The following is a 54,783-nucleotide window of genomic DNA, read 5'->3' on the forward strand; positions in this document are numbered from 1 at the left end:
GGAGCTGGTCGTCGACCGGCTCGACACGATCACCGGTTCAGCCAATCGGTAAGTGTCTTCAGCACCTGAGCCTTCTCGGGCTCGTTGAAGATCTCGTGGAAGAGGCCGGACCAGGGTTGGGTCGCGACGACATTGGCCGGTGCGGCGGCCGCAAAGGCCTCGCTGCCACGCGGGGCCACGCAGCGGTCGGCGCCGGCCCACATCAGCAGCGTCTGCAACTTCCAGCGCGGCGCGTCGCCGATGGCGCGGGCGCCGCCATCGACGATGAAGTTCGTCAGCCGTGCCGTGATGCGGTCGTGGACCAGAGGATCGGTCGCATAGGCCTTCACGACGGCCGGGTCGCGGCTGATCCACTCCGGCTTGAGACCGTTGCCGACGGCCAGGCCCGGGAAGAGGGAACTGGCCACGGCCAGCAGCAGCTTCTGGAAGCCCGACAGGCCGGGGTCCAGGGCGGGCGATGACAGCACCAGGCCGTCCAGAGGCCGGCTCCAGGCGGCGGGCTTGCTCGTCAGCGCCTCCGCGGCAAAGCGCGCGGCGATCAGGCCACCCATGCTGTGGCCCAGCAGCACGAAGCGCTTGCCGGGCTGGCGCACGGCGTCGATGACGCGGGCCGTGTCGCGCAGCAGCGCGTCGTGGTCGGGGATGTCGCCCTTGCGGCCCTCGCTGTGGCCATGGCCGCGGTGGTCCCAGCCATGCACATCCCAGCCGGCCGCGTTCAGCGCGGCGGCCACATGGGCATAGCGCTCGATGTACTCGCCCAGGCCATGGCAGATCAGGACCTGTCCTCGCGAAGCCGCCGGCGCGGGCCAGTGGCGCAAGTTGAGCTTGAGGCCGTCGTCGGTCGTCGTGGTCGTCATCGCGTCGGGGGTGAGGAGGTGGCGTCGGGGCGCAAGTTTGCCCCAGCCTCCTCCGATTCCCGTCGCGAACCCAACACTCTTGCGTAGGCCCAGGTGAATTCGGCGCCGACGAGCAGGATCTGGGCCGAGAAATACACCCACACCAGCAAGGCCACGACCGAGGCCGCCGCCCCAAAGCCCGATACGACGCCGCTGCGCTGCAGATAGGCGCCGATGCCAAAGCGGCCCAGAGCGAACAGGCCGGCCGTGACGAAGGCGCCCAGCAGCACGTCGCGCCACGCAACGTGCACGCGCGGCATCCACTTGAAGATCAGCGCGAAGACGGCCACCACCAGACCCTGGCTGAAGACGGTGTTGGCCACGGCCGCGATGCGCAGCCAGTCGCCGAACCAGGGCTGCCACCAGGTCTGGGCGGCCGACATCATGGCGTCCAGCAGCAGCGACACCAGCAGCAGAAAGCTCAGACCGAAGATCAGGCCGAAGCTCAGCAGCCGCGCGCGCAGCCAGTTCAGCCAGCCCTGCACCGGCCGGGCGGGCACGCGCCAGATGGTGTCCAGCGCGTCCTGCAGCTCGGCGAACATGGTCGTCGCGCCGACCAGCATCAGGCCCAGGCCGACGACGGTGCTGAGCCAGCCGCCGGCCGGCCAGGAGACCGTCTTCAGCATGCTTTCCACGGTCGATCCCGTCGAGGGGCCGAGCAGTTCGGCCAGCTGGTCGAAAAGTTCGCCGCGTACCGCCTCACCGCCCCAGACCAGGCCGGCCACCGACACGACGATCAGCAGCAGCGGCGCGAGCGAGAACAGCGTGTAGTAGGCGAGGGCGGCGCCCATGCGGGGGCCGCGGTCGGCGAGGAAGCCGTCGAAGGTCAGCTGCAGCACGCGTCCCAGCGGTCGGATCTGTTCAAGCCAGCGCATGCGCGCAGTCTCGCGGCATGCACCGGCGTGCGCTGTAGGAGCAGGGCCTGTTAACGCTACGGCAATGGGTCGCGCAGGCCCGCCGCAAGGGGCCAATCTAGACGCAGCGCGCCGCCCGCACTCGCGTGCGGGCCAGGGCTGCAACAACGAGTGGCCCCTTGCGGCGGGCCTTCCCGAAGGGTTGAGGCCAGAAAGGCCGCATGCTGTGTTGCAGGCCTTGCAGGCCGCGCCAAGCCATAGGCTTGGCCCTTCGCCAGGCACGGTCAGGCCTTTGGGCCTGCCCGTGTCCGGGCTCAGCCTCGCTGGGTCGACACCCAGCTTGCGGTCTGCTGTCGTGTCTGCGGCCTTTCTGGCCACAACGCGACCCGCTGCCATGGCGCCAACAGACCCTAAAGCCCGACGGCCTTTTCAAGCGTCGCGATCTCTTCCTCGACGTAGGTCGCCAGCCGGCCCAGATTGGGCAGGGCGTCGGTCGCGATGAGGCCGAAGTACAGCGTGCCGGCGTAGCTGAACAGCGTGATGTTGAGCAGATGCGTGGCCGGCAGCGTCGACACCGGGTGCATCTCCAGCAGCGGCGCGCCTTTCAGGTAGAGGCGTTCCGCCGGCCCCGGCACGTTGGACACCAGCGTATTGCCCATGGGCGTGACGAGGTCGGCCAGCTTGAACATGCCGGCGATCTGGCCGAGCAGGCCGGTCAGGATGGTGTAGGTCTCGACGGCCTCGGGCGCCACCGCGTCGATCATGGCCCGCACATTGCGCAACGAGTAGCCGACATTGCGCAGGCGCACGTAGGCGTCGTCCGTGGGCGGCGACAGGTCGACCAGGATGATGCCGATCTTGTTGCCGCCGCTCTTCTCGCCTTCGCGGCGCAGGTTGACCGGCATCTGGATGGTGATGGGCCGGTCCAGTTCGACGCCTTCATCCGCCAGGTAGCGGTGCATGGCGCCGTCCAGGCAGGTCAGGGCGACATGGTTGAGCGTGGCGCGCGACACCTTGCGGATGGCGTCGATGCGGGCCATGGGCACGGCGGCGGTGGCGAACTGGCGGCCTGGCGTGGCATTGCCGGTGAAGGGCGTGTTGCCGCTGGCCATGAAGGGCAGGGCGATGGCGTTCTTGGTCAGCTTGACGGCTTCCAGGGCCAGCATGGCGGTGAGCCGCCCAATGCCGACGGCGCGCTTGCTGTTGGCGGTCAGCTGCTTCCACACCGTGCCGGCGACGGCCTGGTCCAGGCGCTTCTTGCCCTTGAGGCCACCGCTGCGCCGGGTGTGGTCGAAAGTCCAGACCGGCGTGACGGTGTCGTCGTCGGGCGTGGTGCGCAGGGACTCGACGCCCCAGCGGGTCATCGTGATGCCGTCGGCCACGGCATGGTGCATCTTGTAGTAGATGGCGAACTGCTTGTCCCAGAGCCCGGCGATGACATGCACCTCCCACAGCGGGCGGCTGCGGTCCAGCACCGGCTCGTGCAGCTCCGACACCAGGGCGTACAAGGCCTCGCGGTCGTTGTGGCCGGCCTTCATCTTGTGGAAGAAGACATGCTGTGACAGGTCGACCGACTCGGCCTGGCTCCAGCTCGGCATCAGCGTCGGCGAGACGAAGTTGATGACGGCATCGAAGGGCGGCTGCACGTCGGTGTGGGTCAGGAACTCCTCATAGAGCTGCTTGGCGAAATTGGCGCCGCCACCTTTCACCCCTTTGGGAATCTGGTGGATATGCAGGCCCGCCACATGCTTGGGACTGGCCTCGCTCTCGGCGATGAAGAAGGCGAGGTCGAGCAGGGAGAGTCGGCTCATGGTGTCTCCGTCGTTCTGTTGCGGCCCAGCATAGAGGCGCACGTCCAACGGTCAAGGTCGGGGATTTACGCGTCGCCAGAGGACGACGCTCGCTTGCCGCTGCGCCTTTCCTTGTCGGCTAGGCGCGCGGCTTCCGCCGCAGCAGCCTTGCGCTCCTCTTCGTCGGCGGCGGCCCGGCGCCAGGCGCTCATCTCCTCGGGCGTCTCCAGCGTGATGCGGCCCAGGGACGCACCGCGGAAGTCCATCAGCACGGCTTCGGCGGCCTTGTGCATCTGCACGGCACCTCCGCGGATCTTGGCGCCGCGCTTGACGCCGATGGCCTCCAGCACGGCGTAGTCGGCGCCCAGCTCGGCCAGGCCATAGCGCTCCTTGAGCCGCTCGGGATAGTGGCGCTTCAGCACAGCGATCAGCTCCAGCGCCACCTCTTCCTCGTCGAAGGCATTGCGGCCGATGGCGCCGCTGGCGGCCAGGTGGTAGCCGCTCTGCTCGATGGCGATGCGCGGCCACAGCATGCCGGGCGTGTCGAACAGGTAGAAGCCGTTCTCCAGCACGAACTTCTGTTCCAGCTTGGTGATGCCGGGCTCGTCACCGGTCTTGGCGGCGCGCTTGCCCACCAGGGTGTTGATCAGCGTGCTCTTGCCGACGTTGGGGATGCCGCAGATCAGCACGCGCAGTGGCTTGTGCATGTCGCCGCGCAGCGGTGCCAGTTCGCGGCAGGCCTTGATGAGGGCACGCGCCGGCGCCTTCTCGCCGGCGTCCAGCGCAATCGCGCGGGTGTGCGCCTGCGCGTTGTAGAAGTCCAGCCAGGCCGCGGTCTGGGTCGGGTCGGCCAGGTCCTGCTTGTTCAGCACCTTCAGCGAGGGGCGGCCCGTGGTCAGTGCCGCCAGCAGCGGGTTGCTGCTGGACCCCGGCAGGCGCGCATCGAGCAGCTCGATGACCACATCCAGCCCCGCCTTGACGCGATCCTTGATCGCCTGGCGGGTGGAATTCATATGGCCGGGGAACCAGTTGATGGGCATGCGCTGAACGGGCTGAAGTGAGGGAAGGGCGGATTGTCGGGGGCTTACATCCGGTTTCGGCCACCCCCGCGACCTCCCCCAATATTTAGGGGTAGTCGTTGAGGTCCATATGAGATTCGAAGGAGTGCTGAGCGCCTGGAACCACGATGCGGGTTATGGCGCCATCCGGCCGATTGGTGGTGGGGAAGAGGTGTTTGTCGGCCTGACCGCCTTCCCGACCGATGGTGAGGGACCGCGTCCCGATGAGCCGCTGAGCTTTGAAATTGTGACGGGGCGTGACGGCCGCAAGCAGGCCGTGAATCTCCGGCGCCTGCCGCGTCACCTCAGTTCGGCGCTGCGCGAAGCCAATGGCGGTGCCCGCATCCGCGCCCGCCAGGCCCAAAAGAAACGGCGCCTGGGCCTGATGGCCGGTGGCGCCGTGGTCACGGTGATGCTGGTGCTGGGCGGGATGCACTGGTCCGCAGAGCGGGGCGTGGAAGTGCCCGCGGCGATGCGGCGCTAGGCGCTAGCTGCTGCTCATGCCTTCCGGCCTGCATGCCGGAAGTCCTCAGGCAGGCGAGAAACGCCGCGCAGGCGGCGTTTCTGTCCGGCCTTAGTCTTCGTTCTTGAAGACGAGCTTGACTTCGTGGGTGCCCTTTTCGCCCGGCTCGAACTTCCACTCCATCAGCGCGGACTTCACGGCGCGGTCGAAGACACGCTTGGGTTCGGCTTCAACGATCTCGACGTCGCTGACCTTGCCGTCGGCTTCGATGGTCAGCTTGGCCTTGACCGAACCAGCGGAAATGCCCTTCTTGGTGGCCTCTGCCGGGAACTCCGGCGGCACCTTCTTGACGACCTTGGGCGTGGCCTGGGCGGCAAGGGCCAGCATCAGGCTGGCGGCGAGGACGGTGGCGGAACGCAGGAGTGACATGGCGAACCTCGGGAAGTGGGTGATGGGGTTCAGGCGGCGCGGAAGAAGCCGACCGCCTCGATCAGGCGGGTCGAGCTGTCGCGCAGCGCGTCGGCCGAGCGGCTGAGATCGCCGACCAGGCTGGTGTTCTGCTGGGTGGCCTTGTCGAGCTCGTTCATGGCGCCGTTGACGACGCCCACGCCCGTGGCCTGCTCCTGGGCCGAGTGCGAGATCTCTTCGATCAGCTGGCCCATGTTGTTGACTTCGTCGACAACGCTGCGGATGGTGACGCCGGCGTTGTTGACCAGGGTGGTGCCGTTCTCGACCTTCACCGTCGATTCCTGGATCAGCACCTTGATTTCCTTGGCGGCACCGGCCGAGCGCTGGGCCAGGGCCCGCACTTCGGCGGCCACCACGGCGAAGCCGCGGCCATGTTCGCCGGCACGGGCGGCTTCCACCGCGGCATTCAGGGCCAGGATGTTGGTCTGGAAGGCGATGCCGTCGATGACGCCGATGATGTCGCCGATCTTCTTAGAGCTGGCGCTGATCTCTTCCATGGTCTCGACGACCTTGGCGACGACGGCGCCACCGTTGCTGGCCGACTGGCGGGCCGTCACGGCGATGCCGGCGGCGCGGCGGGTCAGGTCGCTGGCGCCCTTCAGGGTGGACGCAATCTCTTCCACCGAGGCGGCGGTGTTCTGCAGGCTGGCGGCGGAGCGGGTGGTGCGCTCGGCCAGGTTGGAATTGCTGTCGGCAATGGAGCCGGAGTTCTGGGCCACTTCGCTGGCGGCCGTGGACACGTCGCGCACCACGCCGGACAGGGCGGTCTGCATGTCCTTCATGGCCTGCAGCATCTGGCTCAGCTCGTCACGGCCTTCGACCTGGATGTCTTGCGTCAGGTCGCCGGCGGCGATGGCTTCGGCGGCGAGCTGGGCCTTGCGGGCCGGGCCGACGATGGAGCGCGAAATGACCAGGAAGCCACCCACGCCGAGGGCAACGGCGGCGACAACCAGCACGACAGTCAGCATGACGGCATTGCGGGCGCGCTCGTTGCCGGCGGTGGCCAGGGCCTTGCCGTTCTCGAACTGCATGTCCACCAGCTTCTTCAGGCCTTCCTGCAGGGCGGCCTGGGCCGGGCGCAGATCGGTGATCAGGCTTTCGCGGGCCTCGTCGGGCGTGCCGTCGGCCTGGACCTTCTGGAACTTCTCGAGGGCAGCCAGGAACTTGGTCTTGTGGCCGCGCACGTCGGCGACTGCGGCCTTCTCGGCGTCGTCGGCGACCGCTTCTTCCAGGCTCTTGAGCTGCTTCTCGCCCTCTTCCAGGGCGTCGGCGATGGCCTTCTTCTGCTTCTTGATGGCACCGGCGGTGTCCAGCAGCAGCAGATCGCGCACGGCGCGCGAAATGATGTTGACCTGACTTTCCAGGCCGTTGGCGGCGCCGATCTTGACCAGGCTGGAGTTCGCCGTGCGGTCCAGATCCTGGGCCAGGCTGTTGGCGCTCTTGCCGCCGAAGAAGCCAATGAAGATCAGCAGCACGATCAGCAGACCGAAGCTCACCAAAAGGCGCTGGCCGATGCGCAATTGCGTCAGGAAGTTCATGCTGTTCAGGTCCTTGTCCTGTGATCTCGGGTATCGGCGGCGGGCTGCCACTCTTGATTCAACGACGACTGTAGGCCTGTCGGCCCTGTTTTTGCGGCCCTACCCAGGGGCCGGCGCGCAGTGTGTCGCGACCTGTGACCATTTGCTTCATGCTTGCAGCAGGCTTGCGTGAAAACGTTCACGTCGGCTCCCACGCCCCGGGGCTTGCCTGCAACGGGTTTACAGAGCGGCAACGCGCCTTTCGAGCACCGCAGCGCTCAGTGCTGGGCCGCGGCGGCGCGCAGCCGCAGCACCTCGACGGCATCGATCTCGCCGGCCCGGTGACCCCAGGACTGGCGCAGATGGCTGGCCAGGGCGGCCAGGTCTTCGGCGTCGAGCACGCCCGCAAAAGGCGGCATGCCATAGGGACGCGGGTGGCCGGGCGTGGCCGGTGCAAAGCCGCCGCGCTCGATGACGCGGATCAGGTTGGCTGCACTGGCCTGGGTCACGATTCGGCTGCCCGCCAGGGCCGGGTAGGCCGGGGCACCGCTCTCGTCACGCCGGCCTTCGCCGCGTTCGCCATGGCAGGCCGCGCAATGCTCGCGGTAAAGGCCAGCGCCGCGTTCGCGCCGGCGCGGGTTGGAGGTGGCCGCCTCGGGCCTGGACACCATCTGTTCGGGCAGGGCGCGCAGATAGGCGCTCATGGCGGCGAGGTCGCCGTCGTTCAGGGCGGCCGTGCTGCCGAGGATGACTTCGCCCATGGGGCCGAGGGCGCCGTGGCCCTCGACATGGCCGTCGCGCAGCCAGCGCTGCAGCGTTGCGTCGGGCCAGCGCTGAACGCCGGCCTCGGCGGGGTCATGCAGGGATGGGGCGACCCAACCCAGGCCACTCAGCAGGCCACCGCGGAAGTCGGCGGCGCCGCGATCGCCGCCGAGCGCATTGCGGCCGGCATGGCAGGCGCTGCAGTGGGCGAGGCCCTGGCTCAGGTAGGCGCCACGGTTCCAGGCCGCGTCACGGGCCGGATCGGGCTGGTAGCTGCCGGGCTTGAAGTAGAGCGCTCGCCAGGCGGCGATGGCGAGCTGGCTGCCGTAAGGCCAGCGCAACTCGTGTTCGCGACGCGGGGCTGCGACTGCCGGCTGCGCCTGCAGCCAGGCATGCAGGGCGTCGGCATCCTCCCGGCTGATCAGCGTCGTGTTGGTGACCGGATGGGCCGGCACCAGCAGGCGGCCATCGCGGCTGCGGCCTAGATGCAGGGCCTGCCAGAAGTCGCCGGAACTCCAACCGCCTAGGCCCGTGGTGTCGGGTGTCAGATTGGAGGAGAAGACCGTGCCGAAGGGCGTCGGGATGGCGCGGCCACCGGCCAGGCGCTGGCCGCCGCGGGCCGTGTGGCAGCCGGCGCAGTTGCCGACGGCGGCGAGATAGGCCCCGCGTTCGAGCTTGACCGGTGCCGTTGACGCGGGCGTTGCGTCGCCCAGGCCGCGCTGCCAGGCCAGCAGGCCGAAGCCGGCCGCCGTGACCAAGGTGGCCAGTACGATGAGGCCGATGAGCAGCCGCTTCATGGCTGGATGCCGCCGCAGCGGATGGGTGGCGGGCTGGGCAGGGTGGCCGCAGGATGCGGGTCGGCCGGAAGCGGCCGGGCGGCCAGGAACTGCGTGATGGCGTTGATCTCGCCTTCGGTCAGGGTCTTGGCGATCTGGGCCATGCAATCCGGCGCCTGGGCGCGCCGCTGGCCACTGCGCCAGGCGCCGAGCTGACCGTTCAGATAGTCGCGCGACAGGCCGAGCAGGCCGGGGACGGCGGGCTGGGTGCCGGTCAGGCGTTCGCCATGGCAGGCGACGCAGGCGGGCAGCTTGCGGGCCGCGTCGCCGCTGCGGATCAGGCCTTCGGCGCGGGCCAGCTCGGCGGCGGGCAGCGCGGCTGGCTGGGGCGGCGGATAGGGCAGGTCCAGGGACGCGAAATGGCCGGCCAGCTCCTTCAGATAGGCGTCGGACAGGGGCCCAATGAGTTCGCTCATCAGGCCGTAGTCGCGCCGGCCATCGCGGAAGTTCAGCAGCTGGTTGTAGAGATAGCCGGCCGGTTTTCCCGCCAGGCGGGGGTAGTAGCCGTCAGGAGCGGCGCGGCCCTCCTTGCCGTGGCAGCCGGTGCAGGCCAGGGCCCGCTGCGCCAGGCTGTCGGGCACGGGTTGGGCCTGGGCCGTCAGGGCGGCCAGTCCCAGTGCGGCGGCGAGCAGGCGGATCGTTGAGCGCATGGCCCGGCATCTTGCCTGGGCGGCGGCCGGCCGGTAAGGAGCAGATCAGATCGTCTGCGACCGTATCAGTTCGCCCAGTCGGGCCACGGCAGCGGCCAGCGCCGGTGTCCAGGGCTGGCCGGAATTCAGGCGCAGGCAGTTCCGGAAGCCGCCGCTGGCCGAGAACAGCGGGCCAGGCGCCAGGCTGATGCCCTCCAGCAGCGCGGCGGACTGCAGGGCCAGACTGTCGTGGCCCGGTGGCAGCTCGACCCACAGGAAATAGCCCCCCTGTGGCGGGGTCACGCGCGTGCCGGGCGGGAAGTGCGCCAGCACCGCGCTGCGCAGGGCCCGCTGCTGCGCGGCCAGGGCGCGGCGCAGCGCCCGCAGATGGCGCTCGTAGTCAACGCCTTCCAGGTAGTGGGCAATGGCGGCCTGGGCCGGCCAGGAGCCGGACAGGCTCTGGCTGAGCTTGGCGCGCCGCAGCGCCGGAGCGAAGCGGCCGGCGGCCACCCAGCCGACGCGGTAGCCCGGTGCCAGCGTCTTCGCGAACGAGCCGGCATGCAGCACCTCGCCCCGGGTCGAGAAGGCCTTGGCCGGCAGCGGCGGCGTGCCCTGGTGCTGCAGTTCGGCATAGACGTCGTCCTCGATCAGCGGGATGCCTTGCGCCCCCAGCAGCTCGACAAGGGCGCGCTTTTTGTCAGGCGGCATCAGGCTGCCCAGCGGGTTCTGGAAGCTGGTCATCAGCCAGCAGGCCTTGGGTGAGTGGCGCTCGATCAATTCGGCCATCGCGCCCAGGTCGGCGCCTTCGGCAGGGTCGGCGGGCACCTCGACGGCGCGCAGCCCGAGGCGCTCCAGTGCCTGCAACGCGGCGTAGAAGCAGGGCGCCTCGACGAGCACCGCGTCGCCCGGGCGGGTCAGCAGCTGCAGCGACAGGTTGAGCCCCTCCAGCGCGCCATCGGTCAGCACGATCTCGTCGGGCGTGATGCTCATGCCCAGCCGCAGATAGCGCAGCGCGATCTGGCGCCGCAGGCCCTCGTGACCGCCCGGCAGCTGCTGGGTGAGTTCGGCAGGGTCCAGCTGACGGCTGCCGGCGCTGAGGGCGCTGCGCAGCTTGTCAAAAGGGAAGAGTGTCGGGCTGGGGAAGGCCGAACCCAGCGCCGCGTGGACCGCATGGCCGCCCGTGCCCAGCAGCTGGAAGACCAGCTCGCTGACGGCCACGGGCTGAGGTTCCTGCAGACGGACTGCGGACGGTGCTGCCACCGGCGCGACGAAATAGCCGGAACGCTCGGCCGCCCGCACCAGGCCCAGGGACTCGAGGCGGTGATAGGCCTGAAAGACGGTGGCTGCGCTGCAGCCGCGGCTGGCCTGGGTCTGGCGCACCGAGGGCAGGCGGTCGCCGGGGCGCAGGGCGCCGGCGTGGATGAGTCGGACCAGCTCGTCGGCCAGCCTGCGGTAGCGGGGCGGCTCGGCGCTCACCGCGCGCCGAAGACGGCGGTGCCGACGCGCACCATGGTCGATCCGGCCCGGATGGCGTCCTCCAGGTCGGCACTCATGCCCAGGGACAGGGTGTCGATGCCCAGGCCCTCGGCCTTCAGGGCCTGGAACAGTGCCGCCATGGCCTGATGCTGGGCCATGGCGCCGGGACCGGGCTCGGGGATGGCCATCAGGCCGCGCAGCTTGAGCCCAGGCAGGGCAGCGACCTGGGCGGCCAGCGGGCCGACCTCGGCCGGCAGCAGGCCGCTCTTGCTGGCCTCGGCGCTGATGTTGACCTGCAGGCAGACGTTCAGCGGCGCCAGCCCGGGCGGACGCTGCTCCGACAGGCGCTGGGCGATCTTGAGCCGGTCCACCGAGTGCACCCAGTCGAACTGCTCGGCCACGGGCTTGGTCTTGTTGGACTGCAGGGGGCCGATCAGATGCCAGGCGATCTGGCCACGCAGATCGTCGAGCTCAGCCACCTTGGCCAGGCCTTCCTGGACATAGTTTTCACCGAAGGAACGGGCCCCGGCGGCGAAGGCCTGGCGCACGTCGGAACCCGGGAAAGTCTTGCTGACGACGAGGAGCTGTACCTCGTTGGGTGGACGGCCGGCTGCGACACAAGCCGCATCGATGCGGTTTTTGACGGATTTCAGGGAGTCGGAGATCGCCATAATGGTCCGAGCACTCCACGGAACATCATGGACATCACTCAGCTGCTGGCATTCTCGGTCAAGAACAAGGCCTCCGACCTGCACCTCTCGGCCGGCCTGCCGCCGATGATCCGGGTGCACGGCGACGTGCGCCGCATCAATGTCGAGGCCCTGGACCACCGCGCGGTCCATGACATGGTCTACGACATCATGAACGACTCCCAGCGCAAGGTGTACGAGGACACGCTGGAAGTCGACTTCTCCTTCGAGATCCAGGGCCTGGCGCGCTTTCGCGTCAATGCCTTCAACCAGAACCGCGGCGCCGGCGCCGTGTTCCGGACCATTCCGAGCAAGATCCTGAGCCTGGAGCAGCTCAACGCGCCCAAGGTCTTCGCCGAGCTGGCGCTGCGGCCGCGCGGCCTGGTGCTGGTGACCGGCCCGACCGGCTCGGGCAAGAGCACGACGCTGGCCGGCATGGTCAACCACCTCAACGAGAACGAATACGGCCACATCCTCACCATCGAGGACCCGATCGAATTCGTGCACGAGTCCAAGAAGAGCCTGATCAACCAGCGCGAGGTCGGCCCGCACACCCACTCGTTCAGCAACGCGCTGCGCTCGGCATTGCGCGAAGACCCGGACTGCGTGCTGGTCGGCGAAATGCGCGACCTGGAAACCATCCGCCTGGCGCTGACCGCGGCGGAAACGGGTCACCTGGTGTTCGGCACCCTGCACACCTCGTCGGCTGCCAAGACGGTGGACCGCATCGTCGACGTCTTCCCGGCCGCTGAAAAAGAAATGGTGCGGGCCATGGTGTCGGAGTCGCTGCAGGCCGTGATCTCGCAAAGCCTGTGCAAGCTGAAGGACGGCACGGGCCGCGTCGCGGCCCATGAAATCATGCTGGGCACCTCGGCCATCCGCAACCTGATCCGCGAAAACAAGGTGGCGCAGATGTACTCGTCCATCCAGACCGGCAACAGCCAGGGCATGCAGACCCTGGACCAGAACCTCACCGACCTGGTTCGCCGCAACATCATTTCTCCCGCCGAAGCTCGAGCGAAGGCGAAGTTCCCTGAGAATTTCCCGGGCTGATCGAGAAGGACAAACACCATGGAACGCGATCAGGCCTCGAAATTCATCAACGACCTGCTGCGGCTGATGCTGTCGCGCAAGGGCTCCGACCTCTTCCTGACGGCCGAGTTCCCGCCTGCCATCAAGGTGGACGGCAAGATGACCAAGGTCTCGCCCCAGCCGCTGACCGGCCAGCACACGCTGCAGCTGGCCCGGTCCATCATGAACGACAAGCAGGCGGCCGAGTTCGAGCGCACCAAGGAGTGCAACTTCGCGATCTCGCCGCATGGCATCGGGCGCTTCCGCGTCAATGCCTTCATCCAGCAGGGGCAGGTGGGCCTGGTGCTGCGGACGATTCCGTCGACGCTGCCCACCATCGAGTCGCTGGACCTGCCGGTCGTGCTGCGCGAGGTGGTGCAGCACAAGCGCGGCCTGGTCATCGTCGTGGGCGCCACCGGCTCGGGCAAGAGCACGTCGCTGGCCGCCATGATCGACGAGCGCAACGAGACGACCTATGGCCACATCGTGACCATCGAGGACCCGATCGAGTTCGTGCATCCGCACAAGAACTGTATCGTCACCCAGCGTGAACTGGGCCTGGACACGGACAGCTGGGAAGCCGCGCTGAAGAACTCGCTGCGCCAGGCACCCGACGTCATCCTGATGGGCGAACTGCGCGACCGCGAGACCATGGAGCACGCCGTGGCGTTCGCCGAGACGGGCCACCTGTGCATGGCGACACTGCACGCCAACAGCGCCAACCAGGCCCTGGACCGCATCATCAACTTCTTCCCGGAAGACCGCCGCCAGCAGCTGCTGATGGACCTGTCGCTGAACCTGCGCGCCCTCGTCAGCCAGCGCCTGCTGCCGCGCCGCGAGGGCAAGGGTCGCGTCGCCGCCGTCGAGATCCTGCTGAACTCGCCGCTGATCTCCGACCTCATCTTCAAGGGCGAGATCAGCGAGATCAAGGAGCTGATGAAGCGCTCCCGCGAGCAGGGCATGCAGACCTTCGACCAGGCCCTGTTCGACCTGTACGAGGCCGGCAAGGTCACCTATGAAGACGCGCTGCGCAACGCCGACTCGGTCAACGACCTGCGCCTGCAGATCAAGCTCAACAGCGAGCGTGCCCGCGCCGGCGACCTCGCCTCCGGCACCGAACATCTCACCATTCTTTGAGCATGAGCACCCGCAGCTACGACCCCGTTCCCGCCCGCCGCGTCGCCTTCCTGGGCCTGGGCGTCATGGGCCATCCCATGGCCGGCCATCTGGCCCGCGCCGGCCACCAGGTCACGGTCTACAACCGCACGACGGCCAAGGCCGAGGCCTGGGTCAAGGACTATGGCGGCGCCTTTGCCGCCACGCCGGCCGAGGCCGTGAAGGGCGCCGAGTTCGTGTTCTGCTGTGTCGGCAACGACGACGACCTGCGCTCGGTGGTGCTGGGTGAGGCCGGCGCTCTGGCCGGCATGACCTCGGGCGCCATCTTTGTCGACCACACCACCGCTTCGGCGGCCGTGGCGCGCGAGCTGCATGCCGAAGCTGCGAAGCGCGGCGTCGCCTTCGTGGACGCACCGGTCTCCGGTGGCCAGGCCGGCGCCGTGAATGGCGCGCTGACGGTGATGTGCGGCGGCGATGCGGCGCCTTTCGACATGGCCAAACCCATCGCGCTGGCGTTTGCCAAGGCCGTGACCCTGCTCGGTGGCCCGGGCTCGGGCCAGCTCGCCAAGATGGTCAACCAGATCTGCATCGCCGGTGTCGTGCAGGGCCTCTCCGAAGCCGTGCGCTTCGGCCAGAACGCGGGCCTGGACATGGCCCAGGTGCTCGAGGTCATCGGCAAAGGCGCCGCCCAGAGCTGGCAGATGGACAACCGCGGCAAGACCATGGTCGAAGGCAAGTTCGACTTCGGCTTTGCCGTCGACTGGATGCGCAAGGACCTCGGCCTCGTTCTGGACGAGGCGCGCCGCAACGGCTCACGCCTGCCAGTGACCGCGCTGGTGGACCAGTTCTATGCCGACGTGCAGGCCATGGGCGGGAAGCGCTGGGATACGTCCAGCCTGATCAAGCGCCTCTGAAGAAACAACGCCACAGAGACACAGAGGGAGCGCGGAGAAATTTCTCCGTGTCTCAGTGCCTCCGTGGCTGCTTTCGGACTTACTGCTTTTTAGGCGTAATGCGAGCGAGTTCGTCCTCGCTGATGATGTCGAACACCTTCACGACCTTCTTGACGCCATTGACGCCACGCGCGATGTCGGTGGCGCGGTTGGCTTCGCGTTCGGTGACGCGGCCCAGCAGGAAGACCTCGCCGCGTTCGACGACGACGTAGAAGGCGTTGCTGAGCAGGTCGGGCGCGTCGATGAGCGAGGCCTTGACCTTGCTCTTCAGGACGACGTCGTTGGAGCGGCCGCTCAGCGCGCTGAGCATGGTGACGGCCGTCTCGTTCACCACGCGGGTGACGTTCTCGACGCCGCCGACGATGCGCTCCAGCGCCTCGCGATCGGCTTCGGTGCGGGCTTCGCCGGTGATCAGCGCGACGCGGTTGTAGCTGTTGACGTTGACGTGGACCTTGTCGCCGAGCTGCTCGCGGATGCGGGCGCCGGCCTTGAACTCGATGGTCTCGTCCTCGAGCTGGGTGGCCGAGGTGCGGCGGTCGGTCGCGACGCTGACACCGCCCACCATGGCGCCGCCGATCAGCAGCGGGGCGCAGCCGGTGGCGAGCGTGCTGGCGAGGATGGCGGCGGTCAGGGCGAGGCTGAGCTTTTTCATCTGTAGGTTTCCAATCGGGTTATTCATCGCTGCCGAGCAATTGCACGTCGACGGCGTCGATCAAGGCGTGCAGCAGCACGCGCTGGGCTTCGATAACGCGCGGCTCACGGCCGTGGCTGACGCGAATCTGGATATCGGTGTCTTGCAGCAGGCCACGCCACTCGTCGGTGGCACCACCCGTCAGCGCGATGACGCTCATCTCCTGCGAATGCGCCACCGCCAGCGCGCCTGACCAGGCGTCGCGTTGCTCGCGCAGCGGCTCGATCATGATGAGGACGTCGCCCGGGTGGCCATGGGCCTGCAGCAGCCGGGCCAGGTCCAGGCCGGCGGCGTCGCGGGTCTGGGCGGCCAGGCTCCAGGCGGCCAAACCCGGGCGCTCCTGCTCGAAGCGGCCCGCCAGGCGGGCGGCCAGGTAGTCGGCATCCATGCTGGCCAGGCCTTGGGCGGCGCAGAGGATGCGATTGCCGCCGGTGATGGCGTCCACCACCATCTGTGCGGCCATCGCCAGGGGTCGTGCCAGCTGCTCGGCGGCTTGGTAGAGCAGGTCGGCGCTTTCGAAGAACTGCTGTTGTATGCGTTGTTCAATCATGCGGCGCGAATGATAGGGTCAACCCGCATCGAAGGCGGCGCGCAGCCAGGTGAGGTTGTCACCATCGATGGCGACCACGTCAAAGCGGCAGGGCGGCGGGCTGGCGTGGCGCAGCAGATAGTGCTGCGCGGCGTAGATGAGGCGCTGCTGCTTGGCGGTCGTCACGCTGGCGGCTGCCCCGCCGTGGGAATCGTCAGCCCGGGCCCGCACCTCGACGAACACGAGGGTGCCGTCGCGATCGGCCATGATGAGGTCCACCTCACCCGCGCGGCGGCTGGGGCCGGCGCCGACTCGATAATTCCTCTCCAGCAGGCGCAGGCCGGCGGTTTGAAGATGAGCGAGTGCGGCATCTTCGGCCGCGTCACCGCGCGTCTTGGTATCCGGTTTTGAACGAGAGCCCCAGTTGAACATTGCTGTTTCCGATCAGTCCCTGCTGCGCCAGGCCGCAGCGGCCGCGGCCGGTGGCCAGCAGTATCCGGCCGCCACCCTCTATCTGGTCGCGACACCCATCGGCAACCTGGCCGACCTGAGCCTGCGCGCCATCCACCTGCTCGGCCTGGTGGACGCCCTGGCCTGCGAGGACACCCGCCAGGGCGGCTCGCTGCTGCGCCATCTGGGCCTGCACAAGCCACTGATCGCCGTGCACCAGCACAACGAGCGCGAGGGCAGCGCCGGCGTCGTCGCGCGCCTGGCCGCGGGGGAGCGCGTGGCCTATGCTTCGGATGCCGGCACGCCGGCCATCTCCGATCCGGGCGCCGTGCTGGTGCAGGAGGTGGTGGCCGCCGGCTATCGCGTGCTGCCGCTGCCGGGGCCAAGCAGCGCGGCAACTGCGCTGAGCGTGGCTGGCGATACGGCGGCGACGAGTTTTGCCTTCGTCGGCTTCCTGCCGACCAAGGCCGGCGAACGGCGCACGGTCTTGCAGGCGGTGCTGGCCGTGGAAGGCCAGAGCCAGGTGTTGTTCGAGGCGCCGCATCGCATCGAAGACCTCATCGCTCTGCTGGCCGATCTGGCGCCGGCGCGGCGCGTGACGGTCGGCCGAGAGTTGACCAAGCAGTTCGAGACCGTCCACACAGCCGAGGCTGCGACTTTGCCGGCTTGGCTGGCGGCCGACGCCCAGCGCCAGCGCGGCGAGTTTGTCCTCGTGCTGCACGCGGCAACACCCCTGGCCGCCGCAGACGATGACCTGCCCGCCGAGGCGCTGCGGGTGCTGGCCCTGCTCGTCGCCGAGCTGCCGCTGAAGCAGGCGGTGGCGCTGGCGGCGCAGATCACTGGTGCGCCGCGCAACCAGCTCTACAACGCCGGGCTGAAGCTCAAGCGCGGCGGCGACGAGTGAGCAGGCTGCCGGCGGCCAGGCCCAGGGCCAGCAGCAGGGCCGGCGCGGGTTCGGGCACGGCAGCAGCCGCCAGCTGGTAGATGTTGCCGTTGATGCCGACGGCGTAGAGGGCGCCGTCGCCGCCTTCGCCAAAGCTGGTCAGCGTGGAGCCGCCAAACGGTGTCGCCAGCGGCGTGACCGTGCCGCTGCTGAAGCTCCAGATGCGGCCGGAGATGAAGTCGCCGAAGACGTATTTGCCTTCCAGGCTGGCATCCGCCCCGCCGCGATAGACATAGCCGCCGATGACGGTGGCGTCGCCGTTGGCGCGGCCGTAGTCGTAGATCGGATTCGTCAAGTTGGGCGGGGTCGGGTCGCTGATGCCGGGCGTGGCGATCGATCCCTCGCGCACCCGCCAGCCGTAGTTGGCGCCGCGCCCCAGGCCGGCAGCGGCGGAAGCGAAGTTGACTTCCTCTCGCGCGCCCTGGCCGACGTCGCCTATCCACAGGTCGCCGGTCTGGCGGTCGAAGCTGTTGCGGAAGGGGTTGCGCAGGCCATAGGCCCAGATTTCGTCATTGCCGGCCACGCCGACAAAGGGGTTGTCCGTCGGCACCGTGTAGCCGCCTGCGGCGTTCGGCGTGATGCGCAACAGCTTGCCCAGGTTGCTGTTCAGATTCTGGGCGTTGTTGTCGGGATCGTTGCCGCTGCCGCCGTCACCGGTGGCGATGTAGAGGTGGCCGGGGTCGGCGCTGCTGAAGCCTATCCAGCCGGCCTTGTGGTTGTTGCGGCCGGCGGGCTGGGCCACCGTGATGATGGTCTTGGCGCTGGCCAGATCCACGGCGCCCGAGCTGTTGACCGTGTAGCTCGCGACGACGGTGTTCAGCGTCGTCTTGTCGATGTAGTCGACATAGAAGCGGCCGTTGCTGGCAAAGCCGGGATCGAAGGCCAGGCCCAGCAGGCCGCGCTCGCCGCCGGTGTCGACCTGGCCCGACAGGTTGAGCCAGGTGGAGACCGTGCCGCCGCTGTCCTGGGTCTTGATGAGTCCGCCCTTCTCGACGACGAAGAGTCGCGAGTCGCCGACGGGCGCGGTCAGGAAGACGGGCTGGCTGTAGCCGGCGCCGACCTGGGTGTAGGCGAGGGCGGCGCTGGTGCCGGCCAGGGCCAGCGTGGCGATCAGCAAGGACTTCATGCGGCGCTCCGGTTCGATACCGATGCGTCGCATGCTGGCCGGGCCTGGGGCCCGCCAACATCCCTAGCAGGGGCCTGCCAGGGACGGATTTGTTAGCAGCCGTAATGGGTGGTCATTTCAGCCCGGTGCGCTGGCGGCACGCGCGTTGTGCTTCTTGCGGTGGATGTCGCGGCTGGCGCCGTCCTGCATGGCCGTGATGTGGCGGCGCTCCTTGGCGGTGACCGTGCCATCGGCTTTGGCCTTGGCCTCGGCGTTGTCGACGCGAGCCTGCTCTTTCTCCAGGCGCTGGGTCTCGTGGGCCGTCAGCGTGCCGCTGGCAGCGCCCTGGGCGATGCGGGCCTGCTGGTTGGCTTCGCGCTTGTCGATGCGCGGCGTGTTGGTACCCGGGGTCTGGGCAAAGGCGCTGGCGCCGGCCAGGGCCAGCAGGGCGATCAGGGTCTTGTGAGCGGTCTTCATGCGGGGCTCCTTGTGGGTGTTGGGTTGCAGGGCCCGTCCACAACGAGGCCTTTGTAACCGTGGCCGACATGATCTTGGTAAAGAAGCAATGCCATGTCTTCCAACTCCTGACGGGGAGCTTTCTAGAATCAGGCCATGATCGCCGTCGAACCCACCCTGGCCCGCCTGGCCACCGCCCGCTCGCAACTGCTGGAGCCCTTCGGCCTGACCGAGGCCTCGCTCTCGCAGGCGCTGCGCCTCATCACCGAGCACCGCGTCGACGATGCCGACCTCTATTTCCAGACCACGCGCGCCGAGGGCTGGAGCCTGGAGGAGGGCATCGTCAAGAGCGGGTCCTTCAGCATCGACCAGGGGGTCGGCGTGCGCGCCGTGGCCGGTGAGAAGACGGCCTTCGCCTATTCCGACGACATCTCGCTGGACTCGCTCCTGGACGCCGCCCGCACCGTGCGCACCATCGCCGCGGCCGGCCAGAGCAAGAAGGTGAAGGTGCCTTCGCAGGGCCGCGTCGCCGGCAGCCGCGAGCTGTATGGCGTGTCCGACCCCATCGCCAGCCTCGACAGCGCCGCCAAGGTCGCCCTGCTGGAGCGCGCCGAGAAGATGGCCCGCGCCAAGGATCCGCGCGTGGCGCAAGTGATGGCTGGCCTCGCCGCCGAGCACGAGGTGGTGCTGATCGCCCGCGCCGACGGCACGCTGGCGGCCGACGTGCGCCCGCTGGTGCGCCTGTCCATCACCGTCATCGCCGAGAGCAATGGCCGCCGCGAGGTGGGCTCGGGCGGCGGCGGCGGCCGTTTCGGCCTGGCCTATTTCACCGACGAGATGATCGCCAGCTATGTCGAGCAGGCCGTGCACGCCGCGCTGACCAATCTCGAAAGCCGCCCCGCGCCGGCGGGTGAGATGACCGTCGTCGTCGGCCCCGGCTGGCCCGGCGTGCTGCTGCACGAGGCCGTCGGCCACGGCCTGGAAGGTGACTTCAACCGCAAGGGCTCCAGCGCCTTCTCCGGCCGCATCGGCCAGCGCGTGGCGGCCAAGGGCGTGACGGTGCTGGACGACGGCACCATCCCCGACCGCCGCGGCTCGCTCAATGTCGACGACGAGGGCTGCGCCAGCCAGCGCAATGTGCTGATCGAGGACGGCATCCTGAAGGGCTATATCCAGGATGCGATGAATGCCCGCCTGATGAAGGTGGCGCCCACCGGCAACGGCCGCCGGGAAAGCTATGCCCACGTGCCCATGCCGCGCATGACCAACACCTACATGCTGGGCGGCAAGGACGATCCCCAGGAGATCGTCGCGTCGATCAAGAAGGGCCTGTACGCCACCAACTTCGGCGGCGGCCAGGTCGACATCACCAGCGGCAAGTTCGTGTTCTCGGCCAGCGAGGCCTACTGGGTCGAGAACGGCAAGATCCAGTACCCGGTCAAGGGCGCCACCATCATCGGCAATGGCCCCGACGCCCTGACCCGCGTCAGCATGATCGGCAATGACATGGCCCTGGACACCGGTGTCGGCGTCTGCGGCAAGGAAGGCCAGAGCGTGCCGGTGGGCGTCGGCCAACCGACACTGCGGATTGATGGGTTGACGGTGGGCGGGACAGCCTGACGCACCTGTGAATCGCTCCGACGTCGCTGAGGCGGGATTCGCCGAACTTGCTCGTGGTTTTTGTGCGTGGTGCGAAGGTGAGTCTCTAGGAGACAGTCCGGAAGCCACTGCGGGACAGTGGATCGCTAGGCTTCATGCGGCGGCGCTGGCCTTGCCTGACGTCGGTGCGGATAACGCTGACGGACTTCCCGATCTGCCTGAGCGAGAAGCTGTCAGGGCTGCAGCGAATATTGCTCGGTTTGCCGGCTGCCACTACCGAGAATTCTTCGACCCCGATCCCTCGCTGCAAAACGAGGCTGTCATGGGAGACATCGGTGATGACCTGTTGGACATCTACGAGGACGTGAAGGCAGGGCTCGTCTTGACGGACCAAGGTCGGGGGGCCGACGCGTTGTGGCATTGGTCGTTTCTGCACAGGATCCATTGGGGACGCCACGCTGTTGGTGCGATGTTCGCGCTGCACTGCATGACTGCCAACAAATCGACCTGAAAGGCAGTGGAGGTCATCCGGCCACCACCTTCACGCTCAACAGCGGCAGGCCCGCAATCGACCCTTCCATCAAATCCCCAGCCACCACCGGCCCCACGTTCTCCGGCGTGCCGCTGAAGATGATGTCGCCGGGCATCAGCTCGAAGGCCTGGGACAGCTGGGCGATCTGCTCGGCGACGCTCCAGATCATCTGGTTCAGGTTGGCGTCCTGCTTGACCTGGCCATTGACCTTCAGCGTGATGGCGCCGGCCGTGAAATGGCCGACCTGGGCCACGCGGTGGATGGGGCCGATGGGCGCGGAGCGATCGAAACTCTTGCCGATCTCCCAGGGCTTCTTCTGGTCGCCCATGCCGCGCTGCAGGTCGCGGCGCGTCATGTCCAGGCCGACGGCATAGCCATAGACGAGGTCCAGCGCCTTCTCCACCGGTACATTGCGGCCGCCCTTGTGCAGCGCCGCCACCAGCTCCAGCTCGTAGTGGTAGTTCTTGGTCAGCGGCGGGTAGGGGTGGTCGGTCGTCTTGCCAATCGCGACGAACTGAACGGCGTCACTGGGCTTCTGGAAGAAGAAGGGCGGCTCGCGCGTCGGGTCCGAACCCATCTCGCGAGCATGGGCCGCGTAGTTGCGGCCTATGCAGTAGATGCGGCGCACCGGAAAGACTTCGGCGCTGCCGGCAATCGGCACCGAGGGCGGGGCAACCGTGAAGGGCGACGCGGCAGAAGCTGCCGTGGTTGTGCAGGCGCAACCGGCCGTAGCAAGACCCGTGACCGCGGCGCCGAGGGCGTGGCGTCTTTGCATGGCTTGTCTCGAGTAATCGAGGCATTGATTGGCGGCCAAGCGCTCGCCAGGGTCAAGCCGGGCTTGCCCGCTGCCGAAAGCTCATTCCGGCTGGCGTGCTAGATTCCGTTCCCATGTCCAGCGCCGCATTCTTTAGCTTTTGGTTTTTTCCCCGCCCCGGCGGTGGAGAGTCCTGAGCGCGCGCGCTGAACACAGAACTCCCCAGAACCGCCGGGCCCCAAAGCCCGGCGGTTTTTCTTTTTGAGGTGCCCGAAGATGAACGCCAAAGTCTCCTCCGTCGAACCCGAAGCCCAGCGCTGGTACTCCCAGGACGACAAGACCAGCGCCACCGATGACGAGCGCATCCTCGACATCACGCCGCTGCCGCCGCCGGAGCATCTGATCCGCTTCTTTCCCATCCGCGGCACGGCGATGGAAGGCCTCATCAGCAACACCCGCCAGCGCATCCGCAAGATCATGAGCGGCGAGGACGACCGCCTGCTCGTCGTCATCGGCCCCTGCTCCATCCACGACCCCAATGCCGCCATCGAGTACGCGCGCCGCCTGAAGGTCGAGCGCGAGAAGTACACCGACACGCTCGAGATCGTCATGCGCGTCTACTTCGAGAAGCCGCGCACCACGGTGGGCTGGAAGGGCCTGATCAACGACCCCTACCTCGACGAGAGCTACCGCATCGACGAGGGCCTGCGCATCGCCCGCCAGCTGCTGCTGGAGATCAACCGCCTGGGCATGCCGGCCGGATCGGAGTTCCTGGACGTCATCTCGCCGCAGTACATCGGCGACCTGATCGCTTGGGGCGCCATCGGCGCGCGCACGACCGAGAGCCAGGTGCACCGCGAGCTGGCCTCGGGCCTTTCGGCGCCCATCGGCTTCAAGAACGGCACTGACGGCAACATCAAGATCGCCACCGATGCCATCCAGGCTGCGGCCCGCGGCCACCACTTCCTGTCGGTGCACAAGAATGGTCAGGTCGCCATCGTCGAGACGCGCGGCAATGCCGACTGCCACGTCATCCTGCGCGGCGGCAAGGCGCCCAACTATGACGCCAAGAGCGTCGCCGAAGCCTGTGCCGACCTGGACAAGGCCAAGCTGCCGCAGCGCCTGATGGTGGACTGTTCGCACGCCAACTCCAGCAAGCAGCACCAGCGCCAGCTGGACGTGGCGCGCGACATCGCCGGCCAGATGCGCGAGGGCAGCAATGCCATCTTCGGCGTCATGGTGGAGAGCCATTTGAACGATGGCGCCCAGAAGTTCACGCCGGGCAAGGACGACCCCGCCGCACTGGAATACGGCAAGAGCATCACCGACGCCTGCCTGGGTTGGGACGACTCCCTCGCCGTGCTGGACGTGCTGTCCCAGGCGGTCAAGGCGCGCCGCTGACACAATCGGCGGCCATGCAAGCCCGCATCACCGTCGTCTTCGCCACCGGCGCGCCGGTCGACATTCAGCTCGACGGCGCCGAGGTGCTGAGCTTCGAGGCCGCGCGGCGCTGGCTGGACGACAACTTCGTGCGGCTGGAATGCGAGCCCCTGCGTGGCTCGGGCAAGGTGCTGCTGGCCGACAAGCTCGTCGGCATTGCCCTGGCCGCCGGGCCGGCCGCGTTTGCGGACGAGGCCTGGGCCCTGGACTACGCCCGCGCGGCGGCTGGCGCCCTGTCCAAGGCCCTGATCAAGGTCGACGTGCCGCGCCTGGCCGTCTCCTACTGAGCGTCAGCAGGGCCAGCAGGCCCACGCCCATCATCAGCAGGGATGCCGGTTCGGGCACGGGGCTCGTGAAGGGCTGGGCGAAGTTGAAGCCGCTCGCTCCGAGTGCCGAATAGCCGATGGCATTTCCGGCTGCATCGGTGACGCCGCTGATGCCGCCCCAGCCCAGGGTATGGGACAGGTCGGTGACGAAGCCGGCCGAGTTGCTGCCGTAGATGAAGCTGGCACCTGCCAGCGAGGTGGCACTGGCCGCCATGTGCAGGTTGATGGGTGTTCCGAAGACGAAGCTGACAGTGAAGGTCTTGGTACCGAAGCCGTCGTGCCAAGACTCGCTCGTCACGATGTTGTCGGACATGGAGATGGCGTGATCCGCATGCCAGGCGACGCTGGTGGCCAACGGAGGATTCGGTACGGAGCCCGTCGTCAGCGAAAAGTCGGCCGTCCACTGTCCACCGACGCCGGAAGCAGGGCCCCCGCTACCGCCAATCTGGCCATGCGCGACGATCGAGAAGCTCAGGCTGCCCACAGCGCCGTTGCCGCAGACCGCGAGGTTGCCGCATTGGGACGCAAGGATGGTGAAGGCGTCATCGAGGCTGGCATTCGCGCCGCCGCCGCCCTGGGCACTCATGTTGGAGCTGCCGATGCCCTGGACCACGCCGCCGGAGGCCGCTGACACGCGCAGCGCCCCAGGCACCGCCGATGCGAAAGCCGCGGACGACCCTTCGGCCTGGGCCATGCCGCCAGGCCCGAAGTTCTCGCGCTGTGACGACGCGGCCGAGAAGGTCAGCGGTGTGGCGCCGGCGCCAGACTGGTAGTCGGTCTGGCCGGGGATGTTCATGGTGCCGCTGGTGGCCTGCACCGTGGCGGTGAAATGCGGCGCGGCCGCGGCGATGCCAGCCAGAAGCGACAGACCCAGGCCCGCCAGCAGACGGTTGTTTCGCAAACCAGGCATTGCGCTCTCCCCACGCGTCGTACGGACGCAGCGCTGGCAATGGTAGGCAGGCGATGAGCCCTTGTGCCGCGTCGTCCTCGGTAGCGGGGACGAAGCCGAAATCGATGTCCGGTTTTGCCGATCTGTCCCCTATGTCCCGGCTGTCATCGCGCGCAGCGCGTCCAGGCTGGGGAAGCTGGACGTGCTGGCGCCCGTCAGGGGAAAGTACATGACGTCGCTGCGCAGCATGTATTTGGTGCCCGAAGTGACCAGGGAGCCGCGGTGGCGCAGCCGGTGCGGAAAGATGACGACATCGCCCTCGTCGCCGCGCACCTCGATGAGCTGGCCGTCGATGTCGAAGGTCGTCTCGCCACCCTCGTACTCGGCGCCGAGATAGATGAGGAGGGTCAGCAGGCTGCGTTCGCCGTTGCTGCGCTCGAAGGGGCCGTCCACATGCCAGTCGAACTTCTGGTTCTGGGCATAGCGGTAGAAGCGAAAGCGCTCGTTCAGGCCGGCGATGCCTCGACCCATCCAGACCGGCGGCAGATCCAGGGCGACGCGCTTCCACACTTCCTGGGCCAGCTCGGCGCTGTCGAAGATGACGCGGTCGTTGTTGCGGACCTCGGTTTCCAGCTTCACGCCGGTCAAGGTGTTGACGGTGGCCGGCTGGAAACCGAAGCCTTCGGCCTGGGCGATGAAGCGCCGGCTGTCGGTGGGCGAAAAGACGTTGGACAGGCGGTTGATGCCGTGTCCCAGGTTCTGGAGGGTGGCCATGACGGGAATGGGTTTACGCTGCCGGGCCTTGAAAGCCGCCGGGCCGGCCTCAACTGGTCGCCCGTCGGGCGGTACAGCCCAAGATTTCCCGAAATTTTCCCATCGCCATGACCAAGCAAACCCACGCCTTCCAGGCCGAAGTCAAGCAGATCCTCCACCTCGTCACGCACTCCCTGTACTCCAACAAGGAGATCTTCCTGCGCGAGCTGGTGTCCAACGCCAGCGACGCCTGCGACAAGCTGCGCTTCGAGGCCCTGGACAACGCGGCCCTGTTCGAGGGCCAGCCTAACCTGGAAGTGCGCGTCAGCTTCGACGAAGAAGCCAAGACGCTGACCATCAGCGACAACGGCATCGGCATGAGCGCCGAGGAGGCGGCTTCGCATCTCGGCACCATCGCCAAGAGCGGCACGCGCGAGTTCATGGCCAAGCTGGAAGGCGACCAGAAGAAGGACGCCCAGCTGATCGGCCAGTTCGGCGTGGGCTTCTATTCGGGCTTCATCGTCGCCGACCGCATCACCGTCGAGACGCGTCGTGCCGGCCTGCCCGCCGACCAGGGCGTGCGCTGGAGCAGCGAAGGCACCGGCGAGTACGAGATCGAGACCATCAACAAGCCGGGCCGAGGCACCGACGTCATCCTGCATCTGCGCGACGGCGAGGAAGAGTTCCTGAAGAACTGGCGCGTCAAGTCGACCATCAGCAAGTACAGCGACCACATCTCCCTGCCCATCCTGATGAAGAAGGAAGAGTGGGACGCCGACAACGCCAAGCAGGTGGTACTCGACGAGTGGGAGCCGGTCAACAAGGCTTCGGCCCTGTGGTCGCGTTCCAAGAGCGAAGTCACCCAGGAACAGTACGAAGAGTTCTACAAGCAGATCAGCCACGACAGCGACGCGCCGCTGGCCTACACCCACAACCGCGTGGAAGGTCGCAGCGAATACACCCAGCTGCTCTACATCCCGGCCAAGGCCCCCTTCGACCTGTGGAACCGCGACAAGCGCGGCGGCGTCAAGCTCTACGTGAAGCGCGTCTTCATCATGGACGATGCCGAGGCGCTGATGCCGGTCTACCTGCGCTTCGTCAAGGGCGTCATCGACTCGGCCGACCTGCCGCTGAACGTCTCCAGAGAGCTGCTGCAGGAAAGCCGCGACGTGAAGGCCATCCGCGAGGGCTCCACCAAGCGCGTGCTGGGCATGCTGGAAAGCCTGGCCAACAGCGAGGACGAGGCCGAGCGCGCCAAGTACGCGGCTTTCTGGACCGACTTCGGCCAGGTGCTGAAGGAGGGCATCGGCGAAGACCACCAGAACCAGGAACGCCTGGCCAAGCTGTTCCGCTTCGCGTCCACGCATGCGGATGCCAACGTCAGCCTGGCGGACTACGTCGGCCGTACCAAGGAAGGCCAGGACGTCATCTACTACATCACCGCCGACTCACTGTCTGCCGCCAAGCACAGCCCGCAGCTGGAGCTCTTCCGCAAGAAGGGCATCGAGGTGCTGCTGCTGGTGGACCGCGTCGACGAATGGATGCTCAGCCACCTCTACGAGTTCGAAGGCAAGCAACTGCAGTCCGTCGCCAAGGGCGCCGTCGACCTGGGCAAGCTGTTGGACGAGGACGAGAAGAAGAAGGCCGACGAGACGGCCGAGAGCCTGAAGCCGCTGCTCGACAAGCTGAAGGACGCGCTGAAGGACCGCGCCAAGGACGTGCGCGTGACGACCCGCCTGGTCGACTCTCCCGCGTGCATCGTCGTGGAAGAGGGCGACATGAGCGGCCACCTGGCGCGCCTGTTGAAGCAGGCAGGCCAGAACGCGCCCGAAAGCAAGCCGACGCTGGAGATCAACGCGGAACACGCGCTGGTCAAGAAGCTGGACGGCAGCGCTCATTTCGACGACCTGGCCCAGGTGCTGTTCGACCAGGCCGTGCTGGCCGAAGGTGGCCATCTGGAAGATCCCGCGGCCTATGTGAAGCGCGTCAATGCGCTGCTGATCGGCTGAAGCGGCGTCTTTGGGAAGGCTTGAGGTCGAGCGCATAGCCTTCGGGGCCATGCGCTTCCTCGCTTCTCTTTCCCTCGCCTTCACCCTGGCCGGCTGTGCCAGCCTGCCGTCTGGTCAGACAGGCCAGACCGTTCAGGTCGGCCCCAGTCGCATCGCCTATCTGCAGTCCGGCAAGGGCCAGCCGGTCGCCGTCTTCCAGTCGGGGCTGGGCGACGGCAAGGACGTTTGGGGCGATGTGATGCCACGCCTGCCGCCCGGTACCGCCGTCTTCGCCTACGACCGTCCCAGCTATGGCGGCAGCGGCCCCCTCCCCGCGCAGCCGCGCGACCCCTGCGCCATCGCGCATGAGCTGCATGCCGCGCTGCAGGCGGCCGGGCAGCGTCCGCCCTATGTGCTGGTTGGCCACTCCATCGGCGGCCTCTACCAGTACGCCTTCGCCCGCCTCTATCCGAGCGAAGTGGCGGCCCTGCTGCTGGTCGACCCGACGCATCCGGATCACTGGGCCCGCATGCAGCAGGAAGCGCCCGGGCCGGCTCGCCTGCTGGGCGCTGCGCGGGCCAGCCTGTTCAGCGCCGCCATGCGCAGCGAGTTCGACGCCCAGGCTTCGGCGGCGTGCGCTGCCGAACTGCAAGCCCGGCCCGCCCCGCTGATGCCGGTGCGCCTGCTGGTGCGCTCCGACTACGGCCTGGCGGAGAAGGGCGACTTCGAGGCCCTGATGCACCGTCTGCAGGACCATTGGCCGGTGCTGCTGCCGGGTACGACGCGCCGCGAGGTGGCGGGCACCGGCCACTACATTCAGAAGGACAGGCCCGGCGTCGTCGCCGAGGAGCTGAACGCGCTGATCCAGGGGGCGTCGACCCGTCAGAACTGAGGCTTCGGCCGTCTTTACGTGGTTTTGTGACGGTTTTGAGACAACTCCCGCCGCTGCGGGCTTTCGCACGAGTCGACTCGCCGCTACCCTCCTAGGGTTTTCACCGAGTTTCTGACTAGATGGTCCAGATTGAGTTCAGCGAGCCCGTCGCCGCCGTTCCGGCCGCCATGGTCACCCGCCGCCTGGTACTGCGCCCGCCCAAGGCCAGCGATCTGGACACCCTGTCGGCATTGCACGCCGACCCGGCGGTGAACCGCTTCTGCGCCGCGGCCACGCCGCAGGGCCGCGAAGCGATCGAAGCTCAACTGCAATCCTGGATCAACCACTGGCAGACCCGCGGCTTCGGCCACTGGGCCATCGCCGAGCGCGAGCAGCCCGACAACCTCATCGGTTTTGGCGGGCTCATGCACCGCAGCGTGGCTGGCCATGCCGGCCTCTACCTCTACTACCGCATCACGCCCCAGGCCTGGGGCCGCGGCCTGGCGTCCGAAATGGCCCAGTACGCGATGAGCCAGGCCTTCGAGCAGCACCGTGAAGGCGCCGTTGTCGCTGCCGTGCTGCCCAGCAATGCCCCCACGCGCAAGACGCTGGAATGCCTGGGGCTGCGCCTCAAGGGCACCCTGGCCGACGGCCCTGGCAGCGCCGCGGCCCTGCTGTACGAACTGGGCGCCGACCGCTGGGCCACGCTGCCGCGCGGCGAACCCGAAGCGATCGCTTTCGCCGCCTGATCTCAGCGCTCAATCGATAGGCCAGACCGGCCTGGGCAGGTGCTTGAACGGCAGATCGCCGATATTGGCCTGCAGGCTGCCCGGTGAATCGGCATAGACCACCGCCGCGGCCATGGCGTCGAAGCCCGAGCGGAAATGCTGGGTCGACTTGACCACCACCAGCCGCTTGGCCGCCGGGTTGATGCCCAGCTGGGTGAAGCATTCGGCCGAGAACACCTGCTGGCGGATGCTGTTCAGCACGATGTCGATGCCGTTGGCGCGCACTGCCACGGAGGGCCCGAGCGGGTCGGTGCCGCCCGGCGTCAGGCTGCGCTGGCGGGCATCCTCGCGGCAGGCCAGCACTTCCACTTCCAGATCGACCGGATCGCCCGACATCGGGCCCACCTTGCCGCCGATGCGCAGCGGCAGCCGCGCGCCCACGCCGGCCGAGGTCGCGATGGCCACGGCCTGGGGGTCCCAGATCATGCCCAGCGCCACGTCGCGGATGCCGCGCTCCAGCAGCTCGCGCAGCACAAAAGTGCTGTCGCCCGCCGCGCCGCCGCCGGCGTTGTCGGCCGTGTCGGCCAGCACGACCGGGCCGGGTTTGGCCAGGCGCATCTCGGCCTCGGCCGCGTCCAAGGCCTCTTTCAGCGGCAGGCGTTGGGCCGCCGCCGTCTCACGGATGCCGTAGAAGGCCTCGGCGAGTTCCTCCAGCAGGCCCGAAGCCACGCCCGCCGCAGCCGGCGAGTCCTCGGCCAGCACCAGCACGGCCGCGCAGGTGTGGGGCGTGTCGGCCCAGGGGAAGCCGTGCAGCACCGACACCGACAGGATGCCGGGCAGCCGGTCTTCGCTGTCCTTGAGCCGCGCGACGAAATCGCTCATCGGCGCGACGGTGGTGCCGAAGATGCCGAGCAGCGGCACGCGCTTCCAATGCGCCTTCAGCGCCAGCTCACCGCGCGCCATGGCGCCGAGCATGGCGTGCAGCTCCTCGCCCCGGGCGGCGTAGTCGATATGCGGGTACTCCTTGCAGGCCACCAGGGCCGCGCCGGACTCCAGCATGGCGGGGCTGAGGTTGCAGTGCAGGTCCAGCAGCGCGCCCAGCGGCACGTTCGGGCCGATGAGTTCGCGCACCCGCACCAGCAGGTCGCCCTCGCAGTCGTGATAGCCCTCGGCCAGCATGGCGCCGTGCAGCACCAGCAACACGGCGTCGACCGGCCCCTGGCTCATCGACGCACGCAGGTCGCCCAGCAGCTCGTCGCGCAGCGACTCGTAGTCGGCACGGGACAGCGGCCCCGAAGGCTGGGCCTCGGCATACAGCCCCGGCAGCAGCGTGTCGCCCTGGCGCGCCGCGGCCGCGACGACGCCCATCAGATTGGGCTGTGCGGCCACCTGCTGCAGCGCGCGTGGGTCGCTGCGGTGGATCAGCACGCCTTCGCGGAAGGACTGCACGCTGGTGGGCAGTGGTGAGAAGCTGCTGGTCTCGTGCACCAGCCCGCCCAGGAAGAGCCGCATTGGCTTGGCGGTCATGTCAGTACCACTGGTTGAAGCTGATCAGGTGATGGTTGAGGCTGACGGTGAGCAGGATGGCGAACGCCAGCACCCAGACGATAGCCAGCGCCTTCGCCCATTTGTCGCCGACCTTCAGCACGCTGCGCGCATTCAGCCCTGACACCACCAGGCCGCCAACGGCCGACAGCGCCAGCGTCAACTGCGCCAGCGGCAGCAGCAGCGTCGTGTCGCCCAGGCTCTCCAGCAGCGACACCACCACGCCCCACAGGCCCAGGGCCACCATCACGCCGACGCTGGCGCTGCGCACCCAGGTCACCGGCCTGGCCGGCTGCACGGCCACATGGTGGCGGCGGCGCAGCACGGCGGCGATGGGCCACAGCAGGGCGGTCAGCAGCAGCGTGACGAGGGACAGGCCCATCAGCACCAGCACCGTCGTGCTGGCCATGAAGGGCACGGGTTCGAAGATGAAGGCGAAGACATAGGGCTCCAGGCCCCAGTGCTTGACCTTGCCGTTCTCCACCACGGCCTGCAGCCGGCGCTTGCCATGCTCCTCCTCCCAGAAATAGGGCTTCACCTCGCGGTAGTTGCTGCGCGCGCCGGCCAGCTCCATGGAGATCCGTCCGTCCTCCAGGGCCTGCACCTTGACCGGACTCAGCAGCTGCAGCACCGACAGCCAGGTCGAGTCCTCGCGGCGCGTGTTGCGGTAGTTGCCGGCCATCTGCTGGGCATGCTGCTTGGCGGTGGCCTCGTCCACTTCCGGCTTGGTGGCCGGGCGCTGGTCGGGCAGGTAGCGGTCGGCAAAGGCCTCGAAGAGCTTGTCACGCAGCCAGCCACCCTGGCGCTCATGGCCCGGCGCATTGACCGAGATGTAGAGGCCGATGCCGTCGTCGACGAAGAGCAGCAGGTCGCTGTGGAAGAGGACGGTGTCGCCGCCATGGGCCAGCACGCGGTGGCCGTTGATGTTCTGTTCGTAGAAGCCCAGGCCGATGCCGAGAAGCCCCGGCAGCGGCCGCGTCAGCTGGCTGTGCATCAGCTTGACGGTCTCGGGCTTGAGGATTTGCGCGTCGCCCAGCTTGCCCTGTCCCAGATAGGCGAGCATGAAGCGGCCCATGTCGGCACCGGTGGACGACAGGCTGCCGGCCGGCGGCATGCTGATGACCTCGAAGCCCTTGGGCTTCTCGTCCCAGGTCATATAGCCCTGCGACATCTGGCTCTTCAGCGCTTCCGGCAGGGGCTGGCGGAAGGTCGACTGCTTCATGCCCAGCGGCGCGAAGACCTGCTGGTCCATGTAGTCGTCGAAGGACTTGCCGCTGACGCGCTGCACGATGTAGCCGGCCAGGGACGTGGCGTAGTTGGAGTAGCCGGGCGTCGTGCCGGGGTCGTAGACGTAGGGCGGGATATAGGCCTTGAGCACTTTGCCGAGGTCGGGGCCGGCGGTGTCGTAGGTCAGCAGGTCGCGCGCCGTCTCCTCGAAGCCCGTCGTGTGCGTCATCACATGGCGCAGCGTCAGCGCCTTGCCGTTGCGGCCCGGGATGGTGAAGTCGATGTATTTGTTGAGGTCGGCATCGAGGTCGAGCTTGCCCTGCTCGACCAGCTGCATGACGGCCGTCCACGTGAACAGCTTGGACACCGAGCCGGGGCGGAACAGGGTCTTGTTCGGGTCGACGGGGATGTTCTTGTCCCAGTCGGCCAGGCCATAGCCTTTTTGCAGCAAGGGCTGCCCGTCCTTGACGACGACAACGACGGCGCCGGGCACGCGCGCATTGCGCAGCGCCGTGGGGACCATGCCGTCGATGAAGGCCTCGACATCGACGGCCGTCAGCGGCGTGGCGGTCTTGGGCTGGGCGAAGGCGGACGTGACGGCGCCGACGCACAGGGCCAGCGCGGCGACGCGCAGGCGGTTGAACAACTGCTTCATGGGAGTTCCAGGGTCAGAAGTTGAAGGTCAGGTTGGCGCCCACCGTGCGCGGCGCGACGGTGGTGACGTTGAGCGGCAGGCCGAAGGCGGTCAGGGCGGTATCCGCGGCCACGATGGCGCGCTTGTCGGTCAGGTTGCGCACGAAGGTGGCGAGCTGCCAGCGGCCCATCTCCAGGCCCCATTGCGCGTCCACCAGCGTGTAGGCCGGCTGGCTGAAGTTGGGTACCGAGCTGCCGGCGGAGGCGTAGCCGGCATTGCGCTGGCCGACGCGGCGCACATTCAGGCCGGCATAGGACGGGTTGCCGGCCAGGTCGAAGGCATAGCGAGCGCCGAGGGTGAAGGCCAGCTTGGCGGTGTTGGGCAGGCGCGAGCCTGAGGGGCCGAGAGCCTCGGAACCCTCGGTCAGCTTGGGGTCGGTCCAGGCCAGGCTGCCGTCGAGGTTCCAGTGGGCATCGAGCTTGTAGTGAGCCGCCAGTTCCAGGCCGCGCACGCGGGCCTTGCCGGCGTTGACGACGATGGTGCTGGCGCCGACGGCCTTGGGCTGCTGCAGGTCCTTCCAGTCGATGTTGAAGACGGCGGCTTCGAAGTTGAGGCGCTTGTCCAGCAGGTCGGCCTTGTAGCCCAGCTCATAGCTCCACAGCGTGTCGTGGCCGAAGGTCATCGGCGTGCCGGGGATGACCTGGCCATTGGCGTCGATGGCCGGCGAGTTGGGGCCGCCAGGCCGGTAGCCGCTGGCAGCGCGGAAGTAGAGGTTGCTGGTCTTGTCGAGGGCGTAGCGCAGCGTGGCCAGATAGGTCTTGGCCGTGTCGTCGCTGGGCGCCGAGGAGTTCAGCTGCTCGTTGACGTAGACGGTGTAGACCTGCTCGTTCTTGGCGACACGGGCGCCCAGGGTCAGCGACCAGGTCGGGTCGATGTTCCAGGTCAGGTCGCCGTAGAGGGCGCGCTCGCGGTACTCGGACGGCTGGCCCGTGGTCGTCAGCGTCATGTCGCCGCCGCCACCCGCCACCTGGGCCCATAGGCGCTGGCCGACGTTGCCGGTTTCCTTGGTGCGATAGAAGCCCAGCAGCCATTCGACGCTGCCGCGCTGCGATGTCAGGCGCAGTTCCTGGGTCTGCTTGCGCAGGCCGAAGGCGTTGTCCAGCGAGACGAAATCGAAGGCTGGGTTGCCGCCCAGCAGGGCGGTGGCGTCCTGGCCGGTGGCGCTGTCCAGGCGCTGGCTGGATGCGATGGCGTTCATGCGGGCCCAGCCAAAGTCGTATTCGAAATCGGCCGAACTAAGTCGCGTCTTGAGCTTGTAGGCCTCGCGCGTGTCGAGGTGGCGGGTCAGGTCGCCGTAGATCGGTTGGCCCTTGGCGGCGTCGTACTCGATGGTGTTGAGGCCGTTGCGCTGGATGTCCTGCTGGGTGTGGGCCAGGCGCAGCTTCATCTTGGCCATGGGCTCGACCAGCAGCGAGACCCGCGCGCCACGCGTGTTGCCGTCGTTGATGTGCTCGCCCGCGGCCTTGCCGACGGCGTCGATATAGCCGCCCTCGTGGTCGTTGAAGGCCGCGACGCGCAGGGCCGCCACGTCCTGGCTCAGTGGCACATTGAGCACGGCGTTCTCGGTGTGACCCAGGCCGCCGCCGCGGGCCTGGCGCATGCCGACGCCGACCTTGCCGGAGAACTGCGAGCTGTCGGGCTCGTTGGTCACGTACTTCAGCAGGCCGCCCATGGCGCCCGCGCCATACAGCGTGCCCTGCGGGCCGCGCAGCACCTCGATGTGCTTCAGGTCCAGCAGCGACAGGTCCAGGGCCGTGTTGGCGCCGCCGACGAAGGCGCTGCTGGAGCCGAAGGCGACGTCGTCGACATACATGCCGACGGTGGCGATCTGCTGCTCGCCGACGCTGACGCCGCGCATGGTGACGGCATTGCGGCCTGGGCCGCCGGAGCTCTTCACGTCCACGCCGGGCAGACCGCCCACATAGTCGCTCAGCGAGGCGGCGCCGGCGCGGTCCATGTTGTCGGCGCTCAGCGTCTCGACGCGCAGCGGCACATCACGCACCGGCTCGCGGCGACGCGTGGCGGTGACGGTCACGACGTCGAGCTTCTCGACATCGGCCTTGCTGCCTTCGGCGGCGGCAGCCTGGGCCTGCGCCCACAGCGGCGATGCGCACAGGGCGGCGGGCACCAGCAGGACTGCGAGCTTGCGGGGCTTCAGACGGGTGGGAGGGACGGACCGGCTCATGGCAGCTCCAGGATGGTGTTGGGTGGTTCGATCCGTGAAGTTTCCAATTTGGAAAATTCTTTCCCATTGGTGTAAACCTTAGATGAAACGCAGAACCGGGCTCAGGGCAAGCGAGCAGACGGCCCGCCGCTGGGCATGGCCTAAGATGAAACGACTCCCTTTCCCAGGGCTCTTCCCAGAGACATGGCTTCCACGACCTCCCCCGGCGACCACATCCGCAGCGTGCGCAAGCGCCTCGGCCTGACCCTGGCCCAGGTGAGCGAGCGCACTGGCCTGGCGGTGTCGACGTTGTCCAAATTGGAAAAAGGCAATGTCTCGCTGTCCTACGACAAGCTGATGCTGCTCAGCCGCGGCTTGGCCGTGGACATGGCCGAGCTGCTGCAGGACGCGCAAGGCGCGCGGCCCGCGCCCAGCGGCGGCGGCCGGCGCGTGGTGCACCGCGCGGGTGACGGCCAGGTCGTCGACACCCAGAGCTACAAGCAGACCTATCTGGCGTCGGAGTTGCTGAACAAGCGCTTCACGCCGCTGATCGCCGAGGTCAGGGCGCGTACGCTGGACGAGTTCAAGGCCGAGTTCGGCGACCTGATCCGCCACCCCGGCGAGGAGTTCGCTTTCGTCATCGAGGGCGAGGTGGCCTTCCACTCCGAGCTGTATGCGCCCGTCATCCTGAAGCCGGGCGACTCCATCTTCTTCGACAGCGAGATGGGCCACGCCTATCTGAAGGCGTCGGAGGGCACCTGCCGGCTGGTCGCGACCTGCGCACCGCGCAACGGCAGCGGCGACGTGATGACGCAGCATTTCGTCGAGGCCTCACAGCGCCTGGCGGCGCCCGAGCCGGCAGCGCCGGCCAAGGCGGCAAGGGCGGCCACCAAGCCCAAGGCCAGGGCTACGCGCCGCTAGTCGATCTGCTTTCCACGCGCTTCAGCAGCGGTCTCAGCGCAAACAGCGCCGCGGCCGACACGCCAGCGATCGCCGCGAGCGCCGCGAAGAAGCCCGCGGGGCCCAGGGGCTCCCAGCCACGCCCGACCAACCCGGCCAGGAAGTTGCCGCCGAAGGAGGCGAGAAACCAGGCCGCAATGACCGTGGCCCCCATGCCGCGGGGCGCCAGCCTGGCGAAAAGGCCCAGACCCACCGGCAGGATGTAGAGCTCGCCGAGGGTGTAGAGCACGAAGAAGGCCACCACCCACAGCATGTTCACGGGCGTGCCGCCGTGGCCGAGCACCAGCAGCGACAGGGCGAGGTAGGACAGCGCCACGCCGGCGGCGCCGGTGGCCATCTTGGCCAGGGACGACAACTCCCGTCCGCGCTCCGCGGCGCGGCGCCAGCTGCCGATGACGAAGGGTGTGAGCAGCAGCACGAACAGCGAGTTCAGCGACTGCACCCAGGTCATGGGCAGGGTGATGCCCCAGAAGGAGCGGTCGACGCCGGCCTCCACCCAAACCGCCAGGGTGTTGCCGCTCTGCTCGTAGGCGCTGCGGAACACGACCACCGCCAGCGCCACCAGCAGCAGCGGCACAAAGCTGCGGCCGCCTCGCGCCGTGGGCTGCGTGGATGCAGCCTCTGCAGGCCGCTGCCGGTCCTGCGGCAGATGGCGCGAGCCCAGCAGGTAGACGGCCAGGCCCACGCACATGCCCACGCCCGCGGCCCCAAAGCCCACATGCCAGCCGTACAGCTCGCCCAGCGTGCCGCAGACCAGCGGCGCCAGCATGCCGCCCAGGTTCACGCCGGCGTAGTAGACGTTGTAGGCCCCGCCGCGGCGCGGATCCTTCTCGCCGTAGAGGTCACCGACCTGGCTGGGCAGATTGGGCAGGAAGAGGCCATTGCCGAGTGCGATGAGCACGAGGGCCGGGAAGAAAGCCGTCTCGAAGGCCAGCACGAAATGCCCCAGCGCCATCAGCGAGCCGCCTATGAGGATGGCGCGCCGCCGGCCCAGCCAGCGGTCGGCGATATAGCCGCCGAAGATGGGCGTCAGGTAGACGCCCGCCGTGTAGGCACCGTAGATGGTCGACGCGTCGGCCTGCTGGAAATTCAGGTGCCGGATCATGTAGTAGATCAGCAGCGCCTTCATGCCGTAGAAGGAGAACTTCTCCCAGGTCTCGGTCAGGAAGAGCACCACCAGGCCACGCGGCTGGCCGAACCACTGCGCGGGAGCGCGGGCTTGCAGGGAAGCGTCCACTCAATCTCCTTCAAACGGCACCGGCGGCGCCGATTTCATTGCCCAACGATTTTCGTGATGGTACATTTATTTTCCAAATTGGAAAATTGCATGCAAGCAGTCATGGGCCAACAGACAATGACGACAGTGTCGACACCGACGAAGAACGTGGATTGCATCGTCATCGGTGCCGGCATCGCGGGCGCCTCGGTGGCGGCCTCACTCGCCGGCGGCGCGAGTGTGGCCGTGCTGGAAGCCGAGCCTCATGCGGGTTACCACTCCACCGGCCGCTCGGCCGCCCTGTACTCGGCCCTCTATGGCAATGCCACCATCCGCGCACTGACGCGGGCCAGCCTCCCCTATTTCCTGACGCCGTCGCAGGGCATGGTCAAGGACGCTCTGCTGCGCGAGCGGCACACGCTGTTTCTGGTTGGCACGGGTCAGCTCGACCTCGTCGCCGGCTTCACCGCCGATGCCGATGTGCGCGAGCGCACGACGACGCTGAGCGCCGACGAGGTGCTGGCCCGCGTGCCGGTGCTGCAGCGCGACCAGGTGGCCGGCGCCCTGCTGGACACGACCTCGGCCGACATCGACGTCGACCTGCTGCATCAGGGTTTCCTGCGCACCGCCCGCGCGGCGGGTGCCGAACTGCAGCTGGGCACCCGCCTGCAGGGGCTGGAGCGCGAGGGCTCGAACTGGCTGGCTCACACCGCCAGCGGCACCTTTCGCGCCGGCGTCGTCATCAATGCGGCGGGCGCCTGGGCCGACGACGTGGCGGCCCTGGCCGGTGTCGCACCCGTGCCGCTGCAGCCGCTGCGCCGCACCGCTGTCCTCATCGACCTGCCGGAGGGCATCGACGCCACGCTGTGGCCGGCTGTCGTCGCCATCGACGAGAGCCAGTACTTCAAGCCCGATGCCGGCCTGCTGCTGATCTCGGCCGCCGACGAAACGCCCAGCCTGCCCTGCGATGCCCAGCCCGAGGAGCTGGACGTGGCCATTGCCGTGGACCGCTTCGAGACGCTGACCGGTCAGCCCGTGCGCCGGGTGCGCCACCGCTGGGCGGGGCTGCGCGTCTTCAGCCCCGACCGTTCGCCGGTCGTCGGCTTCGACGCGTCGGTGCCGGGCTTCTTCTGGTGCGCGGGGCAGGGCGGTTATGGCATCCAGACGTCGCCGGCTCTCGGCCGTGCGGCCGCAGCGTTGGCTGTGGGGCGCGCACTGCCGCAGGACCTGGCCGATATGGGCGTCACGGCCGAGCAGCTCTCCCCTCGGCGCTTCAGGCGAAACGTCTGAGACCTTGAAGGTCCAGCACCCGCAGGCCTCCGTACTCGATGCGGATCAGCCCGGCGCTGCCAAGCCGGTTCAGCGCCTGGTTCACACGTTGGCGTGACAGGCCCACCAGATAGCCCAGCTCCTGCTGGGTGATGCGCAGCCAGTTGCCCACACCGGGGTAGAGGGTCGGGTGGAAGAGTGCGGCCAGGTTGCGGGCGACACGCACGTCGGGGTCGTGGATGCGGTCGGTCTCGCGTGCGGCGATGAACTGGCCCAGGCGTTCATTCAGCTGGTCCAGCACGAAGCGGTTGAAGGCGATGCTGCCGTCCAGCAGCGCATGGAAACTGTCGATGGGCAGGCCGGCCACGACACTGGGCCTCAGGGCCTGGATGTTGTAGCGGTAGACCTCGCGCTTGAGCAGGGTACCCTCGCCGAACCAGCCGCCCGGCGGGATGCCGGTGAAAGTGACAGCCTGGCCCATGGAGTCGTCGTTGTTCATCTTCAAGAGGCCATCAACGACGCCAAACCACAGCGTGGCCGGGCGGCCGATGCGGCACAGGCGCTCGCCGGGCTCGGCATCTCCGACCTCCAGCGTCGTCAGGGCGCGCTCGCGCAGCGGGCCGTCCAGCAGCTTCAGCCAGGGGATGGCGTCCAGCTCGGTGGGCGTCGGCCGGCGGGTGCGCTGTCTGAGCGGCAGGGGCGCAACGGCCATGGGGTGGGAAAGTCTGGGCCGTGAAGACCCCTAAATTGTCGTCGTACCGACAGATGGGCGTCAAAGTCCTGGCAAGAATGCGCTCACAGACAGGGGCTCCAGTCCCTGCAACGGAGACAGGCTTGACCGCGACCTTCCCTCGGCTCTTGCTCGACCATGCCGCCCAGCGGCCCGACGCGCCTGCGCTGCGCGAGAAGGCCTTTGGCGTGTGGCAGACGCTGTCGTGGGCGCAGCTCGCGGCCCTCGTACAGGAACTTGCCTTGGGCCTGTCGGCAGCCGGTCTGCGGCGCGGTGAACATCTGGTGGTCGTCGGTGAGAACCGGCCGCGCCTGTATGCCAGCATGCTGGCCGCGCAGTGCCTGGGCGCCGTGCCGGTGCCCCTGTACCAGGATGCCGTCGCGGCCGAATTCGTCTTCCCGCTGAACAATGCAGAGATTGCGTTTGCCATCGTCGAGGACCAGGAGCAGGTCGACAAGCTGCTGGAACTGCGCGAGCAGTGCCCGCAGCTGAAGTGCATCTGGTTCGACGACCCGCGCGGCCTGCGCAACTACGACGAGCCGGGTCTGGCGTCGCTGGACGAGCTGGCGTCGCGGGGGCGCGCCTATGCGGCCGAGCGTCCGGAGTTCTTCGCCGCCGAGGTCGCGGCCTGCCTGCCTGGCGACGTGGCGGCGCTGTTCTTCACTTCGGGCACGACGGGCAACCCCAAGGGTGTCATGCACACGCATGCGACGCTGATCGACCGCGCCCAGGCTGGCCAGCGCTTTGACAAGCTGACGTCCGACGAAGAAGTGCTGGCCTATCTGCCGCCAGCCTGGGTCGGCCAGAACATCTTCAGCTATGCGCAGTGGCTGGCCGTGGGCTATGTCGTCAACTGCCCGGAGTCGGCCTCCACGGTCAGCATTGACCTGAAGGAGGTCGGTCCGACGTATTACTTCGCGCCGCCACGGGTCTTCGAAGGCCTGTTGACGACGGTGATGATCCGCATGGAGGACGCGTCGGCGGTCAAGCGCTGGCTGTTCGAGCGCTGCATGAGCTTGGCTCGCCGCGTCGGCCCGCGCCTGATGGACAAGCAGCCGGTGGGCCTGCTGGATCGCCTGGCCTATGCGCTGGGCGACGTGCTCATCTACGGCCCGCTGCGCAACACCCTGGGCTTCTCACGCGTGCGGGTCGCCTACACCGCGGGTGAGGCCATCGGCCCCGACCTGTTCAGCTTCTACCGCGCCATCGGCATCAACTTGAAGCAGCTCTACGGCTCGACCGAGACGGCCGTCTTCGTCTGCCTGCAGCCCGACCACGAAGCGCGCTCCGACACCGTGGGCGTGCCCATCGACGGCGTGGAGATCAAGCTGACCGACAGCGGCGAGTTGCTGGTGCGCTCGCCCGGACTGCTCAAGGGCTATTACAAGAACGACGCGGCCACGGCCGAGGCGCTGACGGCCGATGGCTGGTTCCATACCGGCGACGCCGGCTTCCTGACGCCGGGCGGCCACCTGAAGATCATCGACCGCGCCAAGGATGTCGGCCGGCTGATGGGCGGCGCCTTCGACGGCGCGATGTTTGCGCCCAAATACGTCGAGAACAAGCTGAAGTTCTTTCCGCACATCAAGGAAGCGGTTTGCTTCGGTGACAAGCGCGAGAAGGTCTGCGCCTTCATCAACATCGACTTCGAGGCCGTCGGCAACTGGGCCGAACGCCGCAACCTGCCCTATGCGGGCTACACCGACCTGGCCCAGCGCGCCGAGGTCTACGAGCTCATCCTCGACTGCGTGCAGAAGGTCAATGCCGACCTGGCCCAGGACGAGTTGCTGGCGGGCAGCCAGATCAGCCGCTTCCTGGTGCTGCACAAGGAGCTTGACGCCGATGACGGCGAGCTGACGCGCACGCGCAAGGTGCGCCGCGGTGCCATCGCCGAGAAATACGGCGTGCTCATCGATGCGCTCTACGAGGGCAAGGTCTCGCAGTACATCGAGACCCAGGTCAAGTTCGAGGACGGCCGCACGTCCATGGTGGCGGCAGACCTGCGCATCGTCGAAGCCAAGACCTTTCCGGCCGTGAAGGGCGCGGCGGCATGAAGAAGATCGGTAACGTCGTCCTCGACGTGAAGAACATTTCGCTGGCCTTCGGCGGCGTGAAGGCATTGACCGACATCAGCTTCGATGTCCGCGAGCACGAGATCCGCGCCATCATCGGCCCCAACGGCGCCGGCAAGAGTTCGATGCTGAACTGCATCAACGGCGTCTACCAGCCGCAGCAGGGTTCGGTCACGCTGCGTGGCAAGACCTACCGCGGCATGAGCCCGCGCCAGGTCGCCGAAATGGGCGTGGCGCGCACCTTCCAGAACCTGGCCCTTTTCAAGGGCATGAGCGTGCTGGACAACATCATGACCGGCCGCAACCTGCGCATGAAGCGCGGCCTGTTCTGGCAGGCCCTGCACCTCGGGCCGGCCCGGCGCGAGGAGACCGAGCAGCGCGAACAGGTCGAACGCATCATCGACTTCCTCGAGATCCAGGCGCACCGCAAGACGCCGGTCGGCCGCCTGCCCTATGGCCTGCAAAAGCGCGTCGACCTCGGCCGCGCCCTGGCCATGGAGCCCAGCCTGCTGCTGCTGGACGAGCCCATGGCCGGCATGAACGTCGAGGAGAAGCAGGACATGTGCCGCTTCATCCTCGACGTCAACGACGAGTTCGGCACCACCATCGTGCTGATCGAGCACGACATGGGCGTCGTCATGGACATCTCCGACCGCGTTGTCGTGCTGGACTACGGCAAGAAGATTGGCGACGGCGCGCCGGATGAGGTGCGCAAGAACGAAGACGTGATTCGCGCTTACCTCGGAGCAGGGCACTGAAATGAAATTCAAACAAAGCCACAGAGGCACTGAGGCACAGAGGCAGTTGGATGAAGGTCTCTCTGTGTCTCTGTGCCTCTGTGGCTGTGTTCCTTGGGTCGAGGCAGGCTGACGATGGGGCCATTCCTCGAAACCCTGATCGGCGGCCTGATGGCGGGCATGCTGTATTCGTTGATCGCGCTGGGCTTTGTGCTGATCTTCAAGGCCAGCGGCGTCTTCAATTTCGCCCAAGGTGCGATGGTGTTGTTCGCGGCCCTGGCCATGGCGCGCTTTGCGGAATGGCTGCCCCAGCTGACGGGCATGGACAGCAAGGTGCTGATCAATGTGCTGGCCTTCGCCGGCGCGCTGGCCGTCATGGTCGTCGTCGCCTGGCTGGTCGAGCGATTGGCGCTGTCCAAGCTCGTCAACCAGGAAGGCATCACGCTGCTGATGGCGACGCTGGGCATCGCCTACCTGCTCGAAGGCGCCGGCCAGATGCTGTTCGGCAACGACATCTACAAGATCGACATCGGCCTGCCCAAGGACCCGATGTTCTTGTTCGAGCAGACGTTTGAAGGCGGCATCCTCGTCAGCAAGGAAGACCTCTATGCCGCCCTGATCGCCGCGGCCCTGGTCGCCGGCCTCAGCCTGTTCTTCCAGAAGACGGCCACCGGCCGCGCCCTGCGCGCCGTCGCCGACGACCACCAGGCCGCGCAGAGCATCGGCATCCCGCTGTCGCGCATCTGGGTCATCGTCTGGAGCGTGGCGGGCTTCGTCGCCCTGGTGGCGGGGATGATCTGGGGCAGCAAGCTGGGCGTGCAGTTCTCGCTGTCGCTGGTGGCGCTGAAGGCCCTGCCGGTGGTCATCCTGGGCGGGCTGACCAGCGTGCCGGGTGCCATCGTCGGTGGCCTGCTGATTGGCGTGGGGGAGAAGCTGTCGGAGGCTTACCTGGGACCGATGCTCGGTGGCGGCATTGAGTACTGGTTTGGCTATGTGCTTGTGCTTGTCGTATTGCTGGTGAGGCCGCAGGGACTGTTCGGGGAGAAGATCATTGATCGCGTCTAAGTCCGACACAACACAGCCACAGATGCAAAGAGGCACAGAGGAATTTCCAGTGCCCGTTCTCTCTGTGTCTCTGTGCCTCTGTGGCTTTGTTTCTTCGCCCGTCGAGGACTGAACATGCTCTACCGCGAAAACGGCCAGTTCAAGACCAGCTACTCGGCAGACAGCCAGATCCTGCCCATCCGGCAGGACCGCATCGCGATGGCGCTGATGCTGATCGCCGCCTTCGTCGTCGTCCCGATGGTGTCCAGCGAATACCTGCTGCGCGCCATCTTCATCCCCTTCCTCATCCTCAGCCTCGCAGCCTTGGGCCTGAATGTGCTGGTCGGCTATTGCGGCCAGATCTCGCTGGGCTCGGGGGCCTTCATGGCCGTCGGCGCCTACGTGGCCTACAACTGCCAGGCGCGCTTCGAGGGCATGCCGCTGATCGTGTCGCTGCTGGCGGGCGGCCTGGGCGCGACGGTGCTGGGCGTGGCCTTTGGCCTGCCGTCGCTGCGCATCAAGGGCCTCTACCTCGCGGTGGCGACGCTGGCGGCACAGTTCTTTGTCGATTGGGCCTGCCTGCGGCTGAAGTGGGTCACCAACGACTCGACCTCGGGCTCGGTCAGCGTCGCCAACTTGAACCTCTTCGGCATGCCCGTCGAGTCGCCGGCGGCGCGCTATCTGCTGTGCCTGGGCGTGGTTGTCGTCTTCGCGCTGATCACCAAGAACATCGTGCGCGGCCATATCGGCCGTTCGTGGATGGCCATGCGCGACATGGACGTTGCGGCCAGTGTCATCGGCATCCGGCCCATGCAGGCCAAGCTCAGCGCCTTCGCCGTCAGCAGTTTCATCATCGGCGTGGCCGGCGCCCTGTGGGGCTTTGTGCACCTGGGCTCCTGGGAGCCGGCGGCGTTTGGCATCACGCGCAGCTTCGACCTGCTCTTCATGGTCATCATCGGCGGCCTGGGCTCGATCTCGGGCGCCTTCTTCGGCGCGGCCTTCATCGTCGTGCTGCCGCTGCTGCTGGACAAGCTGCCCTACTGGACCGGCCTGCCCATGGACACGGCCACGGCTTCGCATCTGGCGCTGATGATCTTCGGCGCCCTCATCGTGTTCTTCCTCATCAAGGAACCACACGGCCTCGCGCGACTCTGGGCCACCGCCAAGGAAAAGCTCAGACTCTGGCCCTTTCCGCATTGATACCCACAACGACAGGAGACATGGCAATGAAGACACTGATCACGTGCGCGGCTCTGGCCGCTTTGCAACTCTTCGCCGCGCCCGCCGCCGTGGCCCAGGCCAAGGAGCAGTTCTTCCCGTTGCTGGTCTACCGCACCGGGCCCTATTCGCCCAACGGCACGCCCTGGGCCAATGGCAAGCAGGACTACATCAAGCTCATCAATGCGCGTGACGGTGGCGTCAACGGCGTCAAGCTGACCTTCGAGGAATGCGAGACCGGCTATGCCACCGACAAGGGCGTGGAGTGCTATGAGCGGCTCAAGGGCAAGAACGCGACGCTGTTCGACCCTCAGGCCACCGGCATCACCTTTGCGCTGACCGACAAGGTGCCCAACGACAAGATCCCGTTGATCACGCTGGGCTATGGTCTGTCGGCCTCCGCCGATGGCGGCGTGTTCGCCTGGAACTTCCCGTTGATGGGCAGCTACTGGACGGCCGCCGATGCGCTGATCCAGCACCTGGGCAAGAAGGAGGGTGGCCTGGACAAGCTCAAGGGCAAGAAGATCGCCCTGGTCTACCACGACAGCCCCTTCGGCAAGGAGCCCATCCCCATGCTGGAGGAGCGCCAGAAGATGCATGGCTTCGAGCTCATCAAGATCCCGGTGACGGCACCGGGTGTCGAGCAGAAATCGGCCTGGCTGCAGGTGCGCCAGGCGCGGCCCGACTATGTGCTGCTGTGGGGCTGGGGCGTCATGAACTCCACGGCGCTGAAGGAGGCCCAGGCCACCGGCTATCCGCGCGAGAAGATGTACGGTGTCTGGTGGTCGGGCGCCGAGCCCGATGTGAAGGACGTGGGCGAGGGCGCCAAGGGCTACAACGCGCTCAACCTCAACACCTCGGGCCAGGCACCCAAGGTCATCCAGGACATCCTGAAGCTGGTGCATGGCAAGGGCCAGGGCACGGGGCCGAAGGAAGAGGTCGGCTCGGTGCTCTACACGCGCGGCCTCGTCATCCAGGCGCTGGCTGTGGAGGCCGTGCGGCGTGCGCAGGAGCGCTTCGGCAAGGGCAAGGTCATGACCGGCGAGCAGGTGCGCTGGGGCCTGGAGAACCTGGCGCTTGACGACAAGAAGCTCGCGGCCCTGGGCCTGACCGGCGTCATCCGCCCCATCAGCACCAGCTGCTTCGACCATCAGGGTTCGACCTCGGTGCGCGTGCATACCTGGGACGGCAAGCAATGGGCCTTCAGCTCTGACTGGTACCAGGCCGACGAGCAGATCATCAAGCCCATGGTCAAGGCGGCGGCGGACAAGTACGCCAGCGAGAAGAAGCTCACCCGCCGTACGTCTGCCGAGTGCCAGAGCTGAAGATGGCCAAGCCGCTGCTCGATGTCAACGGCATCGAGGTCATCTACAACCACGTCATCTTGGTGCTCAAGGGCGTGAGCCTGCGCGTGGCCGAGGGCCAGGTGGTGGCCTTGCTGGGCGGCAACGGCGCCGGCAAGACCACCACGCTGCGGGCCGTCTCCAACCTGCTGGAAGGCGAGCGCGGAGAGGTCACCAAGGGCAGCATCGAGCTGCGCGGCGAGCGCATCGAGAAGCTGTCGACGGCGGCCATGGTGGAGCGTGGCGTCGTGCAGGTCATGGAGGGGCGGCACTGCTTCGCCCACCTGACGATCGAGGAGAACCTGATGACCGGCGCCTACACGCGCAAGGACGGCAAGGCCGCCGTGCGCGACACCCTGGACAAGGTCTACAACTACTTTCCGCGCCTGAAGACGCGCCGCGGCAGTCAGGCGGCTTACACGTCCGGCGGCGAGCAGCAGATGTGCGCCATCGGCCGCGCGCTGATGGCCAACCCGAAGATGGTGCTGCTGGACGAGCCTTCGATGGGCCTGGCGCCGCAGATCGTCGAAGAAGTGTTCGAGATCGTGCGCGACCTCAACGCCAAGGAGGGCACGACCTTCCTGCTGGCTGAGCAGAACACCAATATGGCGCTGCGTTATGCCGACTATGGCTACATCCTCGAGAACGGCCGCGTCGTCATGGACGGCGCTGCGGCCGAACTGCGCGAGAACGAGGACGTCAAGGAGTTCTACCTCGGTGTCGGCGGGGACGGGCGGCGCAGCTTCAAGGATGTGAAGAGCTACAAGCGCAGAAAGAGGTGGTTGGCATGAGTGATGACAGCTGGGATATCGCACCACCGCCGTTCAACGCGGACTCGGCGCTGCAGACCCTGAAGCGCTTCGCCCGCGACCAGCGTGTGCTGACCGAGCGCAGCGAAGGCTGGTTGCTGGGCGCCGACCTGGTGATGAAGATGGCCATCGACGGGGCGACCGTCAAGGTGCAGCTGGCCAAGCGGCCGGCGCGCACGCCCGAATGGGACACGTTCACGCTGAAGGCGGCCACGGACTCACGCAAGCTGCAGGACGAGATCAAGCGCCGGCTCACGCGCTGGAAGGATGACGAGTGACGGAGTTCTTCGACGCGCTTGAGGCCCGCGACCCTGCCGAGCGTGAAGCGGCGCTGATGGCCGCGGTGCCGGAGCAGATCGCACACGCGCAGTCCAGCAGCCCGGCCTATACGGAGATGCTGGCCGGTGTCGATGCGGCGGGCATCAAATCGCGCGCGGCCTTGGCCACGTTGCCGCTCACTCGTAAGAGCAGCCTCGCCGCCGCGCAGGCTGCACGCCGAGCGCTACGCCTGGGCGGGTTTGCGGCCGGCATGCCGCGGCGTATCTTCCAGTCGCCCGGGCCGCTTTATGAGCCCGAGCCCGATGCTGATGGTGGCGATCCCTGGCGCGTGGCCCGCGCCCTGCATGCTGCTGGCGTGCGCGCGGGCCAACTCGCCCATGTGAGCTTCAGCTATCACCTGACACCCGCCGGCGCCATGATGGAAGCGGGCTTGCGGGCGTTGGGAGCGGCCAGCGTTCCCGGTGGCGTCGGCAATACCGAGCTGCAGCTGCAGGCCCTGCTGGACCTGCAGCCCGAGGCCTATGCCGGCACGCCAAGCTTTCTGCGCATCCTGCTCGAGAAGGCCGCCGAGGGCGGCCATGCGCTGCCCTATCTGCAGCGCGCCCTCGTCAGCGGCGAGGCCTGCCCGCCGGCCTTGGTGGCCTGGTTTGCCGAACGCGGCGTCGAGGCCTACCAGTGCTATGCCACGGCCGACCTCGGCCTCATCGCCTACCAGACCACGGCTCGCGAAGGCCTGGTCGTCGACGAGGGCGTCATCGTCGAGATCGTGCGGCCGGGCACGGGGGAGCCGCTGCCGGATGGCGAGGTCGGCGAGGTCGTCGTGACGACGCTGTCGCCGGGCTATCCGCTGATCCGCTTTGCCACCGGCGACCTGTCCGCCGTGATGCCGGGGATGAGTCCCTGCGGCCGCACCAACCAGCGCCTGCGCGGCTGGCTCGGGCGCGCCGACCAGTCGGCCAAGGTGCGCGGCATGTTCGTGCATGCCGGCCAGGTCGCCGAGGTGCTGGCCCGCTGCGCCCAGCGTGGGCGGGCCCGTCTCGTGGTCGATGGCGAACTGGCCAATGACCGCATGAGCCTGCAACTGGAGGTCGAGGGCCAGCCGGCCGGCCTTGCCGAGCAGCTGCAGGCGGCGCTGCGCGACATCACCAAGCTGCGCAGCGAGGTCGAGCTCGTGGCGCCGGGCAGCCTGCCCAACGACGGCAGGGTCATCGAGGATCGTCGTAGCGTGTGACATGGGTTTGAAGACATCGGGGCCGACCTGAACCTGAATCGGTGACAGGAAGCCCCGCATGGACTCGTCCAGGCGGCGCCACCACAGTCCGCCCCTTCGCCAGCACAGCCGGCCACCGCCGGCGCCCGCCGAAGGACGCGTCCATGACCCTTGCCCGCCATCTTCCGCCCGCCCTGCTCGTGCTCCTGCTCGCCGCCTGTGGCGGTGGCAACGGCCACGGTCCTCAGGTCACGCCCCAGGCTGAGAACGAGCTGACCAAGGCCGCCGCGGCCCGCCCGCGCGCCAAGGACCCCGATCACCACGAGTTCTCTGCCACGTTGTCCGCACCGTTTGCAGTCACGGCCGCCAGCGGCGGGCGCACGTTCACGGTGCATATGGACCACCCCGGCATCGCCGATGGCCAGGTCTTCGCCTGGACCCTGAGCCTGGTCGATGGCAGTGGCCAGGTGCTGCAGCGCTGGAGCGGCGAGTCCCGCTACGCCGGCGCCCCCGTCACCGCCAGCGTCGGCTGGGCCGGCCGCGGCACTGGCAGTGCGGCGCTGGCCGATGGCCTGTACCAGCTCAAGCTCGAGGCTGTCAGCCTCGACGCCGCCACGGCACTGTCCCAAGGAGCGACAACAGGCCGCGCCGAACGCCTGCTGGCCGCCGCGCCGCCGCTGGACCATGCCGAGCAGCGCTGGCCCATCGCGCTGGGCCAGCCCGCCAGTGTCGACATGCCCCCCTTCAAGGCCATGCCGACCGCCGCCGACCGCGGCCTCGTCAAGGCGCAATCGGCACCGGCCATCAACAGCCTGCCCTACACCGTCTACTTCGCCAATCTGCACAGCCAGACCAACGACTCCGACGGCGGCGGCGCCTTGAGCAACTGCTCCTCGTCGCAGCCGGCCCAGACCGGTGCCTACGGCCCGGCCGACGCCTTCGCCTATGGCAAGACGGCGGGCCTGGACATCCTGATGTCGTCCGAGCACAACCACTACTTCGACGGCTCCTCCAGCACCAATGCCAGCGGCAGCGCCGCCACGGCCAAGAGCCGCTACCAGGCGGGCCTGAGCGCCGCCACCGCCGCGACGACCTCGACCTATCTCGCCATCTACGGCATGGAGTGGGGCGTCATCAGCAATGGCGGCCACATGAACATCTTCAACAGCAACGAGCTGTTTGCCTGGGAATACAACAGCAGCAACCAGCTGTTCGGCGACCGCTTCACGGCCAAGAGCGATTACGCGGCCCTGTACGCCACCATGCGCAGCCTGGGCCTGGTCGGCCAGTTCAACCACCCCGACACGACGGGCCAGTTCCTTGTTGGCGGCACCGACCTCGGCTACAGCGCCGATGGCGACGAGGTCATGGCGCTGACCGAGATCCTGAACAGCTCGGCCTTCTCGTCCAACACGACCGAGACCGAGACCGGCCTGTCCAACTTCGAGGACGCCTTCAACAAGCTGCTGGAGCGCGGCTATCACGTCGCACCCGCCAGCAACCAGGACAACCACTGCGCCAACTGGGGCAAGTCGTACACCAACCGCACCGGCGTGCTGATCCCGACGGGCACGGCCCTGAACAAGACCAGCTTCCTCGACGCCATCAAGGCCCGCCGCGTCTTCGCGACCATGGACAAGACGGGCCAGATCGCGCTGACGGCCAATGGCCACGTGATGGGCGAACGCTTCGCCAACAGCGGCGTGCTCAAGCTCAGCGTGGGCTATGCCAGCACCAGCGGCAAGACGGCCACCAGCGTGCAGATCTACGAGGGCGTGCCCAAGCGCAATGGCACCGTCACCCTGCTGGCCAGCAGCGGCACGGCCAGCACGACGCCGGCCGTCGGCGACCATTACTACTACGCCAAGATCACGCAGAGCGACGGCAAGATGCTGTGGAGCGCGCCGGTCTGGGTGACGCAATCCAACTCGCAGGTCGACACCACGCCCCCCACGGCGACGGCCAGCGAAAGCGGCACGGCCGGCACCATCACGCTGTCGGCCACGGCCAGCGACAACATCGGCGTGGCCCGCGTGGATTTCGTCGTCGATGGCGTCGTCAAGGGCAGCGACACGACGTCGCCCTATTCGATGACGCTGGACTCGACGACGCTCGCCAACGGCAGCCACAGCCTGGTGGCCCGCGCCTATGACGCGGCCGGCAACTCCGGTGCGTCGACGGCGGTCAACTTCAGCATCAGCAATGCCAGCGCATCGCTGAACGAGACCGAGTCCAACGGCACCATCGCCACCGCCAATGTCGTCACCAACCAGACGACCGTCATCGGCACGATGTCATCGACCAGCGACAAGGACTATTTCAAGGTCACGCTGGCCGCCGGCAAGACGCTGCGCGTGGACATGACGTGTCCCGCGGCCTTTGACTACGACCTCTATCTGCACAACAGCAGCGGCACGACGCTGACCTCGTCGGAGAGCGCCACCTGCACCGAGTCGCTGAGCTACAAGAACACCGGCTCCTCGGCCCTGGCGGTCTACATCCGCGTGGGCGCCTATTCGGGCAGCAGCAGCACCCAGACCTACACGCTGACGCTGAGCTACCCCTGACGGCGCAGGCTAGGGCCTGCCCGCTGTGTCGCAGCGGGCGGTCTCCCTAAGATGGGCTCACCCCTCCACGGAGACAAGCCCATGCGCCCGACCCTGATTGCCCTGGCGGCCCTGCTGGCCGCCGGCGCCGCCGCCGCCGAATACCCCGACAAGCCGGTCACGGTCATCGTGCCGTTCGCGGCGGGTGGCCCGACCGACAAGGTCGCGCGGGACCTGGCCGAGGCCTTGCGCAAGCCCTTGGGCAACACCGTGATCGTCGAGAACGTCGGCGGTGTGGGCGGCACCCTGGGCGCCAACAAGGTGGCCAAGGCCTCGCCCGATGGCTATACCCTGCTGCTGCACCACATCGGCCTGGCCAGCGCGACGGCGCTGTACCGCACGCTGCCCTACAAGACGCTGGACGACTTCGAATACCTCGGCATGGTCAACGAAGTGCCGATGACGCTGATCGGCCGGCCCAATCTGCCGGCCGGCAACTACGCCGAACTGGGCAAGTGGCTGGAGGCCAACAAGGGCAATGTCAATCTGGCCCACGCTGGCATCGGCTCGGCCTCGCATCTGTGCGGCCTGCTCTACCAGTCGGCTCTCAAGCTCGACATGACGACCGTCCCCTACAAGGGCACGGCACCGGCCATGAACGACCTGCTCGGCGGCCAGGTCGACATCATGTGCGACCAGACCACCAACACCACCGGCCAGATCGAGGCTGGCAAGGTCAAGGCCTATGCCCTGATGTCGTCCAAGCGCCTGCCTGCGGGCGCGTTGTCCAAGCTGCCGACGGCCGATGAGTCGGGGTTGAAGGGCTTCAATCTCGCGGTCTGGCATGGCCTGTATGCCCCCAAGGGCACGCCCAAGGCCGTCGTCGACAAGGTCAACACCGCCTTGCGTGCGGCCCTGAAGGACGCCGACTTCCACAAGCGCCAGGAAGCCCTGGGCGCCGTCATCATCAGCGACGCCCGCCTGTCGCCGGCCGAACACAAGAAGTTCGTCGAGGCGGAGATCAACAAGCTCACGCCCGTCATCAAGGCCGCCGGCATCTACGCCGACTGAAATGGCGCCCCTCGCCTGGTCTTGCGCCGCTGCACGCGGGCAAGTCCAGTCGGTCCCCCGAGGGGACGACGATGCTCACGGCATCAAGCCGCGAGCACATCGTCAGCGCGGACCGGCTAGGGAGCGGCCCGGCGCTCGGCCCGCAAGGCGAGGATTGCGTCAGCCATTGAGTTCGTCGACCACCAAGCGGTGGTCGGCATCGAGCGCCCAGACGTCTTCGTAATCCACCTCGAAGAGATGCCCGTCCGGGTCGGCGAAATAGCCAGCCACGCCCCAGTGGGTGCGGGTGGCCGGCTTGACGATGCGGCCACCGGCCGCCACGGCCTGGGCCAGGATGCGCGACACGTCTTGCGCCGACCTGGCGAGATGGATCAGGGCGAAGCCGGCAAAGCCCGTCCGTTGCGAGGCGTCAAAGCCGGCGTCGGCAGCGAGGTCCGCGCGCGCGATCAGGCACAGCGCGTAGCCGCCGAGGTCGAACTTGACGAAGCCGTCGCTGCTGGTCGGTGAGCGGGTCCAGCCCAGCGCTTCGTAGAAGGCCGCAGAGCGGGCGACGCTGCCCACGCCGAGCAGGATGAGGTGCAGGCGCTGGCTGGGCGACAGGGTGTCGAGCAGGCTCGACTCGAAGACATGTCCGACGGCTTGATCCAGCATGGGCCCCCTCCCGATTTGTGGTGGGCGCGCATGCTAGCGATGCCGGCGGACCGGTGGGTTACGGCTTGGGCACGGCCGCCTCGGCCGCGGGCCAGATCAGGGCCTGGGCGACGATGACGCGCTCGCCATTGAAGGTCGCCGCTGGCGATCCATAGAGCTGGTAGCCCAGGGCCAGGGCCTCGCTGACGCGATGGCAGAAGCTGGCGTCGTCGGGGCCGGTCAGCAGGCGATAGCAGGGCAGGCCGTTCGGGGGCGTCATGGTGGATGCGGCGGATCGTTCGGTGGAGGCCGGAGTTTGCTGCAGTCGAGGCAGCGCATGCGCGATCGACCGGGCGTCTGCAGCGAGCTCAGGCTGAGATGCCCCGCGCAGAACAGCTTGCCGCAATGCCCGCAATGGCCGCCTTCATCGGGCTGGAAGGACTGTCCGCAAGCACTGCAGCGAAAGGGCTGGGTCACAGCGACGAGAGTCAAGAAAGCGGCCCGGGAGAGCAGGGGCTTGCAAGCCTAACCGCCCATGCGCTTGCCGCGCGAAGGCCTCGACTGTGGTGCCGGGTAAACACGCTGTTGACTCCGGAGCCCATCGTGGAAAGAATGCATGTAAACGTTTACATGAAAGCCGGCCCGTGCAAGCGGAGCCGGTAAGACGGATGAGACAACCGTTCCCGCCTGGCTTCCTCTGGGGCTGCGCGACCTCGGCCTACCAGATCGAAGGATCGCCGCTGGCCGATGGCGCCGGCGTCAGCAACTGGCATCGCTTCGTGCGCACGCCGGGCCGCGTGCATGGTGGCGACACCGGCGACATGGCCTGTGACCACTACCGCCGCATGAAGGACGACGTCGCGCTGATGCGCGAGCTGGGCCTGACCGCCTACCGCTTCAGCATCGCCTGGAACCGTGTGCTGCCCCAAGGCCGCGGCCAGGTGAACGCGCCCGGTCTGGGCTTCTACGAACGCCTCGTCGACGAACTGCTGGCCGCCGGCATCCAGCCCATGGCGACCTTGCACCACTGGGACCTGCCCGCCGCCCTGGACGACCGCGGCGGCTGGCTCAACCCCGACATGCCGGACTGGTTTGCCGACTACGCCCAGGTCTGCTTCAAGGCCCTGGACGACCGCGTGCCGCTGTGGGTCACGCTGAACGAGCCCTGGGTGGTGGCCGACGGCGGCTTCATGCAGGGCGCTTTGGCGCCGGGCCACAAGAGCGCCTTCGAGGCGGCCATCGTGGCGCACCGGCTGATGCAGTCCCACGCCAAGGGCGTGCAGGCCTACCGCGCCGTGGGCAAGAACCAGATCGGCCTCGTCGTCAACATCGAGCCCAAGCACCTGCCGCCCGACGCGACGGATGCCGACCGCCACGCCGCGCGCCTGGCCGACGCCTACATGAACCGCCAGTACCTCGACCCGGCCCTGCTCGGCAGCTACCCGGACGAGTTGCGCGAGGTCTTCGGCGAGGCCTGGCCCGACTGGCCGGCCGCCGAAGTCGAGGCCCTGAAGCAGCCGGTCGACTTCCTCGGCCTGAACTACTACACCCGCGCCGTCGTGCGCCACGACGCCAAGGCCTGGCCGGTGCCGGCCACGCCGCAGCGCCAGCCTGGCGCCATCCACACCGAGATGGGTTGGGAGGTGCACCCGCAAAGCCTGGCCGACACCCTGGTGTGGATGCACGAGCGCTATGGCGGCCTGCCGCTGTACGTGACCGAGAACGGCGCCGCCTTCTACGACCCGCCGAAGGCCATTGATGGCCGCGTCGACGACCCGCTGCGCCAGCACTATCTGCGCACCCATATCGCCGCCGTGCAGGACGCGATGGCGCGAGGCGCCGACATGCGCGGCTATTTCGCCTGGTCGATGTTCGACAACCTGGAGTGGTCGCTCGGGTTTGCCAAGCGGTTTGGCCTGGTGCATGTGGACTTTCAGACACAGCAACGCACGCCCAAGGACAGCGCGCGCTTCTATGCTGAGGTCATCGCCGCACATGGCACGAATCTCTGACAACAACATGACAGTCGCTCCCGCCACGATCAAGGATGTCGCCCGCGTTGCCGGCGTCTCGGTGGCCACCGTGTCCCGGGCGCTGAACGGTGCCGAGAACGTGCTGCCCCACACCCGCGAGCGCATCATCGAAGTGGCCCGCGAACTGCGCTATGCGCCTTCGGGCGCCGCGCGCAGCCTCATCACGCGCCGCACCGACACCGTCGGTGCCCTGCTGCCCGACCTGCACGGCGAGTTCTTCTCCGAGCTCATCCGCGGCATCGACCAGGCGGCCCGCTCGCGCGGCCTGCACCTGCTGCTGTCCAGTTCGCACGATGACGCCCAGGAGGCGGCCGCGGCCCTGCGCGCGATGAACGGCCGCGTCGACGGCCTGCTCGTCATGTCGCCGCATGCCGACGATGACTTCCTGTCGCAGAACCTGCCGCTCAATCTGCCGGCCGTGCTGCTGAACTCCGGCGTGCGCTCGCCGACCCAGCCCGTCTTCGCGGTCGACAACTTCGGCGGCGCCAAGGCCATGACCGAACACCTCGTGCGCATCGGACGCCGGCGCATCGCCTTCCTCGGCGGCCCGGCCGCCAACTTCGAGGCCCGCGAGCGCGAACGCGGCTATCGCGCCGGCCTGCCCGGCGGCGCGACGCCCCGGCTGCTGGAAGGCGACTTCTCCGAAGGCGGTGGCCAGCGCGCCGGCGCGGCCCTGCTGGCCCTGCCTGCGGCCGAACGGCCCGACGCCGTCTTTGCCGCCAACGACATCATGGCCATCGGCCTGCTCGGCACGCTGATGGCCGGCGGCGTGCGTGTTCCCGAAGACATCGCCCTGGCCGGCTTCGACGACATCCCCATCGCGCGCTATGTGGCGCCGGCCCTCACCACCATGCGCGTGCCCATCGCGGCTCTTGGTGGCCAAGCCCTGGATGCGCTGGCCGATGCCGTCCTGACGCCGCGCAGCGGCCCGGCCGACGCCACCGTCATGCCCGTCGAACTCATCGTGCGCCGCTCCTGCGGTGGCGCCCCGAGCTGAATCCCGTCCGAACCACAGCACACACAACAGGAGACAAGGACATCATGAGCAACACCCGCCAACACTGGCGCCGCCACGCCCTCGCCACGGCCGTCTGCTTCGCGCTGGCCGGCGCCGCCTCGGCCCAGACCTCCAATGCCACCGTGCGCGGCACCATCACGGCCGCCGGCGCTGCCGCGCCTGCCGGCACGGACGTCATCGCCGTCAACAAGGCCACCGGCAGCACCTACCGCACCAAGACCCTGGCCGACGGCAGCTATGTGCTGCTGGGCCTGAACCCGGGCAGCTACGAGATCCGCGTCGGTGGCGCCCCCAGCGGCAGTGAAGTGACGCTGTCGGTGGGCCAGAACGCCACGC

At 67.8% G+C, this 54,783-nt stretch carries 53 protein-coding genes (2 of these 53 running past the window's edge); 28 read left to right on the top strand and 25 right to left on the bottom strand.

Features of this window, described 5'->3' with window-relative positions:
* Window positions 1–52 carry the end of an LON peptidase substrate-binding domain-containing protein gene (locus tag ACS5PN_RS25200; protein ID WP_439466773.1) on the top strand. It extends 584 nt beyond the left edge of the window, so only the last 52 of its 636 coding nucleotides appear in the window; its start codon lies off the left edge, out of view; its stop codon occupies window positions 50–52.
* Here the strand turns inward: ACS5PN_RS25200 and ACS5PN_RS25205 are convergent.
* From ACS5PN_RS25205 to ylqF, 4 genes are all read right to left on the bottom strand, one after another.
* A complete protein-coding gene (locus ACS5PN_RS25205; protein ID WP_439466774.1) occupies window positions 30–857 on the bottom strand; it encodes an alpha/beta hydrolase in 828 nt (275 codons plus the stop codon). The genes ACS5PN_RS25200 and ACS5PN_RS25205 overlap by 23 nt on opposite strands.
* Complete coding sequence (locus ACS5PN_RS25210; protein WP_439466775.1) at window positions 854–1,771, bottom strand: YihY/virulence factor BrkB family protein; 918 nt, start codon at window positions 1,769–1,771, stop codon at window positions 854–856. The genes ACS5PN_RS25205 and ACS5PN_RS25210 overlap by 4 nt, the downstream gene beginning before the upstream one ends.
* A 389-nt stretch (window positions 1,772–2,160) precedes the next feature.
* Complete coding sequence (locus ACS5PN_RS25215) at window positions 2,161–3,561, bottom strand: wax ester/triacylglycerol synthase domain-containing protein (RefSeq protein WP_439466776.1); 1,401 nt, start codon at window positions 3,559–3,561, stop codon at window positions 2,161–2,163.
* Window positions 3,562–3,626: 65 nt separating this feature from the next.
* On the bottom strand, window positions 3,627–4,580 hold the full coding sequence (ylqF, locus tag ACS5PN_RS25220; protein ID WP_439466777.1) for a ribosome biogenesis GTPase YlqF: 954 nt from the start codon (window positions 4,578–4,580) through the stop codon (window positions 3,627–3,629).
* Between the two features lie 109 nt (window positions 4,581–4,689).
* Here ylqF and ACS5PN_RS25225 point away from each other — a divergent pair, with 109 nt between their 5' ends.
* The gene (locus tag ACS5PN_RS25225; RefSeq protein ID WP_439466778.1) at window positions 4,690–5,082 is read left to right on the top strand and encodes a cold-shock protein; all 393 of its coding nucleotides are present in this window, start codon (window positions 4,690–4,692) and stop codon (window positions 5,080–5,082) included.
* A 90-nt stretch (window positions 5,083–5,172) separates the two neighbouring features.
* Here ACS5PN_RS25225 and ACS5PN_RS25230 read toward each other — a convergent pair whose 3' ends face one another.
* The 6 genes from ACS5PN_RS25230 to ACS5PN_RS25255 form a co-directional block, all read right to left on the bottom strand.
* The gene (locus tag ACS5PN_RS25230) at window positions 5,173–5,490 is read right to left on the bottom strand and encodes an energy transducer TonB (RefSeq protein WP_439466779.1); all 318 of its coding nucleotides are present in this window, start codon (window positions 5,488–5,490) and stop codon (window positions 5,173–5,175) included.
* Window positions 5,491–5,519: 29 nt separating this feature from the next.
* Entirely contained in the window at window positions 5,520–7,067 is a 1,548-nt protein-coding gene (locus ACS5PN_RS25235) for a methyl-accepting chemotaxis protein (protein WP_439466780.1), read from the bottom strand.
* Window positions 7,068–7,324: 257 nt separating this feature from the next.
* A complete protein-coding gene (locus ACS5PN_RS25240) occupies window positions 7,325–8,605 on the bottom strand; it encodes a c-type cytochrome (protein ID WP_439466781.1) in 1,281 nt (426 codons plus the stop codon).
* Complete coding sequence (locus ACS5PN_RS25245) at window positions 8,602–9,294, bottom strand: c-type cytochrome (protein ID WP_439466782.1); 693 nt, start codon at window positions 9,292–9,294, stop codon at window positions 8,602–8,604. Before ACS5PN_RS25245 ends, ACS5PN_RS25240 begins: the two co-directional genes overlap by 4 nt.
* Window positions 9,295–9,339: 45 nt before the next feature.
* Complete coding sequence (locus ACS5PN_RS25250) at window positions 9,340–10,749, bottom strand: PLP-dependent aminotransferase family protein (RefSeq protein ID WP_439466783.1); 1,410 nt, start codon at window positions 10,747–10,749, stop codon at window positions 9,340–9,342.
* Complete coding sequence (locus ACS5PN_RS25255; protein WP_439466784.1) at window positions 10,746–11,420, bottom strand: YggS family pyridoxal phosphate-dependent enzyme; 675 nt, start codon at window positions 11,418–11,420, stop codon at window positions 10,746–10,748. The genes ACS5PN_RS25250 and ACS5PN_RS25255 overlap by 4 nt, the downstream gene beginning before the upstream one ends.
* A 27-nt stretch (window positions 11,421–11,447) precedes the next feature.
* Between ACS5PN_RS25255 and ACS5PN_RS25260 the strand changes: the two genes are divergently transcribed.
* From ACS5PN_RS25260 to ACS5PN_RS25270, 3 genes are read left to right on the top strand one after another with little or no spacing between them, the layout of a single operon-like run.
* Window positions 11,448–12,491 (top strand): type IV pilus twitching motility protein PilT, encoded by a 1,044-nt coding sequence (locus tag ACS5PN_RS25260; protein WP_439466785.1) that lies wholly within the window; start codon window positions 11,448–11,450, stop codon window positions 12,489–12,491.
* Window positions 12,492–12,509: 18 nt separating this feature from the next.
* Window positions 12,510–13,646 (top strand): PilT/PilU family type 4a pilus ATPase, encoded by a 1,137-nt coding sequence (locus ACS5PN_RS25265; protein WP_439466786.1) that lies wholly within the window; start codon window positions 12,510–12,512, stop codon window positions 13,644–13,646.
* A 2-nt stretch (window positions 13,647–13,648) separates the two neighbouring features.
* On the top strand, window positions 13,649–14,539 hold the full coding sequence (locus ACS5PN_RS25270; RefSeq protein ID WP_439466787.1) for an NAD(P)-dependent oxidoreductase: 891 nt from the start codon (window positions 13,649–13,651) through the stop codon (window positions 14,537–14,539).
* Window positions 14,540–14,618: 79 nt separating this feature from the next.
* Here the strand turns inward: ACS5PN_RS25270 and ACS5PN_RS25275 are convergent, their stop codons facing one another.
* The 3 genes from ACS5PN_RS25275 to ACS5PN_RS25285 are packed head-to-tail and all read right to left on the bottom strand — an operon-like array spanning window position 14,619 to window position 16,230.
* Window positions 14,619–15,230 carry a BON domain-containing protein gene (locus ACS5PN_RS25275; RefSeq protein ID WP_439466788.1) on the bottom strand — a complete coding sequence of 204 codons (612 nt, stop codon included), beginning with the start codon at window positions 15,228–15,230 and terminating at the stop codon, window positions 14,619–14,621.
* 19 nt (window positions 15,231–15,249) lie between these two features.
* The gene (locus ACS5PN_RS25280; protein WP_439466789.1) at window positions 15,250–15,819 is read right to left on the bottom strand and encodes an SIS domain-containing protein; all 570 of its coding nucleotides are present in this window, start codon (window positions 15,817–15,819) and stop codon (window positions 15,250–15,252) included.
* Window positions 15,820–15,837: 18 nt separating this feature from the next.
* Window positions 15,838–16,230, bottom strand: coding sequence for a YraN family protein (locus tag ACS5PN_RS25285; RefSeq protein WP_439466790.1), 393 nt, complete (start codon window positions 16,228–16,230; stop codon window positions 15,838–15,840).
* On the opposite strand from ACS5PN_RS25285, the gene rsmI reads away from it, so the two are divergent.
* Window positions 16,229–17,152 (top strand): 16S rRNA (cytidine(1402)-2'-O)-methyltransferase, encoded by a 924-nt coding sequence (rsmI, locus tag ACS5PN_RS25290; protein ID WP_439466929.1) that lies wholly within the window; start codon window positions 16,229–16,231, stop codon window positions 17,150–17,152. The genes ACS5PN_RS25285 and rsmI overlap by 2 nt on opposite strands.
* Here the strand turns inward: rsmI and ACS5PN_RS25295 are convergent.
* Both ACS5PN_RS25295 and ACS5PN_RS25300 read right to left on the bottom strand, forming a co-directional pair.
* A complete protein-coding gene (locus ACS5PN_RS25295; RefSeq protein WP_439466791.1) occupies window positions 17,130–18,317 on the bottom strand; it encodes a PQQ-dependent sugar dehydrogenase in 1,188 nt (395 codons plus the stop codon). The genes rsmI and ACS5PN_RS25295 overlap by 23 nt on opposite strands.
* A 117-nt stretch (window positions 18,318–18,434) precedes the next feature.
* Window positions 18,435–18,773 (bottom strand): hypothetical protein, encoded by a 339-nt coding sequence (locus ACS5PN_RS25300; protein ID WP_439466792.1) that lies wholly within the window; start codon window positions 18,771–18,773, stop codon window positions 18,435–18,437.
* A gap of 135 nt (window positions 18,774–18,908) precedes the next feature.
* Here ACS5PN_RS25300 and tldD point away from each other — a divergent pair, with 135 nt between their 5' ends.
* Window positions 18,909–20,372 (top strand): metalloprotease TldD, encoded by a 1,464-nt coding sequence (tldD, locus tag ACS5PN_RS25305; protein WP_439466793.1) that lies wholly within the window; start codon window positions 18,909–18,911, stop codon window positions 20,370–20,372.
* A gap of 7 nt (window positions 20,373–20,379) precedes the next feature.
* The gene (locus tag ACS5PN_RS25310) at window positions 20,380–20,862 is read left to right on the top strand and encodes a DUF5063 domain-containing protein (RefSeq protein ID WP_439466794.1); all 483 of its coding nucleotides are present in this window, start codon (window positions 20,380–20,382) and stop codon (window positions 20,860–20,862) included.
* 13 nt (window positions 20,863–20,875) lie between these two features.
* Here the strand turns inward: ACS5PN_RS25310 and ACS5PN_RS25315 are convergent, their stop codons facing one another.
* Entirely contained in the window at window positions 20,876–21,658 is a 783-nt protein-coding gene (locus ACS5PN_RS25315; RefSeq protein WP_439466795.1) for a fumarylacetoacetate hydrolase family protein, read from the bottom strand.
* A gap of 255 nt (window positions 21,659–21,913) precedes the next feature.
* Between ACS5PN_RS25315 and ACS5PN_RS25320 the strand changes: the two genes are divergently transcribed.
* Both ACS5PN_RS25320 and ACS5PN_RS25325 read left to right on the top strand, forming a co-directional pair.
* On the top strand, window positions 21,914–23,038 hold the full coding sequence (locus tag ACS5PN_RS25320) for a 3-deoxy-7-phosphoheptulonate synthase (protein ID WP_439466796.1): 1,125 nt from the start codon (window positions 21,914–21,916) through the stop codon (window positions 23,036–23,038).
* A gap of 14 nt (window positions 23,039–23,052) precedes the next feature.
* Complete coding sequence (locus tag ACS5PN_RS25325) at window positions 23,053–23,364, top strand: hypothetical protein (protein WP_439466797.1); 312 nt, start codon at window positions 23,053–23,055, stop codon at window positions 23,362–23,364.
* Here ACS5PN_RS25325 and ACS5PN_RS25330 read toward each other — a convergent pair.
* Window positions 23,327–24,313, bottom strand: a complete 987-nt coding sequence (locus ACS5PN_RS25330; protein WP_439466798.1) for a PEP-CTERM sorting domain-containing protein — start codon at window positions 24,311–24,313, stop codon at window positions 23,327–23,329. The genes ACS5PN_RS25325 and ACS5PN_RS25330 overlap by 38 nt on opposite strands.
* Before the next feature lie 129 nt (window positions 24,314–24,442).
* Window positions 24,443–25,066, bottom strand: a complete 624-nt coding sequence (locus tag ACS5PN_RS25335; RefSeq protein WP_439466799.1) for a 2OG-Fe(II) oxygenase — start codon at window positions 25,064–25,066, stop codon at window positions 24,443–24,445.
* A gap of 107 nt (window positions 25,067–25,173) precedes the next feature.
* Between ACS5PN_RS25335 and htpG the strand changes: the two genes are divergently transcribed.
* From htpG to ACS5PN_RS25350, 3 genes are all read left to right on the top strand, one after another.
* On the top strand, window positions 25,174–27,054 hold the full coding sequence (htpG, locus tag ACS5PN_RS25340; RefSeq protein WP_439466800.1) for a molecular chaperone HtpG: 1,881 nt from the start codon (window positions 25,174–25,176) through the stop codon (window positions 27,052–27,054).
* 49 nt (window positions 27,055–27,103) lie between these two features.
* Entirely contained in the window at window positions 27,104–27,925 is an 822-nt protein-coding gene (locus ACS5PN_RS25345; RefSeq protein ID WP_439466801.1) for an alpha/beta fold hydrolase, read from the top strand.
* A gap of 119 nt (window positions 27,926–28,044) precedes the next feature.
* Window positions 28,045–28,653, top strand: coding sequence for a GNAT family N-acetyltransferase (locus ACS5PN_RS25350; protein ID WP_439466802.1), 609 nt, complete (start codon window positions 28,045–28,047; stop codon window positions 28,651–28,653).
* A gap of 9 nt (window positions 28,654–28,662) precedes the next feature.
* On the opposite strand, the gene ACS5PN_RS25355 is transcribed toward ACS5PN_RS25350, so the two are convergent.
* From ACS5PN_RS25355 to ACS5PN_RS25365, 3 genes are read right to left on the bottom strand one after another with little or no spacing between them, the layout of a single operon-like run.
* Window positions 28,663–30,159 carry a M81 family metallopeptidase gene (locus ACS5PN_RS25355; RefSeq protein WP_439466803.1) on the bottom strand — a complete coding sequence of 499 codons (1,497 nt, stop codon included), beginning with the start codon at window positions 30,157–30,159 and terminating at the stop codon, window positions 28,663–28,665.
* A gap of 1 nt (window position 30,160) precedes the next feature.
* On the bottom strand, window positions 30,161–32,059 hold the full coding sequence (locus ACS5PN_RS25360) for a serine hydrolase domain-containing protein (protein WP_439466804.1): 1,899 nt from the start codon (window positions 32,057–32,059) through the stop codon (window positions 30,161–30,163).
* A 13-nt stretch (window positions 32,060–32,072) separates the two neighbouring features.
* Window positions 32,073–34,283 carry a TonB-dependent receptor gene (locus ACS5PN_RS25365; RefSeq protein WP_439466805.1) on the bottom strand — a complete coding sequence of 737 codons (2,211 nt, stop codon included), beginning with the start codon at window positions 34,281–34,283 and terminating at the stop codon, window positions 32,073–32,075.
* Between the two features lie 183 nt (window positions 34,284–34,466).
* Here ACS5PN_RS25365 and ACS5PN_RS25370 point away from each other — a divergent pair, with 183 nt between their 5' ends.
* Window positions 34,467–35,183 (top strand): helix-turn-helix domain-containing protein, encoded by a 717-nt coding sequence (locus ACS5PN_RS25370; protein ID WP_439466806.1) that lies wholly within the window; start codon window positions 34,467–34,469, stop codon window positions 35,181–35,183.
* Here ACS5PN_RS25370 and ACS5PN_RS25375 read toward each other — a convergent pair.
* A complete protein-coding gene (locus tag ACS5PN_RS25375) occupies window positions 35,170–36,459 on the bottom strand; it encodes a peptide MFS transporter (RefSeq protein ID WP_439466807.1) in 1,290 nt (429 codons plus the stop codon). The genes ACS5PN_RS25370 and ACS5PN_RS25375 overlap by 14 nt on opposite strands.
* 102 nt (window positions 36,460–36,561) lie before the next feature.
* Between ACS5PN_RS25375 and ACS5PN_RS25380 the strand changes: the two genes are divergently transcribed.
* The gene (locus ACS5PN_RS25380; protein WP_439466808.1) at window positions 36,562–37,728 is read left to right on the top strand and encodes an NAD(P)/FAD-dependent oxidoreductase; all 1,167 of its coding nucleotides are present in this window, start codon (window positions 36,562–36,564) and stop codon (window positions 37,726–37,728) included.
* On the opposite strand, the gene ACS5PN_RS25385 is transcribed toward ACS5PN_RS25380, so the two are convergent.
* On the bottom strand, window positions 37,712–38,419 hold the full coding sequence (locus ACS5PN_RS25385) for a Crp/Fnr family transcriptional regulator (protein WP_439466809.1): 708 nt from the start codon (window positions 38,417–38,419) through the stop codon (window positions 37,712–37,714). The genes ACS5PN_RS25380 and ACS5PN_RS25385 overlap by 17 nt on opposite strands.
* A 122-nt stretch (window positions 38,420–38,541) precedes the next feature.
* Here ACS5PN_RS25385 and ACS5PN_RS25390 point away from each other — a divergent pair, with 122 nt between their 5' ends.
* From ACS5PN_RS25390 to ACS5PN_RS25435, 10 genes are all read left to right on the top strand, one after another.
* Window positions 38,542–40,491, top strand: coding sequence for an AMP-dependent synthetase/ligase (locus ACS5PN_RS25390; protein ID WP_439466810.1), 1,950 nt, complete (start codon window positions 38,542–38,544; stop codon window positions 40,489–40,491).
* Complete coding sequence (locus tag ACS5PN_RS25395; protein ID WP_439466811.1) at window positions 40,488–41,267, top strand: ABC transporter ATP-binding protein; 780 nt, start codon at window positions 40,488–40,490, stop codon at window positions 41,265–41,267. Before ACS5PN_RS25390 ends, ACS5PN_RS25395 begins: the two co-directional genes overlap by 4 nt.
* A gap of 114 nt (window positions 41,268–41,381) precedes the next feature.
* Window positions 41,382–42,311: a branched-chain amino acid ABC transporter permease gene (locus ACS5PN_RS25400; protein WP_439466812.1), complete on the top strand. Its 930-nt coding sequence runs from the start codon at window positions 41,382–41,384 to the stop codon at window positions 42,309–42,311.
* A 114-nt stretch (window positions 42,312–42,425) separates the two neighbouring features.
* Window positions 42,426–43,490 (top strand): branched-chain amino acid ABC transporter permease, encoded by a 1,065-nt coding sequence (locus ACS5PN_RS25405; RefSeq protein WP_439466813.1) that lies wholly within the window; start codon window positions 42,426–42,428, stop codon window positions 43,488–43,490.
* Between the two features lie 26 nt (window positions 43,491–43,516).
* Window positions 43,517–44,833 carry an ABC transporter substrate-binding protein gene (locus ACS5PN_RS25410; protein WP_439466814.1) on the top strand — a complete coding sequence of 439 codons (1,317 nt, stop codon included), beginning with the start codon at window positions 43,517–43,519 and terminating at the stop codon, window positions 44,831–44,833.
* Window positions 44,834–44,835: 2 nt separating this feature from the next.
* On the top strand, window positions 44,836–45,642 hold the full coding sequence (locus ACS5PN_RS25415; RefSeq protein WP_439466815.1) for an ABC transporter ATP-binding protein: 807 nt from the start codon (window positions 44,836–44,838) through the stop codon (window positions 45,640–45,642).
* Entirely contained in the window at window positions 45,639–45,938 is a 300-nt protein-coding gene (locus tag ACS5PN_RS25420; RefSeq protein WP_439466816.1) for a hypothetical protein, read from the top strand. The genes ACS5PN_RS25415 and ACS5PN_RS25420 overlap by 4 nt, the downstream gene beginning before the upstream one ends.
* The gene (locus ACS5PN_RS25425) at window positions 45,935–47,170 is read left to right on the top strand and encodes a phenylacetate--CoA ligase family protein (protein ID WP_439466817.1); all 1,236 of its coding nucleotides are present in this window, start codon (window positions 45,935–45,937) and stop codon (window positions 47,168–47,170) included. Before ACS5PN_RS25420 ends, ACS5PN_RS25425 begins: the two co-directional genes overlap by 4 nt.
* 143 nt (window positions 47,171–47,313) lie before the next feature.
* Window positions 47,314–49,716 (top strand): CehA/McbA family metallohydrolase, encoded by a 2,403-nt coding sequence (locus ACS5PN_RS25430; RefSeq protein WP_439466818.1) that lies wholly within the window; start codon window positions 47,314–47,316, stop codon window positions 49,714–49,716.
* 81 nt (window positions 49,717–49,797) lie between these two features.
* Complete coding sequence (locus tag ACS5PN_RS25435) at window positions 49,798–50,766, top strand: tripartite tricarboxylate transporter substrate-binding protein (RefSeq protein WP_439466819.1); 969 nt, start codon at window positions 49,798–49,800, stop codon at window positions 50,764–50,766.
* A gap of 159 nt (window positions 50,767–50,925) precedes the next feature.
* Here the strand turns inward: ACS5PN_RS25435 and ACS5PN_RS25440 are convergent, their stop codons facing one another.
* A complete protein-coding gene (locus ACS5PN_RS25440; RefSeq protein WP_439466820.1) occupies window positions 50,926–51,417 on the bottom strand; it encodes a VOC family protein in 492 nt (163 codons plus the stop codon).
* Between the two features lie 58 nt (window positions 51,418–51,475).
* The gene (locus ACS5PN_RS25445; protein ID WP_439466821.1) at window positions 51,476–51,676 is read right to left on the bottom strand and encodes a DUF1737 domain-containing protein; all 201 of its coding nucleotides are present in this window, start codon (window positions 51,674–51,676) and stop codon (window positions 51,476–51,478) included.
* 388 nt (window positions 51,677–52,064) lie between these two features.
* Between ACS5PN_RS25445 and ACS5PN_RS25450 the strand changes: the two genes are divergently transcribed.
* The 3 genes in view from ACS5PN_RS25450 to ACS5PN_RS25460 are tightly spaced (at most 44 nt apart) and all read left to right on the top strand, a layout consistent with a single transcriptional unit that may run on beyond the window.
* Window positions 52,065–53,408 (top strand): GH1 family beta-glucosidase, encoded by a 1,344-nt coding sequence (locus ACS5PN_RS25450; RefSeq protein ID WP_439466822.1) that lies wholly within the window; start codon window positions 52,065–52,067, stop codon window positions 53,406–53,408.
* Window positions 53,409–53,415: 7 nt separating this feature from the next.
* Window positions 53,416–54,426, top strand: a complete 1,011-nt coding sequence (locus tag ACS5PN_RS25455) for a LacI family DNA-binding transcriptional regulator (protein WP_439466823.1) — start codon at window positions 53,416–53,418, stop codon at window positions 54,424–54,426.
* Window positions 54,427–54,470: 44 nt separating this feature from the next.
* Window positions 54,471–54,783: the start of a TonB-dependent receptor gene (locus ACS5PN_RS25460; protein ID WP_439466824.1), read on the top strand. 2,615 nt of this gene lie beyond the right edge of the window; the window shows 313 of its 2,928 coding nt (coding positions 1–313); the start codon lies at window positions 54,471–54,473; its stop codon lies beyond the right edge, outside the window.

It is taken from the genome of Roseateles sp. NT4 (genome assembly GCF_051857475.1).
GTDB lineage: Bacteria > Pseudomonadota > Gammaproteobacteria > Burkholderiales > Burkholderiaceae_C > Pelomonas.

Excerpts from the sequence above, each read along its gene's own strand:
- ACS5PN_RS25205 (WP_439466774.1), bottom strand. The coding sequence starts at position 857 with ATGACGACCACGACGACCGACGACGGCCTCAAGCTCAACTTGCGCCAC.
- ACS5PN_RS25210 (WP_439466775.1), bottom strand. The coding sequence starts at position 1,771 with ATGCGCTGGCTTGAACAGATCCGACCGCTGGGACGCGTGCTGCAGCTG.
- ACS5PN_RS25215 (WP_439466776.1), bottom strand. The coding sequence starts at position 3,561 with ATGAGCCGACTCTCCCTGCTCGACCTCGCCTTCTTCATCGCCGAGAGC.
- ylqF (WP_439466777.1), bottom strand. The coding sequence starts at position 4,580 with ATGCCCATCAACTGGTTCCCCGGCCATATGAATTCCACCCGCCAGGCG.
- ACS5PN_RS25225 (WP_439466778.1), top strand. The coding sequence starts at position 4,690 with ATGAGATTCGAAGGAGTGCTGAGCGCCTGGAACCACGATGCGGGTTAT.
- ACS5PN_RS25230 (WP_439466779.1), bottom strand. The coding sequence starts at position 5,490 with ATGTCACTCCTGCGTTCCGCCACCGTCCTCGCCGCCAGCCTGATGCTG.
- ACS5PN_RS25235 (WP_439466780.1), bottom strand. The coding sequence starts at position 7,067 with ATGAACTTCCTGACGCAATTGCGCATCGGCCAGCGCCTTTTGGTGAGC.
- ACS5PN_RS25240 (WP_439466781.1), bottom strand. The coding sequence starts at position 8,605 with ATGAAGCGGCTGCTCATCGGCCTCATCGTACTGGCCACCTTGGTCACG.
- ACS5PN_RS25245 (WP_439466782.1), bottom strand. The coding sequence starts at position 9,294 with ATGCGCTCAACGATCCGCCTGCTCGCCGCCGCACTGGGACTGGCCGCC.
- ACS5PN_RS25255 (WP_439466784.1), bottom strand. The coding sequence starts at position 11,420 with ATGGCGATCTCCGACTCCCTGAAATCCGTCAAAAACCGCATCGATGCG.
- ACS5PN_RS25260 (WP_439466785.1), top strand. The coding sequence starts at position 11,448 with ATGGACATCACTCAGCTGCTGGCATTCTCGGTCAAGAACAAGGCCTCC.
- ACS5PN_RS25265 (WP_439466786.1), top strand. The coding sequence starts at position 12,510 with ATGGAACGCGATCAGGCCTCGAAATTCATCAACGACCTGCTGCGGCTG.
- ACS5PN_RS25270 (WP_439466787.1), top strand. The coding sequence starts at position 13,649 with ATGAGCACCCGCAGCTACGACCCCGTTCCCGCCCGCCGCGTCGCCTTC.
- ACS5PN_RS25275 (WP_439466788.1), bottom strand. The coding sequence starts at position 15,230 with ATGAAAAAGCTCAGCCTCGCCCTGACCGCCGCCATCCTCGCCAGCACG.
- ACS5PN_RS25280 (WP_439466789.1), bottom strand. The coding sequence starts at position 15,819 with ATGATTGAACAACGCATACAACAGCAGTTCTTCGAAAGCGCCGACCTG.
- ACS5PN_RS25285 (WP_439466790.1), bottom strand. The coding sequence starts at position 16,230 with ATGTTCAACTGGGGCTCTCGTTCAAAACCGGATACCAAGACGCGCGGT.
- ACS5PN_RS25295 (WP_439466791.1), bottom strand. The coding sequence starts at position 18,317 with ATGAAGTCCTTGCTGATCGCCACGCTGGCCCTGGCCGGCACCAGCGCC.
- ACS5PN_RS25300 (WP_439466792.1), bottom strand. The coding sequence starts at position 18,773 with ATGAAGACCGCTCACAAGACCCTGATCGCCCTGCTGGCCCTGGCCGGC.
- tldD (WP_439466793.1), top strand. The coding sequence starts at position 18,909 with ATGATCGCCGTCGAACCCACCCTGGCCCGCCTGGCCACCGCCCGCTCG.
- ACS5PN_RS25315 (WP_439466795.1), bottom strand. The coding sequence starts at position 21,658 with ATGCAAAGACGCCACGCCCTCGGCGCCGCGGTCACGGGTCTTGCTACG.
- ACS5PN_RS25320 (WP_439466796.1), top strand. The coding sequence starts at position 21,914 with ATGAACGCCAAAGTCTCCTCCGTCGAACCCGAAGCCCAGCGCTGGTAC.
- ACS5PN_RS25325 (WP_439466797.1), top strand. The coding sequence starts at position 23,053 with ATGCAAGCCCGCATCACCGTCGTCTTCGCCACCGGCGCGCCGGTCGAC.
- ACS5PN_RS25330 (WP_439466798.1), bottom strand. The coding sequence starts at position 24,313 with ATGCCTGGTTTGCGAAACAACCGTCTGCTGGCGGGCCTGGGTCTGTCG.
- ACS5PN_RS25335 (WP_439466799.1), bottom strand. The coding sequence starts at position 25,066 with ATGGCCACCCTCCAGAACCTGGGACACGGCATCAACCGCCTGTCCAAC.
- htpG (WP_439466800.1), top strand. The coding sequence starts at position 25,174 with ATGACCAAGCAAACCCACGCCTTCCAGGCCGAAGTCAAGCAGATCCTC.
- ACS5PN_RS25345 (WP_439466801.1), top strand. The coding sequence starts at position 27,104 with ATGCGCTTCCTCGCTTCTCTTTCCCTCGCCTTCACCCTGGCCGGCTGT.
- ACS5PN_RS25350 (WP_439466802.1), top strand. The coding sequence starts at position 28,045 with ATGGTCCAGATTGAGTTCAGCGAGCCCGTCGCCGCCGTTCCGGCCGCC.
- ACS5PN_RS25355 (WP_439466803.1), bottom strand. The coding sequence starts at position 30,159 with ATGACCGCCAAGCCAATGCGGCTCTTCCTGGGCGGGCTGGTGCACGAG.
- ACS5PN_RS25360 (WP_439466804.1), bottom strand. The coding sequence starts at position 32,059 with ATGAAGCAGTTGTTCAACCGCCTGCGCGTCGCCGCGCTGGCCCTGTGC.
- ACS5PN_RS25365 (WP_439466805.1), bottom strand. The coding sequence starts at position 34,283 with ATGAGCCGGTCCGTCCCTCCCACCCGTCTGAAGCCCCGCAAGCTCGCA.
- ACS5PN_RS25370 (WP_439466806.1), top strand. The coding sequence starts at position 34,467 with ATGGCTTCCACGACCTCCCCCGGCGACCACATCCGCAGCGTGCGCAAG.
- ACS5PN_RS25380 (WP_439466808.1), top strand. The coding sequence starts at position 36,562 with ATGGGCCAACAGACAATGACGACAGTGTCGACACCGACGAAGAACGTG.
- ACS5PN_RS25385 (WP_439466809.1), bottom strand. The coding sequence starts at position 38,419 with ATGGCCGTTGCGCCCCTGCCGCTCAGACAGCGCACCCGCCGGCCGACG.
- ACS5PN_RS25395 (WP_439466811.1), top strand. The coding sequence starts at position 40,488 with ATGAAGAAGATCGGTAACGTCGTCCTCGACGTGAAGAACATTTCGCTG.
- ACS5PN_RS25400 (WP_439466812.1), top strand. The coding sequence starts at position 41,382 with ATGGGGCCATTCCTCGAAACCCTGATCGGCGGCCTGATGGCGGGCATG.
- ACS5PN_RS25405 (WP_439466813.1), top strand. The coding sequence starts at position 42,426 with ATGCTCTACCGCGAAAACGGCCAGTTCAAGACCAGCTACTCGGCAGAC.
- ACS5PN_RS25410 (WP_439466814.1), top strand. The coding sequence starts at position 43,517 with ATGAAGACACTGATCACGTGCGCGGCTCTGGCCGCTTTGCAACTCTTC.
- ACS5PN_RS25415 (WP_439466815.1), top strand. The coding sequence starts at position 44,836 with ATGGCCAAGCCGCTGCTCGATGTCAACGGCATCGAGGTCATCTACAAC.
- ACS5PN_RS25420 (WP_439466816.1), top strand. The coding sequence starts at position 45,639 with ATGAGTGATGACAGCTGGGATATCGCACCACCGCCGTTCAACGCGGAC.
- ACS5PN_RS25430 (WP_439466818.1), top strand. The coding sequence starts at position 47,314 with ATGACCCTTGCCCGCCATCTTCCGCCCGCCCTGCTCGTGCTCCTGCTC.
- ACS5PN_RS25435 (WP_439466819.1), top strand. The coding sequence starts at position 49,798 with ATGCGCCCGACCCTGATTGCCCTGGCGGCCCTGCTGGCCGCCGGCGCC.
- ACS5PN_RS25440 (WP_439466820.1), bottom strand. The coding sequence starts at position 51,417 with ATGCTGGATCAAGCCGTCGGACATGTCTTCGAGTCGAGCCTGCTCGAC.
- ACS5PN_RS25445 (WP_439466821.1), bottom strand. The coding sequence starts at position 51,676 with ATGACGCCCCCGAACGGCCTGCCCTGCTATCGCCTGCTGACCGGCCCC.
- ACS5PN_RS25450 (WP_439466822.1), top strand. The coding sequence starts at position 52,065 with ATGAGACAACCGTTCCCGCCTGGCTTCCTCTGGGGCTGCGCGACCTCG.
- ACS5PN_RS25455 (WP_439466823.1), top strand. The coding sequence starts at position 53,416 with ATGACAGTCGCTCCCGCCACGATCAAGGATGTCGCCCGCGTTGCCGGC.